The organism is Paraglaciecola sp. (assembly GCF_039964565.1).
In the GTDB taxonomy this organism is placed as follows: Bacteria; Pseudomonadota; Gammaproteobacteria; order Enterobacterales; family Alteromonadaceae; genus Paraglaciecola.
The window spans coordinates 57,672-115,342 of the sequence record NZ_JBDVXF010000032.1 but is presented as its reverse complement, the minus strand read 5'-3'; the positions used below and the strand labels follow the sequence as shown (position 1 = coordinate 115,342).

The 57,671-nt window shown below is 41.0% G+C and carries 55 protein-coding genes and 1 tRNA gene (2 of these 56 cut by a window edge); 27 read left to right on the top strand and 29 right to left on the bottom strand.

Translation table 11 applies throughout. The features are described from left to right. From aceE to ABJK37_RS15265, 6 genes are all read left to right on the top strand, one after another. Positions 1–1,737, top strand: partial view of a pyruvate dehydrogenase (acetyl-transferring), homodimeric type gene (gene aceE / locus ABJK37_RS15290; protein ID WP_348355696.1) — the 3' portion only. 948 nt of this gene lie to the left of the window's left edge; the window shows 1,737 of its 2,685 coding nt (coding positions 949–2,685); its start codon lies off the left edge, out of view; it ends in the stop codon at positions 1,735–1,737. 26 nt (positions 1,738–1,763) lie between these two features. After that, positions 1,764–3,443, top strand: a complete 1,680-nt coding sequence (aceF, locus tag ABJK37_RS15285; protein WP_348355693.1) for a dihydrolipoyllysine-residue acetyltransferase — start codon at positions 1,764–1,766, stop codon at positions 3,441–3,443. Positions 3,444–3,563: 120 nt separating this feature from the next. Beyond that, complete coding sequence (gene lpdA / locus ABJK37_RS15280) at positions 3,564–4,985, top strand: dihydrolipoyl dehydrogenase (protein ID WP_348355690.1); 1,422 nt, start codon at positions 3,564–3,566, stop codon at positions 4,983–4,985. Between the two features lie 177 nt (positions 4,986–5,162). Next, positions 5,163–7,235 (top strand): M13-type metalloendopeptidase, encoded by a 2,073-nt coding sequence (locus ABJK37_RS15275; RefSeq protein ID WP_348355688.1) that lies wholly within the window; start codon positions 5,163–5,165, stop codon positions 7,233–7,235. A 127-nt stretch (positions 7,236–7,362) separates the two neighbouring features. Next, complete coding sequence (locus tag ABJK37_RS15270; protein ID WP_348355685.1) at positions 7,363–7,632, top strand: DUF1289 domain-containing protein; 270 nt, start codon at positions 7,363–7,365, stop codon at positions 7,630–7,632. Between the two features lie 24 nt (positions 7,633–7,656). Continuing rightward, entirely contained in the window at positions 7,657–8,442 is a 786-nt protein-coding gene (locus ABJK37_RS15265; protein WP_348355682.1) for an SDR family NAD(P)-dependent oxidoreductase, read from the top strand. Here the strand turns inward: ABJK37_RS15265 and ABJK37_RS15260 are convergent. From ABJK37_RS15260 to ABJK37_RS15250, 3 genes are all read right to left on the bottom strand, one after another. Beyond that, positions 8,439–9,344: an alpha/beta hydrolase gene (locus tag ABJK37_RS15260; RefSeq protein ID WP_348355678.1), complete on the bottom strand. Its 906-nt coding sequence runs from the start codon at positions 9,342–9,344 to the stop codon at positions 8,439–8,441. The two genes, ABJK37_RS15265 and ABJK37_RS15260, sit on opposite strands and share 4 nt — an antisense overlap. Positions 9,345–9,471: 127 nt before the next feature. Beyond that, a complete protein-coding gene (locus ABJK37_RS15255; protein ID WP_348355675.1) occupies positions 9,472–10,284 on the bottom strand; it encodes a hypothetical protein in 813 nt (270 codons plus the stop codon). Between the two features lie 24 nt (positions 10,285–10,308). Beyond that, entirely contained in the window at positions 10,309–11,757 is a 1,449-nt protein-coding gene (locus ABJK37_RS15250; protein ID WP_348355672.1) for a wax ester/triacylglycerol synthase family O-acyltransferase, read from the bottom strand. Positions 11,758–11,921: 164 nt separating this feature from the next. On the opposite strand from ABJK37_RS15250, the gene ABJK37_RS15245 reads away from it, so the two are divergent. The 3 genes from ABJK37_RS15245 (at position 11,922) to ABJK37_RS15235 (ending at position 14,498) form a co-directional block, all read left to right on the top strand. Then, entirely contained in the window at positions 11,922–12,773 is an 852-nt protein-coding gene (locus tag ABJK37_RS15245; protein WP_348355669.1) for an HDOD domain-containing protein, read from the top strand. Between the two features lie 174 nt (positions 12,774–12,947). Further along, a complete protein-coding gene (locus tag ABJK37_RS15240; RefSeq protein ID WP_348355666.1) occupies positions 12,948–13,667 on the top strand; it encodes a DUF481 domain-containing protein in 720 nt (239 codons plus the stop codon). 102 nt (positions 13,668–13,769) lie between these two features. Next, positions 13,770–14,498: a DUF481 domain-containing protein gene (locus ABJK37_RS15235; RefSeq protein ID WP_348355663.1), complete on the top strand. Its 729-nt coding sequence runs from the start codon at positions 13,770–13,772 to the stop codon at positions 14,496–14,498. 53 nt (positions 14,499–14,551) lie between these two features. On the opposite strand, the gene ABJK37_RS15230 is transcribed toward ABJK37_RS15235, so the two are convergent. Then, on the bottom strand, positions 14,552–15,517 hold the full coding sequence (locus tag ABJK37_RS15230) for a DJ-1/PfpI family protein (protein WP_348355660.1): 966 nt from the start codon (positions 15,515–15,517) through the stop codon (positions 14,552–14,554). A 134-nt stretch (positions 15,518–15,651) separates the two neighbouring features. Between ABJK37_RS15230 and ABJK37_RS15225 the strand changes: the two genes are divergently transcribed. The 3 genes from ABJK37_RS15225 to ABJK37_RS15215 are packed head-to-tail and all read left to right on the top strand — an operon-like array spanning position 15,652 to position 16,815. After that, positions 15,652–16,296 (top strand): DJ-1/PfpI family protein, encoded by a 645-nt coding sequence (locus ABJK37_RS15225; protein ID WP_348355657.1) that lies wholly within the window; start codon positions 15,652–15,654, stop codon positions 16,294–16,296. Beyond that, positions 16,283–16,504 (top strand): DUF1272 domain-containing protein, encoded by a 222-nt coding sequence (locus ABJK37_RS15220; protein WP_348355654.1) that lies wholly within the window; start codon positions 16,283–16,285, stop codon positions 16,502–16,504. Before ABJK37_RS15225 ends, ABJK37_RS15220 begins: the two co-directional genes overlap by 14 nt. After that, a complete protein-coding gene (locus ABJK37_RS15215) occupies positions 16,504–16,815 on the top strand; it encodes a cupin domain-containing protein (RefSeq protein WP_348355651.1) in 312 nt (103 codons plus the stop codon). Before ABJK37_RS15220 ends, ABJK37_RS15215 begins: the two co-directional genes overlap by 1 nt. A gap of 19 nt (positions 16,816–16,834) precedes the next feature. On the opposite strand, the gene ABJK37_RS15210 is transcribed toward ABJK37_RS15215, so the two are convergent. From ABJK37_RS15210 to ABJK37_RS15180, 7 genes are all read right to left on the bottom strand, one after another. Beyond that, positions 16,835–18,040: a hypothetical protein gene (locus ABJK37_RS15210; protein ID WP_348356095.1), complete on the bottom strand. Its 1,206-nt coding sequence runs from the start codon at positions 18,038–18,040 to the stop codon at positions 16,835–16,837. 34 nt (positions 18,041–18,074) lie between these two features. After that, entirely contained in the window at positions 18,075–18,719 is a 645-nt protein-coding gene (locus tag ABJK37_RS15205; protein ID WP_348355648.1) for a methylamine utilization protein, read from the bottom strand. 231 nt (positions 18,720–18,950) lie between these two features. Further along, positions 18,951–22,748, bottom strand: a complete 3,798-nt coding sequence (locus ABJK37_RS15200) for a FimV/HubP family polar landmark protein (protein ID WP_348355645.1) — start codon at positions 22,746–22,748, stop codon at positions 18,951–18,953. A 410-nt stretch (positions 22,749–23,158) separates the two neighbouring features. Then, the gene (locus ABJK37_RS15195) at positions 23,159–24,175 is read right to left on the bottom strand and encodes an aspartate-semialdehyde dehydrogenase (protein ID WP_348355642.1); all 1,017 of its coding nucleotides are present in this window, start codon (positions 24,173–24,175) and stop codon (positions 23,159–23,161) included. A gap of 57 nt (positions 24,176–24,232) precedes the next feature. Then, positions 24,233–25,360: a 4-phosphoerythronate dehydrogenase gene (locus ABJK37_RS15190; RefSeq protein WP_348355639.1), complete on the bottom strand. Its 1,128-nt coding sequence runs from the start codon at positions 25,358–25,360 to the stop codon at positions 24,233–24,235. A gap of 214 nt (positions 25,361–25,574) precedes the next feature. Beyond that, the gene (locus ABJK37_RS15185) at positions 25,575–26,465 is read right to left on the bottom strand and encodes an alpha/beta hydrolase (protein ID WP_348355636.1); all 891 of its coding nucleotides are present in this window, start codon (positions 26,463–26,465) and stop codon (positions 25,575–25,577) included. A gap of 3 nt (positions 26,466–26,468) precedes the next feature. Then, positions 26,469–27,224, bottom strand: coding sequence for a class II aldolase/adducin family protein (locus tag ABJK37_RS15180; RefSeq protein WP_348355633.1), 756 nt, complete (start codon positions 27,222–27,224; stop codon positions 26,469–26,471). Between the two features lie 91 nt (positions 27,225–27,315). Between ABJK37_RS15180 and ABJK37_RS15175 the strand changes: the two genes are divergently transcribed. Beyond that, on the top strand, positions 27,316–28,005 hold the full coding sequence (locus ABJK37_RS15175) for a Crp/Fnr family transcriptional regulator (RefSeq protein WP_348355630.1): 690 nt from the start codon (positions 27,316–27,318) through the stop codon (positions 28,003–28,005). 11 nt (positions 28,006–28,016) lie between these two features. Here the strand turns inward: ABJK37_RS15175 and ABJK37_RS15170 are convergent, their stop codons facing one another. Next, positions 28,017–28,202 (bottom strand): DUF2970 domain-containing protein, encoded by a 186-nt coding sequence (locus ABJK37_RS15170; RefSeq protein ID WP_348355627.1) that lies wholly within the window; start codon positions 28,200–28,202, stop codon positions 28,017–28,019. A 223-nt stretch (positions 28,203–28,425) separates the two neighbouring features. Here ABJK37_RS15170 and ABJK37_RS15165 point away from each other — a divergent pair, with 223 nt between their 5' ends. Continuing rightward, entirely contained in the window at positions 28,426–28,944 is a 519-nt protein-coding gene (locus tag ABJK37_RS15165) for a hypothetical protein (protein WP_348355625.1), read from the top strand. Between the two features lie 96 nt (positions 28,945–29,040). On the opposite strand, the gene ABJK37_RS15160 is transcribed toward ABJK37_RS15165, so the two are convergent. The 3 genes from ABJK37_RS15160 to ABJK37_RS15150 form a co-directional block, all read right to left on the bottom strand. Beyond that, positions 29,041–30,480, bottom strand: coding sequence for a hypothetical protein (locus ABJK37_RS15160; protein WP_348355623.1), 1,440 nt, complete (start codon positions 30,478–30,480; stop codon positions 29,041–29,043). Between the two features lie 158 nt (positions 30,481–30,638). After that, positions 30,639–32,246 (bottom strand): cation:proton antiporter, encoded by a 1,608-nt coding sequence (locus ABJK37_RS15155; protein ID WP_348355620.1) that lies wholly within the window; start codon positions 32,244–32,246, stop codon positions 30,639–30,641. A gap of 273 nt (positions 32,247–32,519) precedes the next feature. Beyond that, positions 32,520–33,209 (bottom strand): hypothetical protein, encoded by a 690-nt coding sequence (locus ABJK37_RS15150; RefSeq protein ID WP_348355617.1) that lies wholly within the window; start codon positions 33,207–33,209, stop codon positions 32,520–32,522. 461 nt (positions 33,210–33,670) lie between these two features. On the opposite strand from ABJK37_RS15150, the gene ABJK37_RS15145 reads away from it, so the two are divergent. From ABJK37_RS15145 to ABJK37_RS15110, 8 genes are all read left to right on the top strand, one after another. Next, entirely contained in the window at positions 33,671–34,351 is a 681-nt protein-coding gene (locus tag ABJK37_RS15145; RefSeq protein WP_348355614.1) for a DUF2293 domain-containing protein, read from the top strand. 13 nt (positions 34,352–34,364) lie between these two features. Beyond that, positions 34,365–34,970: a DNA-3-methyladenine glycosylase I gene (locus ABJK37_RS15140; protein ID WP_348355611.1), complete on the top strand. Its 606-nt coding sequence runs from the start codon at positions 34,365–34,367 to the stop codon at positions 34,968–34,970. Between the two features lie 692 nt (positions 34,971–35,662). After that, entirely contained in the window at positions 35,663–35,968 is a 306-nt protein-coding gene (locus tag ABJK37_RS15135) for a transcriptional regulator (protein WP_348355608.1), read from the top strand. Further along, complete coding sequence (locus ABJK37_RS15130) at positions 35,965–37,245, top strand: type II toxin-antitoxin system HipA family toxin (protein WP_348355605.1); 1,281 nt, start codon at positions 35,965–35,967, stop codon at positions 37,243–37,245. Before ABJK37_RS15135 ends, ABJK37_RS15130 begins: the two co-directional genes overlap by 4 nt. A 257-nt stretch (positions 37,246–37,502) precedes the next feature. Beyond that, entirely contained in the window at positions 37,503–37,832 is a 330-nt protein-coding gene (locus ABJK37_RS15125) for a type II toxin-antitoxin system PrlF family antitoxin (protein ID WP_348355602.1), read from the top strand. A 20-nt stretch (positions 37,833–37,852) separates the two neighbouring features. After that, positions 37,853–38,308, top strand: a complete 456-nt coding sequence (locus ABJK37_RS15120) for a type II toxin-antitoxin system YhaV family toxin (protein WP_348356093.1) — start codon at positions 37,853–37,855, stop codon at positions 38,306–38,308. Positions 38,309–38,499: 191 nt separating this feature from the next. Further along, the gene (locus ABJK37_RS15115; RefSeq protein WP_348355599.1) at positions 38,500–38,817 is read left to right on the top strand and encodes a hypothetical protein; all 318 of its coding nucleotides are present in this window, start codon (positions 38,500–38,502) and stop codon (positions 38,815–38,817) included. 164 nt (positions 38,818–38,981) lie between these two features. After that, the gene (locus tag ABJK37_RS15110) at positions 38,982–39,401 is read left to right on the top strand and encodes a ribosome recycling factor family protein (RefSeq protein WP_348355596.1); all 420 of its coding nucleotides are present in this window, start codon (positions 38,982–38,984) and stop codon (positions 39,399–39,401) included. Positions 39,402–39,625: 224 nt separating this feature from the next. Here ABJK37_RS15110 and ABJK37_RS15105 read toward each other — a convergent pair whose 3' ends face one another. From ABJK37_RS15105 to ABJK37_RS15085, 5 genes are all read right to left on the bottom strand, one after another. Beyond that, on the bottom strand, positions 39,626–39,940 hold the full coding sequence (locus ABJK37_RS15105; RefSeq protein WP_348355593.1) for a type II toxin-antitoxin system MqsA family antitoxin: 315 nt from the start codon (positions 39,938–39,940) through the stop codon (positions 39,626–39,628). Continuing rightward, the gene (locus ABJK37_RS15100) at positions 39,927–40,259 is read right to left on the bottom strand and encodes a type II toxin-antitoxin system RelE/ParE family toxin (RefSeq protein WP_348355590.1); all 333 of its coding nucleotides are present in this window, start codon (positions 40,257–40,259) and stop codon (positions 39,927–39,929) included. The genes ABJK37_RS15105 and ABJK37_RS15100 overlap by 14 nt, the downstream gene beginning before the upstream one ends. A gap of 604 nt (positions 40,260–40,863) precedes the next feature. After that, the gene (locus ABJK37_RS15095) at positions 40,864–42,621 is read right to left on the bottom strand and encodes a DUF262 domain-containing HNH endonuclease family protein (protein ID WP_348355587.1); all 1,758 of its coding nucleotides are present in this window, start codon (positions 42,619–42,621) and stop codon (positions 40,864–40,866) included. A gap of 1,049 nt (positions 42,622–43,670) precedes the next feature. Further along, on the bottom strand, positions 43,671–43,955 hold the full coding sequence (nadS, locus tag ABJK37_RS15090) for a NadS family protein (protein ID WP_007616327.1): 285 nt from the start codon (positions 43,953–43,955) through the stop codon (positions 43,671–43,673). After that, a complete protein-coding gene (locus ABJK37_RS15085; RefSeq protein WP_348356091.1) occupies positions 43,952–44,275 on the bottom strand; it encodes a type II toxin-antitoxin system RelE/ParE family toxin in 324 nt (107 codons plus the stop codon). Before ABJK37_RS15085 ends, nadS begins: the two co-directional genes overlap by 4 nt. Before the next feature lie 545 nt (positions 44,276–44,820). Here ABJK37_RS15085 and ABJK37_RS15080 point away from each other — a divergent pair. Beyond that, the gene (locus tag ABJK37_RS15080) at positions 44,821–45,981 is read left to right on the top strand and encodes a Fic family protein (RefSeq protein WP_348355584.1); all 1,161 of its coding nucleotides are present in this window, start codon (positions 44,821–44,823) and stop codon (positions 45,979–45,981) included. Between the two features lie 268 nt (positions 45,982–46,249). On the opposite strand, the gene ABJK37_RS15075 is transcribed toward ABJK37_RS15080, so the two are convergent. The 5 genes from ABJK37_RS15075 to fabB form a co-directional block, all read right to left on the bottom strand. After that, positions 46,250–46,558: a CcdB family protein gene (locus ABJK37_RS15075; protein WP_348355581.1), complete on the bottom strand. Its 309-nt coding sequence runs from the start codon at positions 46,556–46,558 to the stop codon at positions 46,250–46,252. 6 nt (positions 46,559–46,564) lie between these two features. Continuing rightward, a complete protein-coding gene (locus ABJK37_RS15070) occupies positions 46,565–46,789 on the bottom strand; it encodes a type II toxin-antitoxin system CcdA family antitoxin (RefSeq protein ID WP_348355578.1) in 225 nt (74 codons plus the stop codon). Between the two features lie 394 nt (positions 46,790–47,183). Beyond that, positions 47,184–48,200 (bottom strand): hypothetical protein, encoded by a 1,017-nt coding sequence (locus ABJK37_RS15065; RefSeq protein ID WP_348355575.1) that lies wholly within the window; start codon positions 48,198–48,200, stop codon positions 47,184–47,186. A gap of 659 nt (positions 48,201–48,859) precedes the next feature. After that, positions 48,860–48,936: transfer RNA gene (locus ABJK37_RS15060), tRNA-Met, on the bottom strand. Positions 48,937–49,125: 189 nt separating this feature from the next. Continuing rightward, positions 49,126–50,340, bottom strand: a complete 1,215-nt coding sequence (fabB, locus tag ABJK37_RS15055) for a beta-ketoacyl-ACP synthase I (protein ID WP_348355572.1) — start codon at positions 50,338–50,340, stop codon at positions 49,126–49,128. Between the two features lie 189 nt (positions 50,341–50,529). Here fabB and mnmC point away from each other — a divergent pair, with 189 nt between their 5' ends. Then, positions 50,530–52,521, top strand: coding sequence for a bifunctional tRNA (5-methylaminomethyl-2-thiouridine)(34)-methyltransferase MnmD/FAD-dependent 5-carboxymethylaminomethyl-2-thiouridine(34) oxidoreductase MnmC (mnmC, locus tag ABJK37_RS15050; protein ID WP_348356089.1), 1,992 nt, complete (start codon positions 50,530–50,532; stop codon positions 52,519–52,521). 257 nt (positions 52,522–52,778) lie between these two features. On the opposite strand, the gene ABJK37_RS15045 is transcribed toward mnmC, so the two are convergent. The 4 genes from ABJK37_RS15045 to ABJK37_RS15030 form a co-directional block, all read right to left on the bottom strand. After that, positions 52,779–52,967 (bottom strand): hypothetical protein, encoded by a 189-nt coding sequence (locus ABJK37_RS15045; protein ID WP_348355569.1) that lies wholly within the window; start codon positions 52,965–52,967, stop codon positions 52,779–52,781. 118 nt (positions 52,968–53,085) lie between these two features. Further along, a complete protein-coding gene (locus ABJK37_RS15040) occupies positions 53,086–53,379 on the bottom strand; it encodes a YfcL family protein (RefSeq protein ID WP_348355566.1) in 294 nt (97 codons plus the stop codon). Beyond that, on the bottom strand, positions 53,376–54,542 hold the full coding sequence (locus tag ABJK37_RS15035) for an NAD(+)/NADH kinase (protein ID WP_348355563.1): 1,167 nt from the start codon (positions 54,540–54,542) through the stop codon (positions 53,376–53,378). The genes ABJK37_RS15040 and ABJK37_RS15035 overlap by 4 nt, the downstream gene beginning before the upstream one ends. Next, positions 54,529–55,125, bottom strand: a complete 597-nt coding sequence (locus tag ABJK37_RS15030; RefSeq protein WP_348355560.1) for an elongation factor P hydroxylase — start codon at positions 55,123–55,125, stop codon at positions 54,529–54,531. The genes ABJK37_RS15035 and ABJK37_RS15030 overlap by 14 nt, the downstream gene beginning before the upstream one ends. A 267-nt stretch (positions 55,126–55,392) precedes the next feature. Between ABJK37_RS15030 and ABJK37_RS15025 the strand changes: the two genes are divergently transcribed. The 3 genes in view from ABJK37_RS15025 to ABJK37_RS15015 are tightly spaced (at most 6 nt apart) and all read left to right on the top strand, a layout consistent with a single transcriptional unit that may run on beyond the window. Next, entirely contained in the window at positions 55,393–56,088 is a 696-nt protein-coding gene (locus tag ABJK37_RS15025) for a hypothetical protein (protein WP_348355557.1), read from the top strand. 6 nt (positions 56,089–56,094) lie between these two features. Next, a complete protein-coding gene (locus tag ABJK37_RS15020) occupies positions 56,095–56,538 on the top strand; it encodes a thioesterase family protein (RefSeq protein WP_348355554.1) in 444 nt (147 codons plus the stop codon). 6 nt (positions 56,539–56,544) lie between these two features. Then, positions 56,545–57,671, top strand: partial view of a retropepsin-like aspartic protease gene (locus ABJK37_RS15015; protein ID WP_348355551.1) — the 5' portion only. 55 nt of this gene lie beyond the right edge of the window; the window shows 1,127 of its 1,182 coding nt (coding positions 1–1,127); its start codon is at positions 56,545–56,547; the stop codon falls past the right edge of the window.

Below are 57,671 nucleotides of genomic sequence, written 5' to 3'. Positions count from 1 at the left end.
ACAGTAGACGGTGAATACCAAAACTGTAAAGCCAAAGGTGGCAAATACACCCGAGAAAACTTCTTTAACAAATATCCTGAAACAGCGGCATTGGTCGCCAATATGTCTGATGAAGATATTTTCCGCCTAAACCGTGGTGGGCATGACCCAGTGAAAGTGTTTGCTGCTTACCAAAAAGCGATGGATACCAAAGATCGCCCAACAGTAATTTTAGCCAAAACAATCAAAGGTTTCGGGCTAGGCGCATCAGGCGAAGCATTAAACATTGCTCACAACGTTAAAAAGATGGATGTGGATTCAATTAAGAAATTCCGTGACCGCTTTAATATTCCCGTAGCTGACGAAGCAATTGTAGACTTACCTTACTTCAAATTCGCTGAAGACAGTGAAGAATATAAATATATGAAGGCACGTCGTGAAGCGCTTGGTGGCTCGTTGCCGCAGCGTCGTGTGCAAGCAGAAGAACAGCTTGAAATGCCTGAATTAAAAGCTTTTGATGCTATTTTAAAAGGTTCGGGCGATCGTGAAGTGTCTTCTACTATGACCTTTGTACGTGTGCTAAATGTCTTGTTGAAAGATAAAAAAATGGGTAAACGTGTCGTCCCTATTATTCCTGATGAAGCCCGTACTTTTGGTATGGAAGGCTTGTTCAGACAAGTAGGTATTTATGCCAACGAAGGTCAAAAATACATCCCACAAGATGCAGACCAAGTCGCTTATTATCGTGAAGATAAGAAAGGGCAGGTTTTACAAGAAGGCATTAACGAGCTAGGTGCGATGGCGTCTTGGGTGGCTTCTGGTACGTCTTACTCAACTTGTAATGCCACGACTATACCTTTTTATATCTACTACTCTATGTTTGGTTTCCAACGTGTAGGAGATTTAGCTTGGGCTGCGGGTGATAGCCAAGCTCGAGGCTTCTTGTTAGGTGCAACGGCTGGCCGTACAACGCTAAATGGTGAAGGTTTACAACACCAAGATGGACATTCACATGTTCAAGCTAACTTAATTCCTAATTGTGTTACTTACGACCCGACTTATGGGTACGAAGTAGCCGTAATCGTTCAAGACGGTTTACGCCGCATGTACGGCGAAAACGAAAATGTTTTCTATTACCTAACCCTAATGAACGAAAACTACCAACACCCAGCAATGCCTGAAGGTGATGACGTAGCTGCAGATATCATTAAAGGTATTTACAAGTTAGAGCGTGTTGAAGCCCAAGGTAAAGGCAAGTCAAAGTCTAATGTTCAGTTAATGGGGTCAGGTACTATCCTAAACGAAGTACGTAAAGCCGCTCAAATATTGAGCGCTGATTACAACGTATCTTCTGATGTTTACTCTGTAACTTCATTCAATGAATTAGCACGTGAAGGTCAAGACGTAGTTCGTTGGAACATGCTTAATCCAGAAGCAGAGCCTCTTACCGCTCACATTGGTCAGGTTATTACTAAAGACGCGGGTCCAGCGATTGCTGCAACTGACTACGTTAAAGGTTATTCAGATCAAATACGTGCATTTATAGAAACTGAGTATCGCTGTTTAGGTACCGACGGTTTCGGACGCAGTGATAGCCGTGATAACTTACGTACACACTTTGAAGTGAATGCAGCTTATGTCGTTGTCGCTTCATTGTACGAATTATCAAAACGTGGCGAAGTAGAGAAGCGTGTTGTGACCGAGGCAATTAAACGTTTCGATATCAATACAGATAAACTTAATCCACTTTACGCCTAATAGCGGCTAGATAAGGAGTCTTATATATGTCTGATATTCAAAAAATTCTAGTCCCTGATGTAGGTGGCGAAGAAGTTGAAATAATAGAAATTTGTTTCGCCGTTGGCGACACGCTAGAAGCTGATGATGGCATTGTCACAGTTGAATCCGATAAAGCCTCTATGGACATTCCTGCCCCATTTGCAGGAGAATTAGCGAGTTTGTCGATAAAAGTGGGTGACAAGATCAAAGAAGGTGATGTCATTGGTGAGATTAAACCTTCCGGCACCGCTACACCTGAAAATGCAGAAGAAAGCACTGATGCAGCAGCGCCTGCGCAGCAATTAACACCTGAAGCAGCCAGTTCACCAGAGCCAGAAGCAGAACCTGCCCCAGCCACCACACCCGCCGCAGCTTCTTCAAGCGAACTTATCGAAGTAGCTGTGCCTGATATAGGCGAAGACGGCGAAGTAGACGTCATTGACGTATTGGTTTCGGTCGGCGACGTAATTGAGCAAGAAGACGGTTTAATCACCTTAGAAACCGATAAAGCGACTATGGATGTACCTTCTACCCATGCCGGTACTGTCAAAGAAGTATTTATTTCGTCTGGCGATAAGGTCAAACAAGGTACGCTGGTAATTAAACTTGAAACTGTGGGTAGCGCACCAACGGCCAATCAAGCTGAACCTGCTTCTGCTCCTGCAGCCGAAAAACCTGCAGTGGCGGCTGCACCAGCTCCAGCAAAACCCGCTCCGTCTCCAGCTCCAGCATCCGCACCCGCAACTCAAACAACTGGAGGTAAAGCACACGCTTCACCGTCTGTTCGCAGAATAGCCAGAGAGTTCGGTGTAGACTTAAGCCAAGTAGCCGGTACAGGGCCCAAGAAGCGTATTCTAAAAGAAGACGTGCAGGCATATGTCAAAGCAGAACTAGCGAAACCACGTTCGTCAGGTGGTAATGCTATCGTTGCCGATAATGTTCTTCAAATCGCTACTGTTAAACCCATTGATCATGCCAAGTTTGGTGAGATTGAAGTTTTACCGTTAACTCGCATTCAGAAAATATCTGGACCTTTCTTACACCGTAACTGGGCCACTATCCCTCATGTTACTCAATTTGACGAAGCTGATATTACTGATGTTGAAAACTTTAGAAAAGAACAAAACGCTTACCATGGGAAAATCAAATCGGGATTGAAAATCACTCCTTTGGTTTTTATTATGAAAGCAGTAGCCAAAGCCTTAGAAAAATTCCCAGCGTTTAATTCATCACTGTCTGATGATGGTGAGAGTTTAATTCTTAAGAAATTCATTAATATCGGTATTGCAGTAGAAACACCAGGTGGTTTGGTGGTTCCAGTGATTAAAGATGTTAACAAAAAAGGCATTGAACAACTTTCACGAGAATTGATTGAAACCTCTGTCAAAGCCCGCGAAGGCAAATTAAAAGCAACCGATATGCAAGGCGGCACATTTACCATTTCAAGCTTAGGTGGTATTGGTGGAACTGCCTTTACCCCCATTGTTAATGCGCCTGAAGTTGCTATATTAGGGGTATCTAAATCAGATATGAAACCTAAATGGAATGGTAAAGAGTTTGAACCACGTTTGATGGTACCTTTAAGTTTGTCCTACGATCATCGAGTCATTGACGGTGCAGTAGGTGCTCGCTTCTCAACTGAAGTTGCTGCAAACTTAACTGATTTACGTAGAATAATACTTTAGAAAGCAATAGGTGGCAGTTTCTGCTACCTGTTATCAAGCCAATTAGGCTGAATTTATACACAACATGTTACCTGCACAGCTGGCTAAACATGTTGTTCAAAAACAGAATTTGAGGATCATATGAGCGAAATTAAGACTCAATTAGTAGTATTAGGTGCAGGCCCAGGAGGCTATTCAGCCGCTTTTCGTGCTGCTGATTTAGGCATAGAAACGATTTTAGTAGACGTCAACGATGTGTTAGGTGGTGTGTGCTTGAATGTTGGTTGTATTCCTTCTAAAGCTTTATTACACGTTGCTAAAGTAATAGATGATGCTAAAGAAATGGCTGGCCATGGTGTAACCTTTGGCGAACCAACAATCGATTTAGATAAAGTACGTAGTTGGAAAGATAGCGTTGTAAGTAAACTTACCGGTGGTTTGTCTGGCATGGCTAAAATGCGCAAAGTGAAACATGTGCAAGGCTACGGTAAATTTACTGGCGGCAATACCTTAGAAGTAGAAGGTAAAGATGGAAAAACCACTATTACTTTCGATAACGCTATTATCGCAGCGGGTTCTGAACCAGTTAACTTGCCTTTCATCCCACAAGACGATCCTCGTGTGATTGACTCAACCGGAGCCCTTGAACTGGCCGATGTACCTGAGAAAATGTTGGTATTAGGCGGCGGTATTATTGGTCTTGAAATGGGTACTGTGTATCGCTCTTTAGGTACTGAAATTGACGTAGTGGAATTTCTTGATCAATTGGTACCTGCTGCTGATAAAGACGTCGTTAAAATCTACCAAAAATACGTTAAAAACAAATTTAACGTCATGCTTGAAACAAAAGTTACCGGTGTTGAAGCGAAAAAAGATGGCTTGTATGTATCTTTTGAAGGCAAACAAGCGCCAGCTGAAGCAGTCAAATACGACAAAGTATTGGTTGCAGTAGGCCGTCGTCCTAACGGTAGTTTGGTTGATGCCGAAAAAGCCGGTGTAAAAGTAGATGAGCGTGGCTTTATCAATGTTGACAAACAGATGCGTACCAACGTTTCTAACATTTTTGCGATTGGTGATTTAGTGGGGCAACCTATGCTTGCGCATAAAGCAGTTCACGAAGGTCACGTGGCAGCTGAAGTCATATCGGGCATGAAACACTTCTTCGATCCTAAATGTATTCCTTCAGTTGCCTACACCGATCCAGAAATGGCTTGGGTTGGCCTCACTGAAAAAGAAGCGAAAGAGCAAGGAATCAAATATGAGTCTGCAACTTTCCCTTGGGCTGCTTCAGGTCGAGCCATTGCTTCGGCACGTACAGAAGGTATGACTAAGTTAATTTTCGACAAAGATTCACACCGCGTAATTGGTGGCGCTATTGTTGGTATTAACGCCGGTGAAATGTTAGGTGAAATTGGTTTAGCCATCGAAATGGGTGCTGATGCAGAAGACATCGCGTTAACCATTCATGCTCACCCTACCCTAAATGAATCTATAGGTTTAGCCGCTGAAATGTATGAAGGCAGCATTACAGATTTGCCGAACCCTAAGGCCAAGAAAAAGTAACACTTTCTTTATTCTTAGTAAGAAGGGCCTTTTGGCCCTTTTTTATTGCCTGATTGAAACAATTACTCACACTTAACTCCTTGCAGTTTTTGCAGTTAATTCACGCTACCAGTAAACTCTCCTTTTTTATAAAAACAACACGAGAGCAAAATATATTGCTCCACAAAAGGTAGGCAGATGAAGAGAATCAGTAAAAAAATCAATATTGTAGCGTTAAGTGTAAGTCTTGCTTTGGGTTTGAGTGCATGTACTCCCGCAAATGACACAGAAACAACTGTGGCTGCAGTTACCGAAGCACCTAAAGTATCTGGTATCGATTTAAGCGCAGTCGATCAAAATGTACGTGCTCAAGACGACTTTTTTCAATATGTAAACGGTGCATGGTTATCACAAACCGAAATCCCTGCAGAAAAATCAAGTTACGGATTATTTAATGTTTTATACGACGACACCCAAGAAAATTTGAAAACGTTGATCCAAGAATCAGCTAACACTCACGCAGAAAAAGGGTCAAACACTCAAAAACTAGGTGACATGTATAACAGCTACATGAACGTCGAACTAGCGAATCAAAAAGGGTTGACTCCAATGCAACCTTTTTTAGATAAGATCAACAATGCAGCAGACATGCAGCAGCTTTCTAAAGTGTTCGGAGAGTTATTAGTCATAGGAGTAGGTGGAGCATTTAACTTCTATACATCTCCCGATGCTAAAAATCCTGATGTTATCACTATGTATCTTTATCAAAGTGGTTTAACCCTTCCCGATAGAGATTATTACAGCAAAGAAGAACAAAAATTTGTTAACTTCCGCGCAGCCACAGAAAAATACATGGCTGATATTTTAACTAAAGTTGGACACAAATCCGCTACCGATGCCGCTACTAAAATTATGGCGTTGGAAAAAGATATTGCTGGCAAACATTTATCTCGAGTTGAGAGCAGAGATGCCGAGAAAAATTACAACAAAAAAAGCGCCGCAGAAGTTGCAGCCATACTTGGTAACTTTGATTGGCAAGCTTACGCAGACGCCAGTGGCGTAGGTGAAGTCGATAATATGGTAGTGCGTAATATGCCCTATTTCGAAAAAATTGCAGGTATTTTTGCGGCCCACGACTTACAAACTTGGAAGGATTATTTAACCTTTAACCTAGTTGATAGTTACGCTTCTCGTCTTAGCCAAGATATGGTCGACCTACATTTTGCATTCCACTCAACAACTTTAAACGGTATTCCAGAGCAACGTCCACGTTGGAAACGCGCTGTAGCAGCAACGAGTGGTGTATTAGGTGAAGTATTAGGACAACAATATGTTGAACGACACTTTACCCCTGAAGCGAAAGCCAAAATGGATGCCTTGGTTAAAAACCTAACAAAAGCCTATGGCGATAGTATTAAACAACTGGAATGGATGACGGCCGCCACTAAAACTGCCGCGTTAGAAAAGTTAGCCGCTTTTACACCGAAAATTGGCTACCCAGATAAGTGGCGTGATTATTCAAACTTAGAAATCAAAGCCGATGAACTAGTCGGCAATTATATTCGATATTCTACGTTTGACCATTTTGAAGATACTAACAAGATTGGTAAACCAGTAGACAAAGCCGACTGGGGGATGACACCTCAAACCATCAACGCATATTATTCACCAGTTAGAAACGAAATAGTATTTCCAGCTGGAATTTTGCAAGCCCCTTTCTTTGATATGAATGCCGACGACGCAGTAAATTACGGCGCAATTGGCGCGGTAATTGGACATGAAATTGGTCACGGATTTGACGACCAAGGGTCAAAATATGATGGCCAAGGCAACCTGCGCAGTTGGTGGACAGACCAAGACAGAGCAGCCTTTGATGTATTGGGCAAAAAGCTAGTAGCCCAGTTTAATGAATTTGAACCTTTAGAAGGACAACACGTCAACGGTGAATTGACCTTAGGAGAAAACATTGGTGATTTAGCGGGTGTGACCATAGGTTACAAAGCCTATCAAATGTCACTCGAAGGCAAGGCAGCACCGGTTATAGATGGGCTAACTGGAAATCAGCGATTCTTTATGGGGTATGCGCAAGTATGGCGTAGCAAATCTCGTGAAGACGCGTTGCGAGCTAGATTACTTAGTGACCCGCACTCACCTGGAGAATTCCGAGTAAATGGCATTGTCGGCAATGTCGATGCTTTTTATCAAGCATTTGACGTAAAAGAAGGTGATGCAATGTATCTTAAACCCGAGGATAGAGTACAAATCTGGTAGCGTTTTTTTAATACTGAAGGCCGCATATTAGCGGCCTTTTTATTGTCTACTGTCAAAGTGTCTGCTCAGTTTTCACGCAACATGTTATTATTAGCATGAATTAATAAATGTAGCTTTGAGGCAATCATTGAAGCAGATTGAAATCTTTGAAATTACCAGCCCTTGTATTGGTGTGTGTCAATCAGGGCCTAAAGGATTTTGCGTTGGTTGCTTTCGCTCCAGAGATGAAAGAGTGCATTGGATAAAACTAGAACAAGATGTACAGAGCAAAATAATCAAAGCCTGTGCAGCGCGTAAAAGACGGGCGAAAGCAGCGTTGAATAAAAAGCAAAATCAAACCGATGAATCGTCACAACTTGGCTTTATTGACGACTTATTCGACCCAAAACAACAATAACACTCACTATTTACGAGGTTTTCAATGGCCAAACTTAATACCGCACTCATCACTGGCGCATCAGAAGGCATAGGTCGCAGCTTTGCAGAAATATATGCAAAAAATGGCCATGACTTAGTACTAGTGGCTCGTAATCAAGCCAAACTTGAAGAGTTTGCGCAACATCTGCAAGCCAAATATTTGATAAACGTTGAGGTTTTCCCAGCAGACTTGATCCCAATCGATGCGGCGCAAAAGTTATTTACCACAATGACTCTAAAAGGAATTGAAATCGATATATTGGTGAATAATGCGGGCATGATGCAAGTAGAAAAATTAAGCCTCAGCGACTCACAACAACTCAACAACCTACTGCAGTTAAATATCCAAAGCCTCGTAAACATGACACAGCAGTTTGTCAAACCCATGCTAGCTCGAGGACAAGGAAAAATTGTCAACGTTGGCTCCATTGCGAGCTTCATGCCTACACCTAATTTTGCAGCTTATGGTGCCAGTAAAGCATTCGTATTGTCTTTCACAGAAGGTATTGCAGAGGAGTTTCGTGGCACAGGAGTGACTGTCACTTGCGTTTGCCCAGGTATGACAGAAACCAAAATGCTTAATCATGCCGATGGTTTGGAAAAATTTATCCCCAAATTCCTAAAAGCCGATCCTATGGTGCTTGCTGCACAAGCGTACAAGGCTAGCATGAAAGGAGATGTCATATTTTTGGATAAAATAACCAACAAGTTATTAGTACAGTGGGCCACCCACTATCCAAAATGGTTGGTTCGTGGCGTAAATGGTTTATTTGCCCGCTTTAAGAGTTAACTGGCTTTGATGTGAACAAGTATCTCGTTGGTAATATCATCATAAAGTTGACTAGGGATGGTGTGCCCCATCCCCGAAAAAATCTTAATTTTGGCATTCGGTATGGCCTTTGCGGTAGCTACACCACATGCGACAGGAACTAAGGGATCATCCGCTCCATGTAAGACTAAGCTTGGTATGCTTAAAGAGCCAAGTGATTGAGTTCTGTCGGGAGAATCCAAAATGGCGGCTAATTGCCGTGTATTTCCCTTTGGGTTAAAACCTCTTTGTAGTGCTCGATTAATCAAAGACACGACTTTTTGTTGATCAAAAGGATAATGTTCACCGTGTATCAATCTCCATACTTGAATTCCATAGGCGACGGCTTTGCTGCTGTCTTTAGGGGGTGATTTAAGCATTTTGATACTAAAGGCTGCTGAAGGCTTAGGTAGTTTCCTATTGCCAGTAGTAGACATGATTGAAGTTAAACTTTTAACTCTTTGCGGATGATTAATTGCAAGTTCTTGGGCAATCATGCCTCCCATCGATGCACCTATAACATGGGCACTGTGTATCTCTAAAGCGTCTAACAACCCCAGCGTATCTTTCATCATATCAGACAACAAATAAGCGGCACCTAGCGGGCGTTTAAATACCGCATTCGTTAACAAGGCGAGACTTGAAGGTGCAGGCAATGAGTCAAGCCAAGTACTTTTACCTATGTCACGGTTATCAAATCTAATAACCCAATAACCTTGGGAAGCAAGCAATTCACAAAATTGTTCATCCCAATAAATCATTTGGGTGGCTAACCCCATAATCAACACAATAGCAGGATGATTTTTATCTCCAAAACTATCGTAGTTTATTTGGATTTGGTTAGCTGAAACCGTTTGTTCAGGATGATAATTGATCGAACTCAAGAGTATTGACTCACAAAAATTAAGCAGGCCTTAGCTTGCCTGAAAATTCAGTTTTTACAAGTTTGTCCTTTTTACATCAGCAACACCCTATTCGATAATTTGCAACAAACTCCCAAGTTGCTGCAATTCACACACCGTGGCTAAGTTGCTCACCTTGTTGCCCGGAGGAGACCTCTTGGTCAGCTTGGTTATGATATGGTTGCCATGTAGATTCTGCCTGCGCCAATCTATTGGCAATTATCCAGACTGCTTGTGGGTTGTGACCTAAACCAGAGTGACTACCTCTGACCTGTATATTTTCTGCCTGATGATGCGCTTCAATGTGGTGATTAATACAGGACTGCCAATGTACTACACCATCACTTTTAGAATACAACGCGGAATTTGGCACGGGAGGAGGTGTTTGCATATGCTGTACTATTTCAGGGTTAGTTTTTGAAACATTACCATTTATCATTTCAAACAGCCCTGCAACAGCAGGAGATGAACCTTGCGCCCCATTAAACGGACTACCTAAAGTAATCACTTGTCGCACACAATCAGGGATAATACGAGCAAGTTCCCTAGCTAAAATCCCCCCTAAGCTCCAACCCACTATACTCACTTTGGCGTCATGAATGACCGATAATTCAATTACCCGATTGATCAGTTTATCACTTAGTACTTGTTCGCCACCTACTATATGTGTCCCCAAATTGCGTCCAAGCTCCCAACCATAGCTTTGATATCCTTTTCTTTTTAAAAACGAGCGGATGGGTTTGGTAGACAGATCACTGGCTAAAAAACCGGGGATCACTAACACTGGATGACCATCGCCGTTGGGCGCCCTTTTCAGGAAGGGTAGCGTAATCCCAAAGGCACTAAGCTCAAATAATGACCGACCTTCGCTAAACATATGGAATAAAGAAGGTCTTGGAATATTAGGTAATACATGTTTCATCACAAATCCTATAAAACGTTGAGATTATTCTTCTTGCATAAGCGCATCAAGCGCTGCTCGACCCGCGAGTTTTTCTTGTACTGCCAACTCTAACTCATTAGCACTTTCACGAATGTAACGAGTAAACAACTCTAAATCAGGCATTAAATTGGCTGAACTTGTGGGACTAATAGTCAAGGTACCGTTATAGCTGCAAATTGGCATTATTAAACCCATACCATCAAAAATAGGCGCGGTTCCCATATTCACAATGAGTTTATGCCCCGCTAGATAAATGGGAATTTGTGGCCCCGGCACATTAGTGATCACCACGTTAAATAGTGGACTATGGTGCTTCGCTATCGCAGCCCTAGAATAGAACCTTGCCGCTACTCCAGCTAATCCAAAAGGAATGAGTTCGGCATATCCCATTAAACTTTTAGCATCAATGGCATCTTGGTAAAGTTTACCCACCATAGTATTGATTTGAATTTTTTCGAGACGTTTGCAAGGGTCTTCAACATCGGTAGCGAGTTGCACATACATCGCAGACACTTGATTCCCCATCGCATTTTTTTCTTCTGCAGTACGAGTGGATACTGGCACCATTGCAACAAGGGGCTTATCGGGTAATTCGCCTTTTTCTAATAAATATCGTCTAAGCGCACCACCGCAGATGGCGAGAATCACGTCGTTTAATGTTGCCCCTTCTACCACTTTTCGAAGTGCCTTTACGCGATTGATATCCAGTATTGCTGAGTCCCAAGTGCGTTCCATTTCCACCAAATTGTTAAATCTGGTTTTCGGGGCATTAAACGGCATAGTGGGCATTTTTATGCCTTGAGCACGGGTCATATAACCAGCTTTTAAAGTCGCCTTACCGGTATCCCACAAGAGACCTGGCAGCTTAGTTGGGCGGGAAATAAAGTTATAGGCACTTTTGGCCATTAATCCAACTGGACCGGGAATGGGTTGCTTTTGTTTGATAACAGCAGGCTTAGGAGGAGCGGGAGTATCTGAAACGTCAAATAACATCGACATTAAATCGGCCCCAGACTTGCCATCGAACCCCGAATGATGAACTTTAGTAATTAAGGCTACCGAACCTTTGGGAACTTGCGGGATATTGTCCACACCTTCAACAAAGATAAACTCCCATAAAGGACGCTCTCGATTTAACTGCTGAGAAAACAGCCTCGATGCCAAATAGCGTAATTCTTTCCAACCACCAGGTCGAGGCAACGCAGTTCGGTGCAGGTGCATATTGATATCAAAATCTGGATCTTCTATCCAGTAAGGTCTATCTAAACTAAGGGGGACTGTAACCAATTTTTGCGTTAACTTTTCGACTGTATGCACGCGGTCACTCACAAATTGTCGAAAGTCATCAAACTTAAGTGAACCTTCTAAAATGGCGACCCCACCTATATGCATAGGGATCTTTGGTGATTCTAGATATAAAAATGATGCGTCTATTCCAGAAAGCTCTTCCATAGAGATACAGCCCAAAATGTTAACTACTTGTTAAAACACCCTATCTAATTATCAATAAAAATCAACCTATTTTCTGTATACTAGTGATTACGAATAAAAAGACTCTCTCTTTTCAAATCACGAATGTTTATACTAGGCTAATACAAACTCCCAAATAATGAACTATGTCATCAATTAACCTTTTAGAAATCACTAGAGTAGCCGGACAATCCTTTGCATTGCCCGATATTTGTGTGCGTATTCGCTCCATGTTAGATGACGAGCAATCTGACCTTGAAGATATAGGTCGGCTCATTGCGTTAGACCCGTCGTTATCATCAAAACTATTGAAGTTAGCCAACAGCCCATTGTTTCGATTTGAATCTCAAATAGATTCATTAGCCAAAGCCATAAACATTATTGGAGGCGAAGCCTTATATAATCTGATTATGGCAGAAACAGCAAGCTCTGCATTTGAACATTTCAGTAGCGATGTGATTGATTTAAAAAGATTCTGGTTACAGAGTATTTACGCTGCCTTGGTCGCAAAACATCTTGCGAAGATGGTAAAGATTCGCGGCAGTGAACGATTTTTTTTATTAGGTTTGCTACACAATTTGGGCGAGTTGTTAGTCGCAGTACAAGCGCCAAACCTGGCAATAGACTGCTGTAAATATGACAAAAAGACCTCACCTTGGAAATTACAACGCCAAGTATTAGGTTTTGACTACGCAAATTGTAGCGCAAAACTTATGGAGTATTGGCGTTTACCTAGCCAGTTATATATTCCAGTAATGGATTTACATGACGAAAATAGTGCGCTTCAAAACAAAGATATCGCAATCATTTACACAGCTGTGCGAGCGAGCGTAGCCATGACTCATGACAATTTATATTCTGCAAGCCAATTAATTACGCCTCTCGTTTTGAAGTACTTAAAACTAGAGCAAGAAGATCTGAATGACGCGGTTAAATTTGCATCAATGGAAGCAGAGGGGGTTTTAGGAGTTATGAACCCACCACTTAAGTTAATTTAACGTAGAAATACCTGATTTTCATAGATTTTGCGCCTTTATCTATGCACAATTACCGTGAATTTATATATAATTCCCCCAAATTATTTAGACTAATAGTATGTTTACACTATGAAGTGGCTCCCTCTCCTTTTTGTTTTATTAACAGCTAACAATTGTTTCGCTGGGCAAAACATCATGCACTCACTTTATTTAGCGGATAGACCCGCATTGGATGATGATGAGTTATCGATGATTGGTGAGTTTGGTTTTTTGGTAGCAAGTGGCAATACTAATGCCTCGACCACCACAGCTAAGATAAATACCAGTCAAGAGTTAACATCTTGGAGTTATCAAATTATTGGTAGCGCTTTGTATAAACAAAGCCAGCAAGAAATAGAGGGAGAAGAAAAAGACTTGGCATCTGCCCAAAGATTATTCTTGTCGGGACAATTCGATCACAAACTAACCCAGCCTGATGATAGGCTTTTTATCTATTGTGAATATGAAAACAATAGATTTAGTGGTTTTCGTTATCAAGCTGCATTGGCTGCAGGATGGACCTCAAGACTGTGGCACGATAAACAAAGTGAGTTTAAATACAGTGTAGGACCCGGTTATGCCATTTCCGAAGTTGAAAAAAACAATACTGAAGACGATACCAAAGGACTAATTGTTAGGGCAGCCATGGAATTCAAACAGAAATTTTCTGCAAACGCTACGTTTCGGCAATTTATTAGTACCGAAGCTGACCAAGAATTTTACAAAACTAAATCTGAAACATCATTGTCAACAAAGTTGACAGGCGCATTAGCGATGAAGCTAAGTTTAATATTGAACCATGACACGAGTGTCGGTCCCGATATTGAAGAATTGGACACTGAAGCCGCTGTTACTCTGGTCTACCAGTTTTTTTAATTGTCTGGTACGACTAAAGTAGGGTACTTCTGGGGTTTAGCTTCTGTCAAAATACCCCTATCTATACAAATTGAATTAAATATACATACAAAGGATATACGAATGAAAAAATCTCTAATTTTACTTGGGCTATGTGCAGCTGGAAATGCGTTTGCAGCTGACGAAGTAAAGCCATTTACTATGGACGGTGAATTTGGGTACATCGCAACGACAGGTAATACAGAAACCACTTCGGTGAAAGGTAAGTTATCAGCTCATCAAGAATTAACCCAGTGGAGCAATGACTATACCCTAGAAGCGCTTTATAAGAGAGATGAAGTGGGTGATAGCCCTGTAGACGAGACAACTGCACAAAAGTACTTTTTATCCGCACAGGGTAATTACAAATTAGAAAACCCAGATCATCGCTTATTTGGTTTTGCTTCCTACGAAGACGACAGATTTAGCAGCTATAATTACCAAGCAACGTTGGCCGCTGGTTGGTCACAAAAGATGTGGGAAGACGATACCAGTAAATTTAGTTACAGTATTGGTCCTGGTTATTCTTTCTCAGAAACCACCGAAGGCGTAGAACAAAATGGCATGATCGTCAGGGCTGCGTTGGACTACAACTGGAAGATTTCTGATACTGCCAACTTTAAGCAATTGCTAAGTACTGAAGTAGGTAGCGATAATACTAAATCTAAATCAGAAACCTCTGTATCCGCCCAAATAAGTGGTGGTTTATCGCTTAAACTCTCTTTTTTGATGGATCATAACTCTGATGTTGATGGAGATACTGACAAGTTAGATACACAAACTGCTGTTACTTTGGTTTATAGTTTCTTCTAAAAATATTCTTCCTTATATCAGGCCTATTTCAATAGGCCTGATATATCACTCAGTTATTCACTTTTTGCATGTAGACGTTTGAACAAAGCTGGCGATATTCCGTACTTAGCTTCAAAAGCTTTAGTAAACCCCAATACAGACGTATAACCCACACGCGCGCTAACTGACTTAATTACGCCTCCTGCTTCCAATAAATGTTTGGCTCTAAATAACCGTCTGTTTTCTAAAAATTTCGAAGGTGTACATCCCACTTCATCAGTAAACTTCCGATAAAAAGTACGCTCTGACATAGCCGACTGCTCAGCCATATCTTGTACTTTTAGTGGTCGATGCAAATTACAATCTAACCACACTACAATGTCTTTAAAAACGTGCTGATTCTGTGCTGCTAATAATTCACTGAACTGCGATTGATGACCAGGTCGATGCGCATACACAACTAACCAACTCGCCACTTCCTGCATGACTTTACTGTTATGATCTTTCCCTAACATAGCGAGTGCCATATCTATACCGGTAGTAACACCCGCGGACGTCCATATATTTCGATCTTCACAATACAATGCATCTTGCTGAACATTCACTTTAGGGTAGTCTCGAGACAATTGCGCTAGGTCAGCCCAATGGGTTGTGGCTTTTCTTTCTTCCAGTAAACCACTTTCCGCCAATACCAGCGCACCAGAACAAATCGAACCAAGCCGCTCGGCTCTGGATGCATTGAAAGTTAACCAAGCTCGCAGAGTAAGATTTTTGGAAATCAAAGTGATAGCGTCATTATCACCACCCACAACTAAAATGGTATCGAATTGACTGACATTGAACTCTTCAAGCTTTTGACTACTTATTTCAATACCAGTGCGAGAACGCACTACTCCGCCAGTAACGGACAAAGTGTGAATTGAATAACTTGGCTGCGCTAAGAATTTTTGGGCGGCATGAAACACCGATGACGGCCCGGAAAGGTCCAGCAATTCAAACTGGTCAAAAATAACGAACAGTATACGGCGCGTAACAAACATGGCAGAAAACTATACTTTTATGTCATTTTCGTCAACAAATTTCTAGATTAGTATTCTAATTAAGCGATTGAAAGGTTGACTGAAGTCACAAACTCACAGTTCTGGCTAGCTACGTTTCCAAAGGGATCAAACAAATGTTAAATAAAAAATCACCAATTAATATAGGTATTTACCTATATGAAAACGCTGAAGTATTGGATTTCTCAGGGCCATTTGAAGTCTTTTCGACCGCAAACCGATTGAGTCATATTGAACAGCAATTTAACGTATTTTTAATCGCAGAGGACGATTCCCATGTGCTAGCGAGAGGGGGCTTTTGTGTTTCTCCAAAATATAATATTCGTAATCACCCGCCACTAGAATTACTCATCGTTTCTGGAGGTGTTCACGAGGCAGAAATGCAAAAAGTACACGTTATCGATTGGCTGCAACAACAAGCGCTCAATGTGTCTATTACGGCTTCTGTGTGTACTGGGGCATTTTTACTAGCCCAAGCAGGCATATTGAAGGGCTGCAAAGCGACAACCCATTGGAGAGACATACAACAATTTAAGCAGATGTTTACAACTATCCCAATAGTTGAAAATGTAAGCTGGGTAGAGAACCACAGAGTTATCACCTCTGCCGGCATTTCTGCTGGCATCGATATGAGTCTGCATTTACTCAGCAAGCTAAGTAACCAACAGCTCGCATTATCTACTGCTAAACAAATGGAGTTCCAGTGGAACAATACTGGGTTTTCAAACCAAGCTTTGGAACAACAACATGTTGCAACTTAGACCAAACTGTGAGACTTGCAACTGCGACTTAGCCGTTGATTCAACGGCTTATATTTGTACCTTTGAGTGTACTTATTGTGAAGACTGCACTACCCATTTACATCATCATTGTTGTCCAAATTGCCGAGGAAACTTAGAAAAAAGACCGGTTCGCCCAAAACAACTCTTAACTCAATATCCTCCCTCTACTAAAAGGATCATGAAATAATGCAATTTATTCGAGCCAAAGACTTCACAGCCGACAGGCCATGGGGTGCCATGGACATTGCTTGTATGCAAGGCATAACAACTCGTCTACATTGGACAAATCAAGCATATCAATGGCATATCAATGAAAAAGATGAAGTGTTTGTGGTGTTGCACGGAAAGGTCACCATGCATTACGAACAGGAAAATAAACAATTATCACGATTACTTGAAATTGGTGATATTTTTTACGTGCCTTCAGGCTGCAAACATTATGCTGATCCGATCGGTGAAGCAAGAGTTTTAGTGGTTGAAAAGCAAGGTAGCGTTTGACCAAACGATAATGTAGCTATCACCAACGATATTGAAGTACCGCCAGACTTTGCTGTTGATCGACTTGAATATTTTCTCCTAGGGTGGCTCTGATATCGGCACTATTTTCATTTAAGTGCTGCTCTAGACCTATTTGCCAGTTTTTATTTAAGTCGTAGCGCCACGCTAAGGTAAAACCATGGCCGTCACTATTATTTTGATCCCACTCAAAAACATCATCTTCGCGCACCTTAAATTTATCAAAACGTAGGCTAACCCTATGGTTTTTATATTTATGGCTGAGCATCATGTACCAAGCATCAAAATCGATATATACAAAACGCGTTCCCATAACAGAACTACCTGACAACCATTGTGCAAGAATACGGGTACGGCCGTCGAATTTGTGCTGCAGTGCAAGGGAGTGAAAATTGGTGCGCCATGCGTACAACCTTTCGTCACTCACCGCCAATGGATCGCCCTGATTATCGTAATAGTAATAACGTAGCGTTGACTGCTTGTAATAATCAATATGAGCACCTAGGTAAAAGCCGATATTACCGTCTAGCTCATGGTAGGGCTCAACATAGTTAGGATGAAAGATTCGGTCTTCAGCGATGACACTAGGATAAGCAGCAAAAGGAATGCGGTCATTATTTAAGCTTTGCCTGTCATGCATAGCAAAACCACGCCAACTGATTATTGTGCCCAACGGATCATTTGCTTTGAACAACGAGCCATGCAATTCAAACGAAATTGGACTATTTCGACTGCGTCCCGGGCTATACAAGGTTAGTTCTAGACCCGGAGTACGGAGTTCTTCGCCAATCCAACTATTGACCGCTGATTGGGTATAAGTGAAAGGTGACAACCAACCTGTATCAACATTTTCCAAAGATAGCTTAGGGTAAAAAAAACCGACTCGGCCACGCCACCTGAGTTTCGAGCGACTCAAGGGTTTATAACTGATCTGGGCTTGGGAAATACCTAAGTTTTGTTCCCCTAACTGATAATAATTAGCGACAAGGTTGTAACTCAAACCATTAGAAAAACTATCCGATAACTCGACGAACGCTTGCTGAACGTTTACGCCATCTTTGGAGTAAGCGAGGATCCCTGTTCCTTCGTCAAGCCAAGAAGCGTGGTCGCTCGCTTTGACATAATTCAGTTGTATTAGTCCCGAAATATCAACGGCAAAACTTTTAACGCTGAAGACAAGCAAGCTTACAATCGCCCACTTAAGCATCATACAGTAACTTGCCAATTGGTATCTTAGCGCATTATTCATATTCGGAGAATTCACCAGAAATTTCTTCATACTGGTTTACGTCAGGCAAAAGTGGTGAAAATAGCACTATCTCTACATCAGATTCAACGGGCAGTGACACTGACCTAGACAAGACACTAAGATCATCTTGAATTCTAGGATGCCAAATATCTAATTGATACTCCCCTTCTGGTACTTCCAGAGTCAGTTTTCCATCAATATCCGTTTTACCGAAGTAAGGGGTGTCCACAACAAAAATATAGCCCAACATCCAATCATGAATATTACACCCCAATTCTACTGCACCAGTATTTGAGAAAAGCAAAGGGTCGGCTTGCAGCTCTTTATACAACTGCAGCTCAAAAGTCTTAGGTTGCGAAAATGAGTAAACGTGATGTTTGATTGAATCAGAGTTAGGAAAGCGCACTTGTGTATCTTTTTGAATCGCCAATATATGCGGTGAAAATTGTGTATTCACCTGATCCATTATTTCTATTTTAGTAGAGACGGCACTAACCTCAGATACCTTTGGCGTGAGATAAACCACAACGTTGCCCACTCGTTGCCTTTCTTGTGTCAGTACGTTGACAGAGATTTGATTGGATTGCACAAAAAAAGAAACTGAGAATAAGGTGAACACTAAAATTAACTTTAACATAGATGCCTATATTCGAATGTAATCTGCTGCTTAAATAAACGCAGTGCTTAATATGTTATGACATAACTGAATGTCAGACTACCACATAAAAATCAATGGAATGCGCAGTGACTCAAAATTCGTTTTAATTAATGACTCGTAAACTTCATAGACAGAGCAACGAGTCAAAATCATTCATTAATTTTCGGTTAGTTGCTTTTTAACTATGTAGCTCAACTTAAAAGTCACTTTCTAATCCAATTTATCTATGACTTTTCTTGCTGCGGCAACCTGCTCTGGGCTGCCTTTTTGCAACACCTCTTCGAGTAACTCTTTAGCTGACTCTTCTTCTCCGATCTCTATATAGGCATGGGCCAAGTCTAATTTCGCGCCTAAACCATCGTCAGCATCAACGTCGATCATTTCCAAATTATCGAACTCGTTTACAAAGGGCTCGAGAGGAATATCTAAGTCTAATGCTTTGTCGACTTCATCTTCTGATTCAGCATCAACACTTTCATTTAATAATGCTTCCACATCTAAAAAATCTTCAGAATCGGCTTGAATCTCATTATTTTCTTCGTTTTTCGGTGTCTCATCTAATAACGCTTCGATATCGAAACCCGTGTCATCATCTTCAATCGCTGATAACTCTTCGTCCAGATCAATAGACTCAAGCATTTCATCAAAGCTTGATTCTTCTAGTTCATTCAAAACCTCTTTGTCTTCAGTACCTGTCGCTTGCAGTTCACTAGGAGGCAGAGCATCATCGTCCAACCAATCCCCTAAACCAGGTAAATCATCTAATTCATCACTACTACTTTTCGATGAATCAACGGTAGTGTTTTCAAAATTTTCGTCAAATGCACTATCAAGTTCACTATCATCAAAATCTTCTATTGCATCGTAATTATCTAAGGATGCGGGTTGTTTAGGAACAGGAGCTTGGCTTTGTTCTTTAGAAACGAAGTCATCTGCTGAAAACTCTAGATCGTCAAGAGAACTGATAGAAGCTGACTCGTTTGACGTAAGATCCTCTAAAACCTCGTCCAGTTCTGCTTTTTCAAAATCTTCTAATGCTTTTTCGAGTTGATCTTCGTCTAAAGCAGTGTCATTGCTGCTAGGCGTATTCAACTCTTTATTTAGCAAATCATCGACTGATTCTGTGACTTCATCAACCGGCTCAACTTGGGCAGCTTCTGCCGTTTCCTCTACTGATTCTATATCTGCGGGTTCTTCGACTTCGTCTGCTTCGACCGACTCTGCTGATTCATCATCTGCCTCGACTTCTGCAGACTCTTCCACTTCTTCGATTGTTTCTGCTTCGGTAGATTCTATTACTTCATCAATAGGCTCAACTTGAGCAGCTTCAGCGGCTTCCTCGACTGACTCTATATCTGCGGGTTCTTCGGCTACGTCAGCTTCGACCGACTCTTCTGTTTCATCTACCGGCTCAACTTTTCCAGGTTCTGCTGCGTCTTCTTCTGACTCTAAATCTGCGGGTGCATCGACAACGTCTGCTTCAGTCGGCTCTGCTGTTTCATCACTAGGCTCAACTGCGGCAGATTCAGCAGCATCTTCTTCTGACTCTGCATCCGCGGGGGCATCGACAACGTCTGCTTCAGTCGGCTCTGCTGATTCATCATCTGGCTCGACTTCTACAGACTTTTCCACTTCTTCAATTGTTTCTGTTTCGGTAGACTCTGTTACTTCATCACTAGGCTCAACTGCGGCAGAGTCTGCGGCATCTTCTTCTGACTCTGTATCTACGGGGGCATCGACTACATCTGCTTGTGTCGGCTCTGCTAACTCGTCATTTGGCTCTACTTCTGCAGATTTTTCCACTTCTTCATTTGTTTCTGCTTCATTAGCACTTGTAACTTCATCAACCGGTTCAACGTCGGCAGTTTCTGCGGCCTCTTCTTCTGACTCTATATCTGAGGGTTCTTCAACTGCGGCTGCTTCAGCCGACTCTGCGGTTTCTTCATCTGATGCTATTTTGGCTGGTTCTGTCTGCTCTTCATCTACTGGTGTTACAGTGGAGTCTAGCGACTCTTCTGGCTCTGTTTCGACCGATTCAGCTTCTTCAGAGTCTGTGTTGGCTTGAGGCATATCAACTACAGCATCGGTTAGTTCGCTGTCGTCTTGCGACGATGTCATATCTTCGGATTCTAGCTGTGACTCACTATCAAGTAATTCGTCGACATCAGTATGTACAGTCTCGTTAAGCACTTCAGATATATCGATTTCAACATCATCGTCTGCATCAATTGCATCTGGTGTTACAAAGCTATCAGCCTGTAAGTCGTCATCAATGTCTTCTTCTAAAGCATCATAATTCTGAATATCAAGTTGCGGTTCGTTTGTAGAGTCTGGCAACTCTTCATCTTCATCAGGCATCATCGAACGCATTTGTTCGACTTGTTCTAATTCTTCAAGAAGACTGCCTGTTACACTGTCGAGCTCTTCATTTTGAGAAGCAATCTCATTATCAAGGTTTTGTAAAACCTCTTCATTAATATCACCAGAGTCCTCAAGTAGCTCGGTGGCAACATTTTTGTCTTCAGGCTTCTCAAGTAATTCGTCAATACTAATTTCTGGTTGTTCTTCGTCAACCTCTACTGGCGCCAACAAAGATTCATCTGATGCAGCGTCTTCTTCAAATTCTATGTCATCTACTTCTGACTCGACTTGTTGTTCGTCTTCTTCAACCACTATATCGTCAATATCAGAATCATCGCTGCCATCAGGCACTTTTGCTAACAAGTCATCATTAGAGACGTCATCAGAATCAACCGGAAGCTCTTCATCCAATTCAGATAACAATTCATCATCTTCGTCAAACAAACTGTCTAACTCATCTTGCTCTACAACTTCGGCGCCAACTTCAAACTCTTCTTCATCGAGTAAATTATCGAGGTCGTCATCGCCTAATTCATCAAAAATTTCTGAATCATCAACGAGGGGCTCTTCTATACTGTCGCCAAGCGCATCATCTAAGGATTCTTCAAGCTCTTCAGCTAACACATCGTCGAGTAAGTCGTCGTCACCAAATAAGTTGTCGTTATCGAGATCGTCATTATCATCAGACGACAATTCTTGACTGAGTGCGTCTGACAAGTCATCCATTTCAGCAGTTAGGGGATCTAAAGAAAGGTCGTCGATATCATCTTCTTCAGCAGTAACGGCTACCGATTCTTTACGTTTAATCATCCAATACGCAAAAGCAGCAAGTACCAATAAAACAGGAAGAGTAAACAGTAAAATAAGCATAATTGGATTATTTAGCCAAGACTCTCCTTGTTCAGCCATGAGTGCCGCTTTTTTGGCATCTTCTAGACGAGATTTCTCTAACAACTCCTCGATGCTTTCACCCATCTGCTCCATTTGTAGAGATTTTTGTTGTTCCTGACCGCGCATTTCATCGATGTCGGTATTCACTTTATCGAGTCTTTCAAATAACCTTTTATTCTCATCTAAGATGCTTTGAACGCTACTAATAGACTCGGCAAACTGCTTCCGAATTGCCATAAATTGGCGATTTTGTGCCTCGTCAATAGCACCTAACTTTTGCTCTATTAGCTCTTTGGTTTCATCCAAAGTGGCTGTATTGCTAGTTGATTGATTTTGGCTATTTGTGCTACTTCCATTGGAAGAATTAGATGAGAGGTTTTCTAAGTTCTGAGAATCCAGTTCCGCTTTCTGTCTTGCTTGTTGATTACTAACTCTGGCGATATAACGTTCGGACGGTAACTTTAAAATCGAACCATCTTTTAACAAATTGATATTTTGTTGTTCAAACGCATCAGGATTTAGCTCATAGATCGCCTGCATAACCTGATAAACCGATAATCCACTATTTTGTCTATAACGCTGGGAAATTTGCCATAGGGTATCGGAAGATTCTATTGGTCCATAAGTGGTACCGGAGTATTGATCAGTTGCGTCCTTCGGGCCTTTTATCTGAACTTGTTGAAAATCAGCAGCATAAACAGCAGTAACGAAATTCAGCATAATAAAAAGCTGTAATGCTATCTTTCGCAAATTCATATGTTTCCTTTTCCCCAAAACATCAACTTACCACTATTAACATGGTTGCTCGCAGCAGTGCTAATCTAGAATAATTTCGTTTTAAAAAGTATCTTTTATCGTTATGAACAACTGACTAAGTGATTGCTACTCATGTCATTTTTTTGACCGATACATTCCCAGACTTATATCCTTAGCAATTCGCATTCCAAGTTTGAAAGCTACCACTCGCTATTTATACAACTATAAACTAGAAGGTCGGTTTGATCTAGAATCACAGCTTAGTTTACCCAGATAGTCGTAGCCAACGGCCCGATTATCGGTATAACACTTAATTGTCTGATTCAATGGTTTTAGCTAAGGATATTATCGGCAACAATAGGGAATTATTGAGAGTCACATTTGAACTGTGACTCTCGCTGGAACGTGACCTACATATAATCCCTAACAAGCACCTCTGCGATCTGGACACTGTTAGTTGCAGCGCCTTTGCGCACGTTATCAGAAACAACCCACATATTGATCCCGTTAGGATGAGAGATGTCATTCCTGACACGCCCAACATGGGTATCATCGTTTCCACTGGCACTACTTACTTGAGTAGGAAAATCCTCTCGGTTTCTATGTAGTACAACTCCTGGCGCGTTTTCCAACAAATCCTTTACTGCTTCAGCATCAATAGGCGCACGTGTTTCTAAGTGAATCGCTTCGCCATGACCATAAAAGACCGGTACACGCACAGCTGTTGCATTCACTAATATAGTGTCGTCGCCCATTATCTTTTTGGTTTCCCACACCATTTTCATTTCTTCTTTGGTGTAATCATTATCCATAAAGGCATCGATTTGTGGAATAACGTTAAACGCAATTTGGCGACTAAATACATCGGGCTTGGCCTCTTTAGCACTTAACAAGGCCGCGGTTTGATGGGCTAACTCATCTATTGCAGATTTGCCGCCTCCTGATACAGACTGATAAGTAGAAACGTTAATTCTCTCTATACCCACCGCGTCATGAATAGGTTTTAGAGCCACCATCATTTGGATAGTAGAACAATTTGGATTGGCAATAATATTGCGATTACGGAACTCTGCTAATGCTTGTGGGTTAACTTCTGGCACAACCAATGGAATATCTGCTTCATAGCGATAATGAGAGGTATTATCGATCACCACACAACCTGCTTCAGCCGCAATCGGTGCAAATTTTTCAGAGACACTGCCGCCAGCTGAGAAAAAACCTAGCTGAACTTGACTCCAATCAAATTCATCAGCATCTAAAACGGTAATCTCTTTTCCCTTGAAGGTCACCTTTCCGCCTGCAGAACGTGCGCTGGCTAATGGATAAAGTTTGTTGATTGGAAAATCTCTTTGTTCAAGAATTTCAATCATGTGTTGTCCTACTAATCCAGTAGCGCCCAACACGGCGACATCAAAGGCCCGAGACATGGTTTTATTACTCCTAAAAATTTAAATAAAATGGGATTATCATGAATTTTAGCCACACTATTTTGCAGCTAAAAATCCAAGAGCGTAGATTGCCTTTGAATCAACAAAATTTCCAGTATTTACCGCGATTGCAGAAAATTCTCTTCTTATAGGATAGTGTTTTCGGATATATCTAAATTGCTCGGGCCCCACGGCTTGTTTTTTAAAAACTTGATCATCTTTGGAAATATCGTACACGTTAAGAATTAGTTGGCTCGCCGCCGCTACGAGATCGTTCTCAGCATCCACCTTAAATGGTCCTATATTAGGTTCGGGCAAATAATCACTGAGTTTTTTGTGCACTTGCTTACCCAACCATTCACATAAAGCCACATATAACATTTCGGTGCCTCTGGCCTTACCTTCAATTGTGTGGCCAGCTATGTGTGCAGTGGCAAGCGAAATATAGGGGATCAATTGCAATTTGATATCGGGTTCGTTATCCCAAACATCTAACACTAGATTGAGCTTTTTGCCTTGCTCAAATAACTCCAAAGCAGCTTGGTTATCCAATACTTCACCACGACATGCGTTGATTAACAATTGTTGCTCAGACAATTGCAACAATCTTTGTTTATCAAACAGGTTTTGAGTTTGATACTTACCTGATTTAACCCATGGCACGTGTATGCTAATAATGTCACATTGCATGATGTCATCCATGCCAACAAATTCACGACTGTCGCCAGCATCTTCAAGCGGAGGATCACACAATTTATGTTTTATACCAAGCACACTCAAGCGTTTGGACAAAGCCGTGCCCACATGCCCTGCCCCAATAATACCCACTGTTTTGTGTTGTAACTGCCAGTTGTATTGATTGGCTGTTACCACCATGGCACTCAGTACATATTCAGCCACCGCGACTGCGTTACATCCACCAGCAGAAACAAAAGGGATACCTCGCGTTTCTAAATAACTCTGGTCGACATGGTCTGTCCCCGCAGTAGCGGTCGCTACAAATTTAAGGCGTGAATTTTTCGAAAGTAAATCAGCGTTGACTTTAGTCGTCGAGCGAACTAACAAAACGTCTGCATCAGCTAACATGTCAGGGTTGACGGACTTGTGGGAGAAAACCTGACACTCTCCGAGTTCTTCAAAAAACTCAGCGGCATAAGGCATACTGTCTTCATAGTAAATTTTCATAATTAGGGGATAGCAAATTTTATATGAGGATTATTATGCCACGCTCTGAACTATTTTTTTAATTAACTACTGCCAGTTACCAACCAGTTTCTGAAAATCTATTTAAGTCAGGGCAGCCAGGTTCAGTTTTTTAACAGTAAAAATTGGCGTTGTTTCGACACGCTGCCAATCGAAGCTAATATTTGTCTAGAACATAGAGTGTATTGCAGCAAACCTAAACAATGACCTCACTCAAGAACCTTTGATACAAATCTAAAACATCTTGCGGTGCCTCAAGTTGTGGATAATGCCCCACGTCTAATGCCGTAGTTTTAGGATTAGGGACAATCTCAATATAGTGATCAAGCATATGTTGCCCAGAGATAGGATCTTGTACCCCATTGATAAAATACAAAGGGACCGATGTGCTGACCATACTTAGGGTCCAACGTTGGTCGTGTTCGCTGCGCTCGTCAATATAGCTCAATAAATTTGGTAACACCCTTTTACCATTGTTATGTTCAATAAGTTGCCACAAGATATTTATTTCATCATCTTGGGGCTGACTCTTAACGCCGAATATTTTACTAAACCCCCGACTTAGACTCGCCTTGTTCATAAAATAACTTGCTACACGACCGATTCGACTTTTTAACAGTTTTTGTGTCAATAAAGGTCTATGGTGAGAAGCAAATACCCCCCCATTTAGAAAACAAAGCGACAAAATTTTAGCCGAGTGACCTGATGTTTCATGGCGACTTAATAACTCCTGTGCCACAGAATCGCCATAGTCATGCGCAAGAATGTGATAGTTTTCAACGCCCAATTGACTCAATAGCGATGTTATAATATCGGCTTGCTCCAGCAAGCTATATGGATAGTTTGTAGGTTTCGCCGACAAACCGAAGCCCAATAAATCTAAGCTAATTAAGCGATACTGTTTAGCCAAATGTTGCCATTGATAATACCAATCCCACGCAGCGCTCGGAAATCCATGAATAAATAAAATAGTTGGCTTGTTTGGATGTTTATGGAAATCCAATGATTGCCAGTGAGCAATACGATGTCCGCACAACTCACTGAACTGAGCATTTTTTATGTAAGCTTTTAAATCACGTTTTAGCAACTGTTAAAGCTCGTATCCAGGATTGTTACGATCTAATTTACGTAATATTCCAGGCCATGCCAAAGCACCACCTGCAGAGCGTGTAACTTGTTTAGCTTGAGCTTGTATTCCCGCTAAAATCTGCGACGGAATAAGGTTCAATTCTTGGCCACTCGCTTGGGCTTTAAGCTGAATTTGGCAGGCACATTCCAGAAAATACATATACACAAATGCATCGGCAATGGTTTCGGCACAAGTCAACAAACCATGATTACGTAAAATCATGAAATAGGTTTCACCAAGGTCTGCCACTAGCCGTGTTTTTTCATCAGGGTTTAATGCCACACCTTCGTAGTCGTGGTAAGACAATGACGAAAGAGGAAACAACGATTGTTGACTCAGAGGTAAAAGCCCATCTTTACTCGCTGACACCGCAATACCCGCCGCGGTATGTAAATGCAGTACACACTTTGCATCCTCTCGAGCTTCGTGCACAGCACTATGAATAGTGAATCCCGCGGGGTTAATGTCATAATCCGATTCCATGACTTTGTTACCTTGTAAGTCAATTTTAACCAAACTAGAAGCGGTGATTTCTTCAAACATCATCCCGTATGGATTAATTAAAAAATGATGTTCTGGACCAGGCACACGAGCAGATATATGGGTAAACACAAGGTCGTCCCAACCGTGCATAGCGACGGCTCGATAACACGCAGCTAGATCAACTCGGGTTTGCCATTCTTGTTCACTCACTTGTTGTTTTACTGAAGTTGTCATTTGTTTTGTTCTCAGTTGAATATTAATTAGCTTACGATAAGCTAGGGACCACAAACTAAACTGTCGCCTAATTGACAATTGCTGAGTTTTTATGAAATCACACGAAATCCGTCAGATCCTCTCGCAAAATCCATGGTTTGCTTCTCTTCCAGAATCATTAGCAAATACATTACTTGAAAATGGAAAGCGAAAAGTACTGAACAATCAACAAATATTGCATAAAAAAAACGATCTGGCAGACGGGTTTTACTGTGTACTTAGTGGTCGAATTCGAGTCAGTAACTTTTCAGTAGAAGGTAAAGAGCTAGTACTAACGTGGATTCAACCTGGTAATTGGTTTGGAGAAATTTCACTGATTGATGGACAGCCACGCACACACGATGGACATGCTGAAGGTACAACGACACTATTAAAAATCACCAAGTCAGCTTTTGAGAAAATATTCAATGACCATCAGGATTGGTCGCAGCACCTTATGCGCCTTCTGTGTCAAAGAGTGCGTGCTACTTTCAGCCTAATAGATGAGACTGGTTGTTTATCTTTAAAAGGTCAGCTGTGTAAAAGGTTAAGCTTGTTACACAAAGGATTGGAAGAACAACAAAATACACTGACAAATGAATTAACTATTTCTCAAGATGCCCTTGCGCAACTTATTCATAGTTCTAGGCAAACGGTCAACAAAATATTGAAAAGTTTACAAAAAGAAAATGTCATAAACATTAAATATGGAAAGATCATCATTTTAGACAAAAGCGCACTTGATAAGTTAAGCCAAATCTAACGACTTCTATTTTAAAGTACTAGATTCACTATCAACACTAAGATACCAATCAAACCAAGTACAAATAGCACTCCAACTACGGCATACGGCACAAAAGAAGCCTGTTCAAAATCACTTTTGTAGTTAGCGTCACTTTGCACACCCAACATACTGGCAGCAACACTTTTAAAGACGTCCAACAAATTTTTCTTTGCCATATTGATAACGCTCCTGTGTAGTTAAAGTTAATAAACTATTAACAATAGGTTATACCCTTGAGTGATTTTCACCAAATCTTTTGTGTTGTCTACCCGATGCTGGACCTGTAAGCCAAAAGAACAGTCGGATATAGCTAAAAATTCCTAAAGCGTATTAACCTAAGCGGATGAATGAAGTACCTTATAGGCTAATTCATCACATTTGTTTGGTCTTATAAACGCTATGGCATCAACTAAGTTTCACAGTACGTTTCGTCAATACCACCGTTGGTTAGGTTTTTTCCTCTCGGGCATAATGGCCGTTTATGCTATCAGTGGCATTTTGTTGATTTTCAGGAACACCGACATACTCAAATACCCACAACAAGAACAACGCCAGCTAGCAACGCAACTTAGCGCAGACGCTTTAGGGGAGCAACTACGAATCAAGGGTTTTAGAGTACTAGAGCAAAATGAATCAACGGTTATTTTTAAGCAAGGTAGCTATGACAAAACCTCTGGATTAGCGGTCGTAAACCGCAAAGATTATCCGTTAGTGCTTCAAAAGCTCGTCAAATTGCACAAAGCCACCACTAATAGTCCACTCTACTGGCTGAACATTAGTTTTGGTGCAAGTTTGTTATTTTTTGTGTTTTCGGCTTTTATCATGTTTCTACCAAAAACCAAATTATTTAGAAATGGCTTAAAAATAGCTGGAGTAGGATTTATTTTCGCCATTTTGGTGCTGGTTTATGGTTCTTGATACTATGACAAATCATCCCGTTTAGTTTTGCCTTGTTGATTTCGACTTTATTCGCTCGGTAACAATAATGGCTCGCTCTGGGCATGCTGACAAAAACTAAAGGCTCTCTAACCATATTTTAGCTTGGGCAATTTGCTGAGAGTTTTTCGACCAATTAATCACGTTTCCAAGGTAAAAATTGGCATATTCCTTGTTGTTCATTTTCACCATGTATGAGCCGGCTTTATAGTTTAGATAGAGATTCGAAGGCATTAGGTTCACCGCCGCGATAATTGCTTCAGATGACTTTTGGTACTCACCAATTTGCCAGTATAAATCGGCTAAAAATACCTGAGTTTGACTGAAACGCCCCTTCTTTTTCGCTTGTTCTAAATAGTATATTGCTAACCGTCGCATTTCATCGTTGCGTTTGGACAATCGTTTTGTCAGTTCCTTATATGCCTGCCCTATATTGAGGTACACCTCTGCATCCAAATTTTTAGTGCGGACTAATCCATCCAACAGAGCCATGGCTTGAGTGGTTTTCCCTTGGCGTACCAATAAAAATGACTGAACCGATAGCGCCTTTAAATCATTAAGCTCCAGGGCTTGTTGCAGAAATTTATCGGAACTTTTGCGTTGACCTTTCGAAAATGCCAAATGTGACATATTGGCATAGAGCAGCCCCTGATTAAGCTTTTCGCTTTGATAATCCAAACTAAACTTAGGTATTGTAAAGCGCTTGGCATATAGGATCCGTTTACGATTGTAACGTTCCAACTGTTTTTGCAACTCGTCAATACTGACAACAAAAGATTGCTCAAACGCTTCTAAAGGAGCCACTCCTTTATTGTACAGATTTAAAAACTTAGTCAACGAATCGTTGTAATCATCAAATCCATTCACACTGCTAAATTGCAAAAAATGTACAAAAAGCCAAGCGGTTGAGTAATATTTCTGAATGATGTTATTCGACGCAGACATAATATCGGTATGAGTAAATAAGCTTTTTAAATCAAGCAAACCACTATTTGCGTATTTCCCTGCTGCGCGATTAGCCATTTTACCAATAACCACATAATTCTCATCGTATTCCAAACTAGAATAAAGTTCGGCAATGCCTTCATCAAACCAACGTGGATACCTAAAGCTTGAATTCACTCTGAGTAAGTAATGCAAATATTCGTGATATAACGTACTCAAATCGAGTTTTCTTAAATTTCCGGGCCCAACTACCATTACTGGCCCCCGAACGGTATCCATGAAAAAACCACTGACTTTGCGGTTTGGTTGTATTTTTGCGTAATCGTTTTGACTTTTAAACACGTAGATATCAACAGGTGCAAAGTGTTTATTGTCTAAGTGTAATAATTCAACCAAGGTTGCTCTAAACACCTCAAAATCCAACAAGGCTCTTTCTACTTGTTCCGTGTCGAGATCAGAATAAAGCCTAAAATGAGGGCTTTTGAATTCAGTCCAAGTGCCAAATTCGGCACGTACACTAGTCGCAAAAAATATAAATTGCAGTAACAACGAAAAAAGGAATATCTGACGCAACGGCTGTCCATTAGAATTGTAAGAGTAAAATCGGCATTGATCTTGGCACAGCTGCAAACGAGGTACAATCATTGTGCTGGGTACCAATAAACTAAGAAGGTTTTTACAACTTAAGGGGGAGCAATGATCTAGGTTTCTAAGCGAACGCAATAATCAAATTAAGCTGCCGAATCCAAACTTTTCTTAACCAATAACAAAGCAGCCTCACGACGAGCGTGTACAAACGACTGTATAGTCAACCCTGCCAAAGCTGATTGCTCAGCGCGGCTATTCACCTTGACGATAAGTTTGGCATCTGGGTAATAATCCAACACCGCTTGACAGATAATCTTTTTGGTTACCAAGGTATTCATAGTGATAATGATATTGGCTGATTGCTCAACCTTAAGTGACTCCAATACAGGTAACTTTTCTAAGTGCCCAAAATATGCCATATAACCTCGGTCTCGGGCCAATAACACATGAGATAAGTTATCCGAAATAATCACAAATTTTTTGCCTTGTTTACTTAATTCCGTAGCGACAATACGCCCTACAATTGTAAACCCACAAATAATAATATGGTTAGTTGCCGCTATAGGGGTGATCTTATCTGACTCAAAAAATTCCACTACAAAATACGACGCTAACTTATAGATATTGTTCACCATAAAAGGGGTGATTATCATCGACAATACTGTGACCAAAATTAGAAAGCTGCCTAATTGTTCAGAAATAATGTGTTGGTTTGCCGCCAAAGAAAAAATCGCGAATGAAAACTCGCCAATTTGGCATAACGCAATAGCTGACTTTATGGCGTCACTTTTGTTTGATTTACGCCTAATCAGACTAAAAATTATCGCCCCTTTAACTAACATGGTTAAGAGTAATACCCCGAGTACTAAAAAGAACTCTTGGTAAAAATAGTGGATATCAATCTTAGTGCCGATAGAAAAGAAAAAAGCGCCCAGCAACACGTCTTTGTACGAAGCTATATCTGACTCAACTTTAACGTGGTAGTGGGTTTCGGCAATGATCATCCCTGCTATAAATGCGCCAAGAGAATAGGTAAACCCCATTTCGTGTGCCAGCAATGATGCCCCAATGACTATGGTTAAGACTGAACCTAAAAACAGCTCTTCGAGTTTGGCATTAGTAGAAAAATGTAATAACCATTCAATTAGCTTTTTGCCCAGAGTGAACATAAATAGGATTACAGCGCAGGCAGACAACAGGGTTTTAATAAGGATTTCCTGCATCGACAATTCATTATTGGCTAAAAAACTAATCAATAAAAGAATCGGTATCACAGCTAAATCTTGAAATATAAGAATGGCGACCGACTTTTCACCATAGGGTGTCACGATATCCTTAGATTTTTTTAGATAGGTCAGCACAATGGCAGTAGACGATAAACTAAATGACAAAGCGATAATGATTGAAGAAGTTGAATCTAACGCAAAAATATAATGGGCAACGGGATAAATCACCAACGCACTGAGTAGAACTTGCAAGGTACCGTTGATAAATACCACTTCTCGCATTTTTTTTAGCTTGGTAAAAGACATCTCCAAACCAATGGTAAACATCAAAAACACTATGCCAAATTCACCAATTAAATCTAACGAACTTAGATTTTCACTGCCATTAAAATCGAATATATTACTAATGATCGTGCCGGTAATGATGTAACCAATGATATGCGAAATTGAGAGCTTTTTTAAAACCAAATTAAGCACACAGGCAATTGCTAGGGAGATAAAAATAATGAGAAGAATTGAATCCATAATTGCCGTATTCGCCTTATCGCCATTAACATACTTATAACAAAAAGATGACTTTATTTAGTTAAACGCACCATTATAGAATAAGCATTAGTTGTGATTATGTCCAACGATACTAATTTGGTTTGGTCTTTATTTTTTGGTAGTGGTAACTGTTTTAACGGCGAACTAAATTTCCCCTTAAATAAGTCGGCGATTTTGTTAGGTGTAGCTAGGTGTTAACTGAAGGGCGTAAACTCACAAGTAGTCGCGTTGTTGATAACCAAGATTGAGCACTTATTTTATTTTCATTTCCTGAATCGTCTGTGTTAGTGCAATTTCGACCTCATCCGCCATAAACTGATATTTTTTGTGAAGAACATGGTAAAGGTTAGAGTCGAAGAGTTTAACGTAGTTTAAATTCGCAGTATTGAGGCGCCACAAGTCTTTTTCACTAGTGGGATAAATAGCGTATTTAAAGCGCTTCACGCTAACAAAATCTGGGATCACAGAAATATTATTCACTTCGTAAAACCCTGCATTCACCACGCCTTTGTACCCCTTCAGCAGCCCTGTTTGTGTTGCCGAAGTGGTCACTATTGTCAACTTTTCATCGGCTAATACATCCGCATTACAGGCTAGGCCTGGCTGGCACAACAAAGTAAAAATGCCTAGTACAACTGGCGGTTCAACTGTGATTAAGTTGTTGTATCCTCCCAAAACGATTCGCATATACCCCACATCTCCGTCAATCTTAGCCTCTTCTACTAGCCGCAAATTCCGATTAGAAGGCTGAGGCACAAAATGGGTTTCTATCCCCATTTTCCCATAACTAGCTTTGATAAGAGGAAGCAGGTAATTAATCATAGTGGGATGTTCGACATACGAAAATATCATATCAGTGGGTCGCTTTTGCTCTCTTGCTATCACTGCTCCCACTACAAAACATAGCAGTGCGTATAAAAATGAAACTCTAAATATGCTCATGAAATAACCCAAGTGGACATCTTAATCCAAATATTTTGCAACAACGCATTGCTCGTCTGGCAGTGGTTTTACACCAAACAGTTAAGGTTTGAAAGTTTTCTTATATTTTAGTGCGCAATGACTCAGTCAGGAGAATAAGTTTTTGAGGCGGCCAATTAATTTCTGAAATACGAAGAATAACCAAATTGCGACACGCGATACACGATAAAATTTCGGAATGAAATTGAATTAATTGCAACAAAGAAGCGACTTGGCCTCTAGAGGCACCACGCCCTAGTTTCCAATTTTCTGATGTCGGCGCTAATGTGTGCAAGTCATTAGCAAAGACCTAGGAGACATATTCAATTTTTATCGGCAGAGATACAGTGGTAACACTAGAGCTCTGAATTATCATGCCTGTGCTGTTAATTATATGAGACTATAGACTGAAAACTGATTCAATAACCCAGCGGAAGTAATGCATGCCTAAAGAAACACGCAGCTTTTTAATCACTGCGTCTGATGATCGTCTTAAAGATAAAACCGGCAAGGTTTTTACTGTGCCAACAGGTTGGGAAAATCTACCTGCCGGAGATGCCTCGGTGACACGCAAACTAAAATCACTAGGGCCAACTTGGACTGTTCAAGAAAAAAAGGGACGCAAGGCATTTTCTCATGGCGTTTGGGCTGCGAAAGAACAGATTGAAAAAGCGATAACCCTTGTCAAAGCGCAACGAGCCGATCCCAAACATCAAAAACAATTAGCCCAGAGCAAAATACGCCGCGAAGCAAAAGAAACGAGATTCGCCAAAGACTTTCAACAAGCTATTATTCAATTTCTCAACTTCGCCCCAAAACATCACCTTTTGGTTGAGAAATTGTCAAAGTTGGTAAAAGAACACGCTGTGCCCGTTGGTAGCGGCACAGTAGCCCGCAGCTCAGCAGTCACTTTAGAAGATAAGGCAGCCTTGGCAGTCATGGCCTGGATGCGCCACAAAACCAGTGCTTATGACTCAACACCCGTTCCCCGTGTAAAGGGAGCCAGGCGCGAACTAAGGCGAGAAATAGCCCGCCAATCGGAACGAATTCTAGCTAAATACCGTAGTGGAGCGGATGTCGATATTACGGTTTGTCCACTTTATCGGGCTTTACACACAAAATAAGTGAAATGTAACTATGTCAGAAATCTATATCGCCGAAGATGGCAAAGCGCGATGCGCTTGGTGTCAGGCAACCCCTCAGTATGTGGAGTATCACGACAACGAATGGGGCTACCCCGTTACCGATGATCAGCGGCTATTCGAAAAGATCTGTTTAGAAGGGTTTCAGTCTGGCCTGAGTTGGCTAACTATTTTAACAAAACGCGATAATTTCAGAGCCGCCTTTGCACATTTCGATTTTAACCTTGTGGCTAAATTTACCGATGAGGATGTTGAACGTTTAGTGCTAGACGCTGGCATAATAAGGCATCGCGGTAAAATCACTGCCACCATAAACAACGCCAAGCGAGCGCAACAATTGATAAAAGAATTTGGTTCATTAGCCCATTACTTTTGGCAATTTGAGCCAAAGCGCGATGAAACTGTTGCCCCAGAATTTATGGCCACATGCGAAGAGTCTGTCGCTTTATCCAAAGACTTAAAAAAACGCGGTTGGAAATTTGTTGGCCCCACAACTATGTACGCTTTTATGCAAGCCATGGGCATGGTGAATGACCATGCTAATGGCTGTGCTTTAAGGGTAAAGTCGATGGAGCTAAGAGCAGAGTTGATTCGCCCTTAAATTTGTTTATGCGCTGCGCTTTAATCACTGGGTTCACAAGGCATGACTACGCCACTTAAAAACAGAATAAAGCAGAGTAAGCAGTTTAAAAACAATAAAAAGCATCGGCTTCGCCGACAAAGCTAAAAAATGATCACAGAGAGACACAGAGTTTTAGGTGCGGCTACGCCGAAAAGATTAACAGCTATTCACAGAGTGACACAGAGGTAAAGCCAGTTAAAAGCAGTAAACAGATTGAACTAAAAACAAAAGATAAATTGTCACAGCCTATACAATATTATCACCCCTATTGTATTTCCCAAACGTCATTCCGGTAGTCTTTTAAGCCGGAATCCATTTCTTTTTTCTAACCTAATTATCATGCCTGTCCTGTTTATTGCTGTTTATTGCCTTAACATTGCTCTGCTGCAAGGAACCATAAACTTAAACGTTTGCTAAAAAGCGATCCGACTTTTATCGCACTGTTGACAACGGCTGACTTATGGGTGACCCCGATAGTGTTTAGGGACTCAAATCATCGCCTTGGCTAACACGCAAACCAAACCTAAAAGTAGGATATTAATCCAATTATATTTAGCAAATTGGGAATATAGTCCCATTCTTCCACCTGTTAGAGTTGATTGAGTTTCAGAGTTGGACTATATTCCTATTAATGTTGAAATAATGGGAATATAGTCCCTTTGGTTGGTGATATGGCTAAGCGTGATTTACACAGTATATTGTTTCCAAAGCAGCGCAAAATCCTGACTCATTTCGGTGAGGACTTGCTGTTGGCGATGAAACGACGTGGTTTTACAAAAAAGCTGCTGTGTGAGCGCACAGGCTTTGATCATAAAACCGTGAACAAAGTCTTCGCAGGTGATCCGGGGGTTGCCATAGGCACTTACGTAAAGGTTATGGCCGTCCTTGGCATGGAGAGTAATTTTGCAGAAATGGCCGCTCATGATGAAGTTGGTATCAAACTGCAAAATATAAAATTGCTGGAAGGTTCAAGATGAGCCGTGAAATCATCGAAGTCTATGCCGACTGGCAGCCAATTGAAGCGCCTTTGCTAATAGGGCAGCTTACTTACAGCGACTCAAGTCGAGGTGGCGTGTTTAGTTTTGCCTACGATAAAGCATTTTTAACCTCAGCCTATCGCTTGCAAATTGATCCAATCCTGACGCTTCACTCCGGTGAACTATACAACGATGAAGCCGATAAAAACTTCCGTGCTTTTCTTGATTCATCGCCTGATAGATGGGGACGTATTCTAATGCAACGACGTGCGGCTATTGAAGCTCGCAAGGGGATTCGAGCAACAAGTCGATTAAACGAGTTGGATTACCTGTTGGGCGTACATGACTCTTACCGGATGGGTGGTATTCGATTTAAGCGAGCAGGCTCGGATGCTTTAATAGGTTCTCCTTTTTTAGACAATAATGTCGAATTTGCTGCGCCGCCAATGGCCTCTCTGCGAGAGTTAGAGCACGCTGCAATGCAGATTGAAAAAGACGATAACATCGACAGTGACGAGTATTATCGCTGGTTAAAGATGCTTATTTCTCCAGGCTCATCATTAGGTGGTGCAAGGCCCAAGGCTTGTGTGACAGATGAACAAGGTCACTTGTGGATTGCCAAGTTTCCCAATCTAAATGATACCCATGACGTGGGGGCGTGGGAGATGGTCTGTTATGAATTGGCTTTGGCGGCAGGTGTTGACATGTTTCCAAGTGAGATTAGGCAGTTTTCCTCTGGGCATCATACCTTTTTAACAAAACGGTTTGACCGCGACGGCGATCAACGGCTGCATTTTTCATCGGCCATGACACAGCTTCGGTATTTTGCAGACGAAAAGTATGATGGTGAACAATCTCAAGGTGCAAGCTACTTAGAGATTGCTGAATTTATTTCCAATTCTGGTGCACCAACCGGAGCTGATTTAGCACAGTTATGGCGACGTATCGTGTTTAATATTGCGGTGTCCAACACGGATGATCACCTGCGTAACCATGGGTTTTTATTAACAAAGAATGGTTGGAAGTTATCACCAGCTTATGATTTAAACCCGATAGTGGGTAAGCATGGCCTACATCTGAACATTACCGATGCAGACAACGCTTTAGATTACCAGTTAGCCTTTGACGTAAAAGACTTCTTTCGACTTTCGCAAACCCAAGCCACGCAAATTTACGATGAAGTATTAATGGCGGTGAAGCAATGGCAAACCGTTGCTAAGCGCCTAGGGATAAGGCGAGCCGAGCTAGCCATGAAACAATCGGCGTTTAACGTTTAATGGGTCAGTGAACCTATATTTTTGTTTTTCAGAATTGTTATCGTGGCTGTTCTGTTTATTGCTTCATGTAGGAAAATAGCGGTGAAAAGAAAAAATTATCTCCTTGTCATTTGCCCCAAGAACAAGCCATTTTTAGCTGAAACTTTAAAGGCGGGGAAAGCAGTGGCGGAGCCATCAGGACAGGCAATGCATTTGCATTACCTGTTCATTCATACTAAAATCAAAACTCTTAATAGAAGTAAAAGATAGAGGTTGTTATGGCTCAAGTTGCTTTAGAAACTGAATCAACACTCACAGACCGTTTTCAAACTACAGTGCCTAGTTCTGTTCGTCAGGCGTTACACTTAGGAAAGAAAGACAAAATAAAATATGCAATTCAGTCTGATGGCAGCGTTGTTATCTCGCGTGCAGCAGCACAACAAAACGATCCGATTATTGGTGAATTTTTAGCATTTATAGCGCGTGATATGCAGTCTAATCCTGGAAAGGTTGAACCGTTATCAGCAAGTATGCGCGAAAGTGTCGATGCATTGGTTCAAGGTGTTGATATAGATTTAGATGCTCCGTTATTGGATGAGGACGAGTAAGTTTGCAAAAAACGATACCAATGGTGGTAAATGGTTGGACACTTTACACTCATCCATTGTTTAAAGAGCAATATTTGAGTCTTAAAACACAAGTTGAGGCTCTACGTAAAAATGACCCTAAAGGTTACATAAAAAAAAATGCCACTAAACGATTAGCCGCTATTCAAAGGTTAATCTTCGAATTAATACCACACGATCCTACCCGTTCTGAATTTCGTCAAGGAAGTACATTAGGTTATGCAAACAAGCATTGGTTTAGGGCAAAGTTCTTCCAACAATACCGTTTGTTTTTCCGCTACCACTTAGATTCGAAAGTGATCGTTTATGCTTGGGTAAATGACGATAAAAATAAACGAGCTTATGGTAGTAAGACCGATGCTTACAAAGTATTCGAAAAGATGTTGAAGTCTGGTACTCCACCTGAAAAATGGGACGATCTTTTAAAAGTAGTCAAGGACAAAACACTCTCCCCATAAGCACAGCGCTCGCTTTTCCGCAAGGAAGTCCTGTGGATCGTATTTCAGATAACTTTGTATTCAGGCGGGAACTAAGGCGACTGATAACGCGTAAGTCTGAGCTAGTTTTAAATAGAGGTTTATGCCATGACGGGCAGCCGAGCTTGATGTAGAGTAAAAAGAATTATCATGACTGTCTTGTTAATTTGGTAGTGAATGTAAAGGGCAAAATTCTAGAATTCCCCAACTACACAGATACCAGTATAATCGAGCAAGCGATTAGACAGGCTAAATGGGCAACAACTTGGTTAAGTGAAGCCACAGGAGAGAGAATAGTAGTATGCCCTGCTGTGACTATCCCAGGTTGGTTCGTTAAAACAGTTTCAAAACCATTAATCCCCGTTGTAGCAACTAAAATTCTCAGTACACAAGTGCCCAAGCTAATTGGTCAACGACTAAGCCTAGAGCAAATTAAACGTGTAGCCCATCAAGTAAAGCAAAAGACTTTGCGTTCAGATAATTTAATTTAGGTTTACTTTTTAGGTGAGGATTATGCACTAACGAGTACCCGAATTATCATGCCTGTCCTGATAATTTTGTTTAATCGCAAAAATAAGAAACAAGTGGGGAAATACCCTACTTAATGATTTAATAGGCAATCATAAAGTCTTATTAAACTTACGCACTCACAGTCATGAATGAAGATATTATCATTGCGCTTCCTTCTCTCATTCATCGGATCGGAGGCGAGACCGCTAAACAAGCTAAAGCAATTGCATTACAGTATGAATGCGAATTAAAACGAGTACGTCGCTCAAGAAATTGGAGTATAACGGGCGATGCAATAAAGATTCAAACTTACGCAGTGCAGCTAAAAGCACAGCAAATGATTTCACATAAGTTAAATAAACAAGGTGATGGTGAGTTTCATTACCTTATCAAGAAAATTGAAACTGCTTTATTGGGACATGCTGATAAATTAGAAACCTTAGAAGCAAAGTTGATTCGATTAATCACGCAAACCCCAAGTATTACGTTATCAAAATTGGTATCACTTACCCATTGCACTGAGGCAGAGGCAAGAGCTGCTCGCTTTGAGGCTGAAAACTGGTAATGATATACCTAAGTGATAACAGTGTTACGACAAATCGCTTCATTAACCATATTTACTAATTTGGGTATATTGAAATTATTGAGATACCCATCGTGATTTAATATTAATTACGATGGCAGTCTTTGTAATTTATACGTTTCAAAGAACCTGCCCCGCAGGTTTCTAGATGATTATTTTGATCACAATTAGTGCGAAACTCTTGTTAACGTCCTAATTACTCAGAACTACAAGGCCGCGATATGCGATAAAGTTTCAGGGTGAGATTGTACTAATTTCAACAATGTTACCGCTTGGCCATTGGGAGCACTGCGCCCTTGCTCCCAGTTTTCTAATGTGCGCACTGATGTGTGCAGGTAATTAGCAAATACGCCACGAGACATATTAAATTTTTCACGGATAGACAAAATTTCATTTGGTGAAATTACCAGTTCATCAGCAACCTTCACCTCGTGGCTTTTTAAGGTTAACTTCCCTTCACTATGTTCTTTTGCCTCATTAAGAGAAGTTGCTAGCTCTGCAAATAAATCACGTTTGCTCATGTTTCCACACCTCCATAAAGTCTTTTAGTTGTTTCTTTTGAGCGCTGGTTAAATCTGACATTTCATTTTTGGCATATATGGTAAGTAAATAGAAACGATTGTATTGGTCAAAATGGTAATAAATCACACGTGCACCGCCACGCTTACCCTTCCCATTTGCCGCAACTCGAATTTTTCGTAAGCCACCAGCACCTTGTATTACATCGCCTTTGTTTGGCTCTGCTAACAACCCACATTGAAATAATTGATAATCATCGTCAGATAGATACTCACCACGAAGCTTTTCAAAAATACTCGATTCGACAAATATTGATTTCATTAACCTAATATACGTAAATTGCGTATAGATGACAAATTATCTTTGGCTTACCAAAGCGAATAATCATGCCTGTCCTATTAATTGAGTCCTATTAATTGGTTATCGAGCGGCACTTTTTGCTTACTTTATGCTGCTGCAGGCAAAAAGTAAGTCGTACAGCAAGGATGCTGTGTGAACAAAGCCATGGAGGGCGGTAAGCGCTAGCGCATGTTTTACTCTTTATAAAAAATTAAAATCACGCTTCGCGCCATCGTCGTGATGTTTTTTCACTAGAATCCTTTCTAGCCAGATACTCTTTTTTCAACAGCAAAAAATAGAGTATCCAGAAAAATGCCGCCACTACAAAAGTTCTTAACCGCAAAAAATGGCTTATTCTTGGGTCGTTACGAATGTATCCCTTCAAGCTCCACTCAAATGGCGTCCCGCGCGGCGTCCGCTTGCCATTTGCCCCAAGAAAAAGCCATTTTTAGCTGAAACTTTAAATGCGGAAAAGCAGTGGCGGAGCCACCAGAGCGGGTATCGGCAGAGCCGATTCTAATACTTACTTAAGATGACTTTCCTCGTAATTAATTATCTAAAGAAGTCTTTTAAACTGAGCATAATGTTACAACGAATTAATTTTCCATATTCCTTTGGCTTGTTTAGCGAGATACTGTTGCCTAGACTCAATAGTCTCCGGAGTCCATTCATCATATTTTTCAACAAGACTTTTTGTAAGACTAACATTACTTTTTTCTAGTACTAATTTTTTCTCAGAGTAACCCATATTGCCAATAGTTTTATTAATAGACCTTTCGAGAATAACCATATTGGCGAGACGATAAACACATTGAGAATGCTTAACATCGTTGAAAGCATCCCAATCACTTTTCGGCTTTTGAGGTAAAATATGCTCAATATTATATTTATTTGTCGTTAAATCTATAGAATCCATAGATACACTCTCACTCAAACGTTTGAGAATATATTGCACAACTTTCTGATTGCGAGAATTAGTTGTCTTAAGTTGTTTAGCTGCAAATGCTCCAGTAAATTGAACATCATCAGGATAAATATCTCCTAGTGCTTCAACAATGTCTTGCCCAGTTGAGAGTTCCTTATTTTCAATTTTTATAGCAACAGAACTATATAAACCTTCTTGATCTTGCGGAGGAAGACTACAAATAACATTGTATCTGAAAGATATTACTGATATTGCTTCAAGAATAAAGGTAAAGGTTGAGCGCTCACAGTCATAAAAACCTCTATATGCTGACATAAGCATAGCCATTGGTTGCTTAACACCGAACATGCTAAGTTGGCTTAGCGCTTCTTTTTCTTTAAAATTCCAGATATTACTATTCGGATCTCTTAAATTTGCATAAATCTCAGAGTTGATCTCTAAGTCTCTAACTAGTTCAAATGCTTTCTCTTTAGATATTATTGACTTTTGAATTGTTTTGAATAAATCTTTTTTACGTACTAAGCGATTTTTACTATTCCAAAAAATACGTAAGAGCTCTGGGAAGCTTTCACTACTTAATAAACCAGTAATATATTCCCATGACGATTCTAAATCATCTAGAACTGAGTCGTGAGGATCGTCACTACTCAGTACTGAAAACAAATAGTTTTTAAGGAGGTCCGTTGAAGAAAGTTTTACACCCCGCGCATTTAAAGTTTCAAACACTTTAAATGCATTTAGTTCATCAGTTACAGTAATAACCGTAAAAAATAATTTGTCGACTAAAGAATCTATAAATCCAGTAATCTCACGCCCTGCGTTTTCATCAAAACCAAATTTCGATTCAATCCTATTACCGTACCAAGCATAAGCTTTCCTTAACATGTGCTCTGAAGCTTTTAAATTTCTTGCTGGAATATGTTCAGAGTTAACTGCTATATACGTTTGATAGAACCTATCGTTATGTTTGTTTAACGTTAACTTGGATCTCGATTTAAGTGTAATTGGATCTATGTAGCCTATGTAGCTTTCACGAAGGACTTTTGCCCTTTGCGTGTTATCTTCAGAATCAATATTCTTCGAAATGAGAATACGTAGGTGATTCAGAGCCGCTAACACGATAATACTCACTGTGGTTATACGTTGCTGCCCATCAATCACAGAACTAAACTTCTTATTATCCGAATCTTGAAGCACTAGATATCCCATGTAGTGCTCATTCTCTGCATCTTCTTCACCACTATACATAGCCATTATATCAAACCATAACTCTTCCCAATTTTCTTCTGACCAAGAATAATCGCGCTGAAAAGGAGGGATACTATATGTAACGTTGTGGCCGACAAGCTGGCGAAAATTTTCATTAGCAGTACTAAGATTCATCTTTAAAAATAATATTCCGTTTTTTAGTAAATGCATATTATCAGCTAGTTTTCATATCCCCAAGAACTGGTTGTAAATCTGCGGAATCAGCTGTTTTAAGAATACTTGATTCGTTACTGCTGATATCTAGAAAGGACCAGCTAGGTCAGGATTGATGAAATTAAACGGGCGCAGAGTCAATATAATGATTAGAACCAGTAAAATAAAAGGAAAATAAAAGGGGTCGTAGTCAATTTAATTAAATAATACGGCTCTGACACTTAGACAATTCCTTTACCCTATTAAACGCAAGGTGTACTCACTCCAAATTACTTGCCATACATATTCATATCCATCGAACTAAACCAGTGTTTTGGTGTTTTTATACCTGTGAGCGCAGCTCATGCCTTGGCGGCAAAGCGGTCGCCGCGCGGCCGCTGCTTTTGACTTACCCTCGACTCATAACTCGCCATTTTTCTACTCATTATTGTAGGGCAATCGCCATGCGGACGCCGCGCGGGACAGGCGATTGAGATTGGGACTAGATGTAAACCCTTTAAGTTAGTCAATCACACGTCCTGATGATATTCACCCAAGCTCGACGTCCTTGCCGAGCTGCTCAACTGGACGAAGCAGTGCTTCTAAAAACTCCAGTTTCCCCCTGCAAAAATGAGTAGAAAAGTGGATGAAGAGTTTTGCCCTCGAGCGGCTTCTTTTTGGTTACTTTATTCTTAGCTGCAGACTAAATTTAAGGGATAAATTTAGAACTTACGAAGTACGGCCCGAAGGGGGAATTACATGGATGTAATTCATAACAAAAAGTGACTGGCTTGAAGGGATTCAAGTCAAAAACCATCAGGACGATGGCGCGCAGCGTGCTTTTTTAGTTTCCAGAAAATATGTATAGCTGTAGGTAAAAAGTAAGTTGAACCCAAGAGACTGGGTTTAAGAAACGCAATGCGGACGCCGCGCGGGATTGCGGTAAGCGCAGCGCATGCTTTGGCGGCAAAGCCGTGAATCTCGAAAACCATAATGACGATGCCGCGAAGTGTGCTTTTAAATTTCCCAAAAATAGAAATTACTGTAACAACGCGACATCAATGCATCTAATGATTTGCTAATTCTTGGTACATAGCCGGATTGTCTTTGATTGTAGCCAGAACTTTGGCAGCAAGGCCGGTAGGATTTCGGCGTTTTTTCTCCCAACTTTTGATAGTGTCGACGCTAGTGCCTAATACTGCCGCAAACTCTACTTGAGAAACGTTAAGTTGGGCACGAATAGCCTTAACATCAGCAATCTCATAAGATGTCACACGAGAGGCTTTTTTGTTTCCTTGCTCAACTGCCACCGCTTCTTCAAGAGAGGCTTTCAAATCATTAAAAATGCTCATTTACTTTCCCCTTTCAACAATTTCACAAGTTTTTTCAACTCAGCTTTTTCCCCCCTACTTAAGGTATCTTTGACATTTTTAGGATAGGCCAAAATCAAGTGTATCTTTTCAACATGAGCTAAAAAATAGATCACACGAACACTCCCGCTTTTGCCTTGATTACCTACAGCCATTCGTACCTTTCGTAGACCACCAGTATCTTTAATCAAATCACCTTTTTCTGGCTGTGAAATAAGCTCCACTTGAAGGTTTTTTAGTTCATCATCCGTAGCAATGTCTTTGATCTGCTTAGTAAAGATAGAAGTTTCAACAAAATCAATTGCATAACTCAATAGGTTTCCTCCTATCCTGAATCGACAAACGCATAGTGTACACTGTACACTACGTATAAAAAGCATACAACTGATAAGTCTTCAACCTTCGGGCTCTGCCTCGTTGAAAACTCGAAATCATATGGGGTATTGAATCAGCATATTTAAGCGATAATTCCTTTACCCGATTAAACGCAAGGTGTATTAACTCCACATCACTTGCCATAAATATTCATATCCATCGAACGTAAACAGTTTTTTTTAATCTTTTTATTAAGCAATTTGGACTACTATTTTTACCCTAAATAGCAAGTAATTATTTTTAGAGCGTTTTTATACCTGTGAGCGCAGCTCATGCTTTGACGGCACAGCCGTTACTCTCAGTCACGAAAACCATCAGGCGCGAAGCACGTACCTTGTATACAAAGTACAATTAACACCTAGTATTTGAGCCGATTAAGCCTTATTATTCGGCTCATGTTATGAGCCGAATAGAGAGCAGTATTCGGCTCATTCTTAAAAAAATTAAAAAGCTGACACATAAAGGTTGATGTATGTATATCTGGCAATACCCAAATTGGACAGAATTTACCTATCAAGATCCTGCCGTAATGCCTTTGTTGCAGCAGGTATTAGCCAATCAGCAGCAATTGATAGGTCAAGCGGCCCAGTTGCCTGATGATCTTGATAGGCAGGCACAAATTGATGCGTTGATCGAAAATGCCATCAAAACATCTGAAATTGAGGGAGAGTTACTCAATGTGGGGTCGGTACGCTCTTCTGTCGCACGGCATTTGGGCCTTGAGCATGTCGCTTTTACCGCTGGTCAAAAAGTGCAGCCTACCGAGCAAACGGATAGTTTAGTGAGTCTGTTAACCCGTGTCACATCAACCTTAGACCAACCACTATCGGTAGATGAATTATGCCAATGGCAGAGTGCTTTATTTCCGAACGTCCCGCTTGTGCGTCAAATAAAAATAGGCGAATTACGTGATGATGCGCCTATGCAAGTGGTGTCACAAAGTGCTGGCCGAGAAACAGTGCATTTTGAAGCGCCGCCAAGAGCAGATTTAGACCGGCAACTTAACGCTTTTACCACGTGGTTTAACGTCAACTCACAACAAAGTGAGCATTGTGAAGGCATTTTACGAGCGGCTTTGGCTCATTTATGGTTTATTACCCTGCATCCTTTTGAAGATGGTAATGGCCGTGTCGCTCGCGCTCTAACAGATCGCGCTTTAGCCCAAAGCGAAAATACTAGCATTCGTTTTTATTCACTCAGTAGTGCTATTGAGCAAAACCGTAAGGGTTACTATCAAATACTTGAAGCGATCCAAAGCGTCAAAACCAGTAGCCAAAAGAAAAACGAGCAAATAAATGATGTCACAGATTGGCTGGTGTGGTTTCTAACGGTATTGAATCAAGCACTAGAGCAAGGTCTTAATCGTATTGGGCGAGTGGTCAATAAAGCGCGCTTTTGGCAACGACACAGTCAAACGGTGTTAACAGAACGCCAGGTTAAAGTGTTAAATCGTTTATTGGACTCTCAAGGTGAAGAATTTGAGTTAGGTATCAACGCACGTAAATATCAAAGTATCGCAGCAGTCAGTAAAGCTACCGCTACTCGTGACTTAGCCGACCTAGTCAATAAACAATGCCTTGAACCATTAGCTGGCGGTGGCCGTTCAACCCGTTACGCGATTAAGCGTTGTTGATCTTTAGTAAGTTTTTATAGGGACAGGCATAAGGAACCTGCGGGTTCGCTGAAAACTGGAAATCAGGTGAGGAATAGAATAACCATATTTAAGCGACAATTCCTTTACCCTATTAAACGCAAGGTATACTCACTTCAAATCACTTGCCATAAATATTCGTATCCATCGAACTAAACCAGTGTTTTGGTGTTTTTATACCTGTGCGCGCAGCTCATGCCTAGGCGGCAAAGCGGTCGCCGCGCGGCCACTGCTTGTACTCAGCGTAATTCTAGATCCCCATTAACAACGCATCATAAGCATTTACAATACCATCCCGTGAATCGATAGCATTACAAACAAGCTCACTCAATCTGTTATTTTCAATGGTTGCTATAACATTCATACAAAGATGAAAGTCAGTATTATCTATGGATATAGGCACACTAACTTTATCAAAAGCAACAGTTGCATCGCTAGTAACAAAACACACCACTCTAGTCGATAAACCATCTAACAATTCACTTTGCAGACAGCATACGTAGGGGTATAACGCACGCCCTTTGGCAATGGGGTTGAGATATACATCGAACTGTTTCATATCTGATTAAATGGCCATATCTTCATCATCAAAGGGTAAGCCGTTACTAGCAACATGTTGGTTGTAACGCTCTATTTTACTTTTGTTAATCTCTTGCCATTTTTTAGCAATATCTGCTCGCAATGTTCGTTCAAGGGTCTGGCTCATATTAATACCGAGCTTTTTAGCATCATCAGATAATGATTTCGAAATGTACAAATTTACTCTGGATTTATCTTGCGTAGTTTGCATTGGCCGTCCTCATACTTACGCTTTATACACATCAAACTATACACACAAACTCTAACAATGAAAAATTTCAATGCAGAGTTTTTAACGGGGCAGCCGAAATAGTGAATCAGTACCTGTGACTCAGGTTCGCTGAAAACAGAAACCAGCTGCAGAATTGAATCTCCATATTTAAGCGACAATTTCTTTACCCTATTAAACGCAAGGTGTACTCACTCCAAATCACTTGCCATAAATATTCATATCCATCGAACGTAAACAGTTGTTTTTAGTGTTTTTATTGAACAATCGAGACTTCTATTTTTATCAAAACAAGCAAAGTAAATACTTTCCCCCGGTTTTTAATCCCTTTGAGCGCAGCTCATGCCTAGGCTAAATAACCAATCACCAAAGGTTACTACCCCATCTCTTTCAACTGCTGTTCTTCCAATTGTTCTAGCAAATTAATATTCTTAGGTAACAAGGCTTGGCGTTTCTCGTTTTCTACCGTGCGCCTTTGTGCTTCTTCAAATATGGCTTCTTTTTGTTGTTGCAATGCCTTAATTAATTGCTGTTTTTGTTTGCCACTGAGGTCGGGGTTGTTTTCAATTTTTTGGATTTTTTCTTCGATTTCCTGCAGTTTTTCGCGGTCAATACCCATACGTGCGTCGAGCAAAAGTTGCATCATATTGGAATAGATGGTGTTGCTTTCGTTAGCAGTAGGCTGGTTGTCGTCATTAACCTTGTCTGTGGTATTAACTGTGTTATTGGCCTTGGTTTGCGCGCTTGGCAGCAGCGAGGCTGAAGTGTGATTGAGGGCCGATTCGAAACGTTCGTAAAAACCTTTCAGCATGAGATTTTGGTCGGTCCATCCTTCTAGGTTGACTCTAAATTCAAGATTACTTCTTAAATTAGTAAACAAATCATCTATGCCTTTTTGGCTCCACTGCTGCTCGGGGCTCAGTGCTTGTTTGGGTTGCCCCCCTTCGATGTTGATCCCAAAAACGGCAATATGCATTCGCAATTCAAGCATCATTTTGTCTGATTCACTCATGTCAGCCGTGGCATTTTCCCAAGCGGCTTTAACATAAGCGGGGGCGTTAACTGGAGGAAAAATAAGATTTCTTGCAGCGCCAACTTCAACAATACCATCGTTATTTAGGTCAACCTTATCTGAGTTGTCGGGTTGACTTAATAGGTTCATGGCACCTTCTTCAGACAAACTCGACACATTAATAGGCGCGGCTAATGAATTGGCTTTTTGTACTAATGCGAGTTCATTTGCTGTCATGGCTTGCAAGGTGTCTTTTGCTGAACTTTGAGTATTTTGCGCTTGGTTTAGGATGTCAGAGAATTGCTGGATCTCGTCGTTGTTGAGTTGCCTAAGACTGAGTAAATTAAGTGACTTCTCGCTAAATTGAATGCTGTTGATCATCTTTTATCCTCAAAAAAACTGATGGCATTTTATTGCCGCTTTACGTTACGCCACGGAAAAAAACCGCCCAAAGCGCTAGAAAGCCAAATAGAGTCTTCGCCATTGTCACTGCTCTCACAATGCTACCTTGCTGCTTAGTTCACTAATAAACAAAGGGCATTAAACAACTATTTGCGTAAAGCAGAGACGTTAATGTCGTCCCATTAGGGCAATTTTCAAGCCATATTTGATAAAGAGCGAGCCATAAAAATATTGAAGAATCAGTTAATTGCGGCTACAGAATGTAAGCCTATGGCCTAGCGTGGATATAAAGTGCGAGCCCGAGGCGAATAATCTTTGAGGAATTAAAATAAAATGATAAATCGGAGATTGGTTGCGGGAGCAGAATTTGAATCTACGACCTTGCGTGTTTAATAAGAGGAGCCCGAGGGCGAATATTTTTTGACTATATGAAGAATCGGTTGGTTGCGGGAGCAGGATTTGAACCTACGACCTTGCGTGCTTAATAAGAGGAGCCCAAGGGCGAATATTTTTTGACTATATGAAGAATCGGTTGGTTGCGGGAGCAGGATTTGAACCTACGACCTTGCGTGGATATAAAGTGCGAGCCGGAGGCGAATAATCTTTGAGGAATTAAAATAAAATGATAAATCGGAGATTGGTTGCGGGAGCAGGATTTGAACCTACGACCTTCGGGTTATGAGCCCGACGAGCTACCAGACTGCTCCATCCCGCGTCCGATTCGAGCCGCAAGATAGCGACAATATCGCCAGTACGCAAGCTAAGTTTGCGAAAATGCATCTGACTGCTCATAAAACCAGCGCCACTGTTTTATATTTGTTCAACTAATCAAAAATGCCGCTCATTTTACTGAGCGGCATTTTTATAAAACAGCGGTTTCGTCAATACAAAAAAGAGTAAATAGTTACCCTTGATATTTCTGCATCACCAAAGTGGCGTTAGTGCCACCAAAACCAAAACTGTTTGACATGACTGTAGTTAATTTACTGTCACGAGTTTCAGTCACTACGTCCATGCCTTCGGCTTGTTCGTCTAGGTTTTCTATATTAATGGATGGAGCAATGAAATCATTTTCCATCATTAATATACTGTAAATCGCTTCGTTAACCCCTGCCGCTCCAAGTGCGTGACCTGTCATCGCTTTAGTGGCACTAAGTGGTGGTGTTGTATCACCAAACACTTCACGTATCGCCCACAACTCCTTCACATCACCCACTGGGGTAGAGGTGCCATGAGTATTAATGTAGTCGATAGGTTGCTCTAGTCCTTGCATGGCTTGTTGCATACAACGCACCGCGCCTTCACCAGAGGGAGCAACCATATCGGCACCATCTGACGTCGCACCATAACCCACAATTTCAGCATAAATTTTAGCGCCGCGAGCTAAAGCATGTTCCAACTCTTCGACAACCACCATTCCGCCGCCGCCAGCACCAACAAATCCATCACGCGCTGTATCATAGGTGCGAGAAGCTTTGGTTGGATCGTCGTTGAACTTAGTAGACATGGCTCCCATGGCATCAAACTCAGCTGACAATGTATAGTGCAACTCTTCACCACCACCAGCAAAAATAATGTCTTGTTTGCCTAATTGAATTTGTTCTAACGCGTTACCAATACAGTGAGCGCTGGTTGAACAGGCTGAACTAATCGAATAATTCACCCCTTTAATTTTAAACGGAGTCGCAAGACAAGCTGATACAGTGCTGCCCATGCATCGAGTCACCATGTATGGCCCAATACGTTTTACGCCTTTCTCGCGCAAAATATCGATGGCTTCTACTTGGTTTTTAGACGACGCACCGCCAGAACCCGCAATAATGCCTGTTCTTAAGTTAGAGACCATATCTTCGGTTAAGCCCGAATCTGCAATAGCTTGCTCCATAGCAATATACGCATATCCTGCAGCTTCGCCCATAAAGCGTATTATTTTACGATCGATATGATCCTTGATGTCTAAATCGACTTTTCCCCAAACTTGGCTGCGCATGCCCGCTTGCTCAAATTCTTCAGAAAAAGTAATACCCGAACGACCTTCTCTTAGAGAGGTTGTGACTTCATCTTTATTGTTTCCAATACTGGATACTATACCTAGCCCAGTAATTACCGCTCTTCTCATGTTTAACCCTTCAGGAAAATTTTTCCACATTCTAATGAAATTACTCAGTTAACTGGTCTGCTTTCAGCGTACACGTGTTAGCTTAAATATAAATTCTTATGCTTGCAAATTATAACTGGGATTATTGTAAAAAAGCACATGTATAATACACAAAGCGATTTACCAGTGATAAAAAAGAGTTTACCTGATTTGACTATTACCAATGCAAACATTCGTTTCAATGAAAATGGCACCCCATACGCCACTGAATTTGAAGATCTATACTTTTCTGATGCACAAGGTATCGACGAAACCACCCATGTGTTTGTTAAAAACAATCAATTATTAGAACGCTGGCAAACCCACTCAGACAAACTATTTACTATCGCAGAAACAGGCTTTGGTACCGGTTTGAATGTGTTAGTGACTATAATGTACTTCGAAAAGTTTTGTGAACAAGTCGGTACCTCAGCATTTAGATTACATTTTATTTCTATTGAAAAATTTCCTATTAGTCACGCAGACCTGTCTAAAGCCTTAGCACTCTACCCACAATTGCAGCACTATGCCGAATCTTTACTTAAGCAATACCCGATACCTATAGCAGGATGCCATCGTTTAAGCTTTCTCGGAGGCAAGGTAACCTTGGATTTATGGTTAGGGGATGTACACCACGTGCTACCGAAAATTGAAAATAAACCTCAAGGTTTAGTGGATAGCTGGTATTTAGATGGATTTGCTCCTAGCAAAAATCCAGAAATGTGGACTCAAGAGCTATTCGAAAATATGGCTTTGTTAGCCAAAGACCAATGCCACTTTGCAACGTTTACCGCTGCAGGTCATGTTAAACGCGGCTTAAGAGAAGCAGGTTTTAGCGTCGAAAAACGACCCGGTCATGGACGTAAACGCGATATGTTAGCCGGTTCCATTGAAAAACCTGTCACAAACCTAAGTCGTCTCCCGTATTTTGCTAGAGTGCCTGCGACCATCAACACCTCTTCAAAGATTGCGATTATTGGTGGTGGCTTAGCAGGGGCAAACTGTGCCTATGCGCTGAGTAAACGTGGGCTGTCATCTACGGTTTACTGTAAAGAGGATAATTTGGCACAGGGCGCGTCTGGTAATGCTCAAGGCGGTTTTTACCCTTTATTAAATGCCGACGCTGGGCACTCAAGTCAAATTCAAGCCTTAGCTTTTAATTTTGCTAACACCCTATATAAACAATTGATAAGCCAAGGCTTCCACTTTAAGCATCAATGGTGCGGAACATTGCAGCTCGGTTTTAATGATAAGGTAGTGAGTCGCTATCGTAAGTTAATCGATAATAAAACTTGGCCAGAAGCACTGCTAAGTTGGGTTGATGCGCCACAAGCATCGCAGTTAGCTAACCTGCAGTTACCCTATCCGGGTTTACACTTCCCTCAAGGAGGATGGATCAATCTACCAGAATTGGTAGCCCAACTAACGAAAGCAGCTGATGCTACAGTGGTATGTAATAAACAGTTAAACTCGCTAACCCGTATCGATGAAACCTGGCAACTGAGTTGGCAAGATGGAAGCCAAGAATATGCGGATATGGTGATTATGGCCACTGGCAGCGATAGCGCCGATTGCCAACAAATGTCGCAGTTGCCTTTTCGTTTGATTAGGGGCCAAGTCGAAGCCATAAATAGCCAAAACGAACTAGCCGAGTTAGCCACAGTGCTGTGTCATAAAGGGTATTTAACGCCCGCGTATCAAGGTACTCATGCGCTGGGCTCTACTTATGTAAAGGAAGATAAAAACTGCGACTATCGCTTATCTGAGCAACAGATTAATCTAGAGTTACATCAAAAAGCACTATCAAAATGTGACTGGATACACAACATTGAACCTACCACTAATGGCCGAGCCTCTATAAGATGCAGCACTCCCGATCACTTACCCATGGTAGGTGCAATCCCAGATATCAACGCTCAAACCGAGCAATATCAACACTTGTATAAAGCTTTACCGGCCCATAAGTACCCACAGCCAATTAATCATCAGAACTTATTTATGCTATGTGGATTAGGCTCAAGAGGATTAACTACCGCGCCCCTTTGTGCCGAAATGTTAGTGAGTCATATATTGGACCAACCCCTACCCTTATCAAACCACTTATTAGATGCCCTAAACCCTAATCGGTTTTTAGTTAGGGGGCTTATCCGCCGCCAAGGATGATCACAAAGATGATCACAAAGATGATCTTCAGTAGATTAAGCTTTCAGTATTTACACTTAAATGTGGTTTTTAATCTGAGGTGTTGGTTTGTAGCAGCAATGAAAACAAACTTGCTAAAAGCATCGGCACATTAAATGGCTATAAGGTGCGGCATAATTAAGGAGAGCTAAGGAGAACAAAACAAACTGAAGACAATACTGTGGTATAACTTTATTATAAGCAAAACAGCGGGTACTTAACGTTAGATAACGCTTGTTCTAAACTTTCTGCAAACTATCGATAAGCGGGTAACATTCTCTAAGGGGCATTCCCGTCACAAGATTGACATCGTATTGACGCACGTGAATTTTAAATCCATCAACATGCATAAACACTCCAAACTCGTCTTTTGCATCGACTTTGAAAAGCTCGTTGCCGTGTTTGACTAAAATGCTAGCAATATTCACGTATCAAGCTCCTATTTTAATGACACTAAGGTTTCTCCAGTATCCAAAATAGTAGTATTTTTTCTGTTCGTTTTAAATTATACCTTAGTCTAATTACCCTTAATTTGGCCTAATTCGCTTAATCTGCAAGTAGTATTTGCCATAGTTTTAACACTTGACTCTGATCACTTTTGTCTAATTCGTTGTTATCAAAAGCCGCATCTAGACTGGTTTCCATTAATTCATTCAATTGCGTCACTTGTGTCATTTTTCTCACTTGGCTTTGCCCAGCGGCAACAGCAAAATGCCCCTGTAAATAACTCGCGATGAATAATTCTTGATCGCTGCCATTTTCAACTACTTGATCTAAGTACTTTTCGGTTTTTTTGATGAATAGTGTTAGTTCATTGGGTGATTGTTTAGCTAATGTCAAACTGGTTCCTTAAAATGTAAATTGTCTATCGGGTATAACACTTGATCATGGTAGCCGGTAATAATGTTAATTAACCCCGACATTTGTTGGTCCAAAGCCAAATCACCAGAATCAACGATCAGTGCACGTCCAGACAAATTATCTATTTTGCTTTTTGTCGCGACTAATAATATGTTTTCTTTCCCAAGATTTTTAAGAAAACTCGGGCTTAATTGCTGATTACCTCTGCCTATAATATGCCCTTGCCCGCCAATTATCGTCAGCACCAACTTGTAGCTTTGGTCGGCGGTCAGATTCAATAACTCCTCGGCAGTTACATCACTCGCAATCAGTTGCTGATTTTTAATTAAATCAACACCTAACAAGGTATTTTCGATACCCATCTCTTGCATAATAAAATCAACAGTTGAACCCGATCCCATTACAAATAGGTGTTGTGGGTGGTCCTCTATGATTTCAATTATATGTGCTGCAATGTCGGCCAGAACAAGTTCGTCTGACTCTTTTCCCCCCATTTTCACCGCTTGTATATATCTCAATTCAGTAGGCACCTGCATTTCACCAAATTGTTGAGCATTCACCTTGCCTTGCCTAAATAGAGCTTCGTCAATGTCCATGACTTGTGCATCACTGACACTGACAATTTCACCCATTACCACTTGTTTTAGCACTCGTCCCGCAGCCCCAGGGGTAACTGCATAAACCGCTGAGTGAATTTTACAGCCAGCAGGTACACCTAACACAGGAACTGAATTGCCAATCACATGACATACATTCCGAGCAGTCCCATCGCCACCCGCAAATAATATAAGATCCACTTGCTCATCAAGCAGTGCTTGAGCGGTTGCTTCTGTGTCTTGGCTTTCCGTTTGAATATTTGCAGGCTGATATACCAAACTGTAACTCAACCCCAACTCTCGAGCTAAGGTTTCCCCCATGTCACCCGATGCAACATATAAGGTTACTTGTTCTTTTATAGACACAATATGTTCAAGCGCTAATCGCGCCTTATCTAATGCTTTTTTCTCGGCCCCCATGGCTAGCGCCTTTTCTCGGATTTCGGCTCCGTCACTACCTTTCAATGCTAAGGCGCCACCAATTCCAGCAAAGGGATTCACTAACAAGCCTAACTTAAACACTCTACTCGATTTAAACTGACTCATCAGCAAAGGTCCTTGGATCTAATTCACGGGTTTGATAGAAGTGCCGCAAAACATTTATAAACTCAGCGGCACGAGGGGGGAATCCAAGTTCCAAATAGCGCAAAACCTGTTGTTTCACAGCCTCTTGAAATCCCTGAATATTCACTGGTGCGCCGTTTAAATTATCGGTACTCACTCTGAATGATTTGCCAGCTGCACATGAAAATGCCCACTCGATAGCTTGGGGTTTGACCTCAACTTTTTCGAATTCAGCTTGTTGTGTTGCATCTCGACCATCAGGGTTATACCAATACCCGTAGTCTTCTAATAACCGCCTCTTTTTACCCGCAATACACCAGTGAGCAATTTCATGGAGCGCGCTAGCAAAGTAGCCATGAGCAAACACGATCTGATGATTCTGATGCGTGTCGTTGGCTGGAATGTAGATAGGCTCATGCGCTCCCTTCACTAAAACTGTATTTTCAGTTTTGCTAAACGTTGCGTTGAACAAGTCAATCAGATCTTGATAGTTGTGCGCAATACTCTGCGCCAAAGGCAGCGATGAAAATGATTGCTCGGGTGTTTGGGTTACGGATTCATTCATAGTGGGGCGCATTTTATACGCAAAACTACTTCAGATGCAGCTTTAGTCGAAAATTACAGTAATATTTTGCGTAATAACTATTACCTATTGTTTTCGCTCATAAATTACGCCAAGCTATGAAAAGATAATGCCTACTAATCTAGGTGTGAGTCTTTTGTTACTAAGGTTTCTATTTTACCTACTAATGTAAATATCGCAGCTTAAAAATGGAAACACTAACCCTGGATGGACGGATGCCATAGTATAGTGGCACACTAAGCTAAAAATATGAGCGACAGCACCAAACAAATTATTCGCCATTTACATGGCATAAGTACGATGCAAGAAATTGCAGAAAAAGCTGGGTTAATGCCAAACATCAGAGCGGTACAAGCTTGGCAATGCAAACGCCTATTAACCAGTCATCAACACATGTACCAACAGAAACGTTTTAAACCAGCTGTTGAGTTTTTTATTAATGAACTCTACGGACCCAATGATTTTAGTCAACGTGACCAAGACATCGCCCGAATCATTCCTAAAATGTCGAGATTTCTACCTGAAAGTGCTTTGCAGTCTTTAGCTTCAGCATTACACCTGAATACGTTATCTTTCGAGTTGGACTTTGACCTCGCCAAAGAATTAGTCGGTACTGAGGTTAATCGTGATACTTATGCTACAGCCTATGTAAACTGCAACAATCACGCAACCAGACAACAGCAAATTGATTATATCCGCACCCTAGGAACCGATTTGGCTGACGTGGTAAAAATGAAAGGCATTTCCAGTTTATTATTTATCTCTCGCAAACCGGCAAAAGTGGCAGGAGTATTAGCGCTACATGAATTTCTTGAGAAAGGCTTTAAATCTTTTAAAAACATTGGCAATGTAAACGACTTTATTACTCCCGTGATAAACAAAGAACACCAGATCATGCAGCAATTAATTAACCCCAACCTACCGAATCCATTACCCGATGTGTAATTATTGATGTCTTGGCTACTTCCGAATCCATATTTATGCCAATGGCAAGTCTTGCCACAGCAAATAGATCATTATCAACACGCCAATAACGTTGCCTATGTCAGTCAGTTGGAAGTCACTTCTTGGAAACACTCCAATCATTTGGGGTTAACCATCGAACAATATAAAGACTTAGATAGAGGACTGGCTATTAGTCGCCACGAAATCAATTATTTAGCTGCTGCACATATGAATGATCTGATCGATTGCGCCACTTGGATAATTGAGTGTGACAAAAGACTTAAATTAACACGACAATTTCAATTTATTCGCCGTAGCGACCAACTTACCTTATTGACGGCCCGAACCGAGTTTGTATGTATAGCCTTGTCTTCGGGCAAACCTAAACGAATGCCAAAAGAGTTTTCCGAAGTATATGGCGCTAACGTCCAGCCTGTTATTAATGATTGAAACTATATGAACAAATGGGTCGTTTTATTACTGTTATTGCTGGGTGTTTCTGTCACCTTAAACGTGTATTTATTGTCTGATACTTCCGCTCCTATTGATGTTAATACTCCAAAAACTAAACATTTCACAACACAACCAGAGCGAATATCCGAACTACAACAAAATCCTGCACTTAATCCTACTTTTAATGAACTAAAAGTTGCATCACGAGAACAATTTCCAGAAACAAACAATCAAGCACGACAACAAGAACAAAGCCCTGCAAAGCGCCTCGAGTTATTAGCACAAGCGAATCTGTGGCTCAAAAATGAGAACTTTCTGCAACTTGTGGCATTTTTACGAGATTATTTAAAACACTATCCCCAAGACATGGACTTCTTATTGATAGAAGCCAAAGTGAATGTTGAAACCACCTTATTAAGTGATGCCATCGCTCATTATTACGATTTATTAAGGAAGCCGATGACCGCTGCTCAGCGCAATGAAATTACAGATCAAATTCAACAATTAACCACTGGCACCATCGAACAGTTAACTCGTAATTACTCTTGGGATATTTTAGCGATGTTTGTGGAGCCACTTTTACAACTAGAGCCAGATAATAGGTTATATATTCTAAGCCTTGCAAAAGCTTACGCTGAACTTTATCAAGAAAGCTTAATGGAAAACGCGCTTGCCTCCTTGGACTTTGATGACCAAGACGCTCAAAAAGTCAGACAAATCATAGCGGTACATCAAGCCTCACAAACCGAAAACACCCAAGTAAACGAAACCAATAACCTCGACTCAAATAAACTAGAAACAAACTTAGGGCACCCCATCCCACTGCAACAATTTGGTGACCAATATGTGGTCAACGCACAACTAAGCGGCAATCACGTGGCGTTGTTGATTGATACTGGGGCATCAATTACCGCCATATCTAAGCAATATTTTGATAATTTAAGCAATAGATATAAGGTTAATTATTTGGGCAGATTCACCATTGCCACTGCGGCTGGAAGCATAATGGCAAGAATTTACCAATTTCGAGAATTAACTATCAACCATGCAACTGTGGAAAACCTACCTGTTGTGGTGCTACCACTGCAAAGCATTGAAAATGCCGATGGGCTATTAGGCATGAACTTTCT

Bases quoted from the DNA above. Each gene is read 5' to 3' on its own strand.
- ABJK37_RS15195 (WP_348355642.1), bottom strand. From the start codon at position 24,175: ATGTCTCGGGCCTTTGATGTCGCCGTGTTGGGCGCTACTGGATTAGTA.
- ABJK37_RS15125 (WP_348355602.1), top strand. From the start codon at position 37,503: ATGGCTCAAGTTGCTTTAGAAACTGAATCAACACTCACAGACCGTTTT.
- ABJK37_RS15035 (WP_348355563.1), bottom strand. From the start codon at position 54,542: ATGAGTCAGTTTAAATCGAGTAGAGTGTTTAAGTTAGGCTTGTTAGTG.
- ABJK37_RS15070 (WP_348355578.1), bottom strand. From the start codon at position 46,789: ATGCAAACTACGCAAGATAAATCCAGAGTAAATTTGTACATTTCGAAA.
- ABJK37_RS15190 (WP_348355639.1), bottom strand. From the start codon at position 25,360: ATGAAAATTTACTATGAAGACAGTATGCCTTATGCCGCTGAGTTTTTT.
- ABJK37_RS15095 (WP_348355587.1), bottom strand. From the start codon at position 42,621: ATGCATTTACTAAAAAACGGAATATTATTTTTAAAGATGAATCTTAGT.
- ABJK37_RS15020 (WP_348355554.1), top strand. From the start codon at position 56,095: ATGTCTTGGCTACTTCCGAATCCATATTTATGCCAATGGCAAGTCTTG.
- ABJK37_RS15175 (WP_348355630.1), top strand. From the start codon at position 27,316: ATGAAATCACACGAAATCCGTCAGATCCTCTCGCAAAATCCATGGTTT.
- ABJK37_RS15240 (WP_348355666.1), top strand. From the start codon at position 12,948: ATGCACTCACTTTATTTAGCGGATAGACCCGCATTGGATGATGATGAG.
- ABJK37_RS15155 (WP_348355620.1), bottom strand. From the start codon at position 32,246: ATGGATTCAATTCTTCTCATTATTTTTATCTCCCTAGCAATTGCCTGT.
- ABJK37_RS15275 (WP_348355688.1), top strand. From the start codon at position 5,163: ATGAAGAGAATCAGTAAAAAAATCAATATTGTAGCGTTAAGTGTAAGT.
- lpdA (WP_348355690.1), top strand. From the start codon at position 3,564: ATGAGCGAAATTAAGACTCAATTAGTAGTATTAGGTGCAGGCCCAGGA.
- ABJK37_RS15165 (WP_348355625.1), top strand. From the start codon at position 28,426: ATGGCATCAACTAAGTTTCACAGTACGTTTCGTCAATACCACCGTTGG.
- ABJK37_RS15100 (WP_348355590.1), bottom strand. From the start codon at position 40,259: ATGAAATCAATATTTGTCGAATCGAGTATTTTTGAAAAGCTTCGTGGT.
- ABJK37_RS15075 (WP_348355581.1), bottom strand. From the start codon at position 46,558: ATGAAACAGTTCGATGTATATCTCAACCCCATTGCCAAAGGGCGTGCG.
- ABJK37_RS15225 (WP_348355657.1), top strand. From the start codon at position 15,652: ATGTTAAATAAAAAATCACCAATTAATATAGGTATTTACCTATATGAA.
- ABJK37_RS15030 (WP_348355560.1), bottom strand. From the start codon at position 55,125: ATGAATGAATCCGTAACCCAAACACCCGAGCAATCATTTTCATCGCTG.
- ABJK37_RS15065 (WP_348355575.1), bottom strand. From the start codon at position 48,200: ATGATCAACAGCATTCAATTTAGCGAGAAGTCACTTAATTTACTCAGT.
- ABJK37_RS15215 (WP_348355651.1), top strand. From the start codon at position 16,504: ATGCAATTTATTCGAGCCAAAGACTTCACAGCCGACAGGCCATGGGGT.
- ABJK37_RS15130 (WP_348355605.1), top strand. From the start codon at position 35,965: ATGAGCCGTGAAATCATCGAAGTCTATGCCGACTGGCAGCCAATTGAA.
- ABJK37_RS15025 (WP_348355557.1), top strand. From the start codon at position 55,393: ATGAGCGACAGCACCAAACAAATTATTCGCCATTTACATGGCATAAGT.
- ABJK37_RS15255 (WP_348355675.1), bottom strand. From the start codon at position 10,284: ATGAAACATGTATTACCTAATATTCCAAGACCTTCTTTATTCCATATG.
- ABJK37_RS15230 (WP_348355660.1), bottom strand. From the start codon at position 15,517: ATGTTTGTTACGCGCCGTATACTGTTCGTTATTTTTGACCAGTTTGAA.
- ABJK37_RS15170 (WP_348355627.1), bottom strand. From the start codon at position 28,202: ATGGCAAAGAAAAATTTGTTGGACGTCTTTAAAAGTGTTGCTGCCAGT.
- ABJK37_RS15245 (WP_348355669.1), top strand. From the start codon at position 11,922: ATGTCATCAATTAACCTTTTAGAAATCACTAGAGTAGCCGGACAATCC.
- ABJK37_RS15140 (WP_348355611.1), top strand. From the start codon at position 34,365: ATGTCAGAAATCTATATCGCCGAAGATGGCAAAGCGCGATGCGCTTGG.
- ABJK37_RS15120 (WP_348356093.1), top strand. From the start codon at position 37,853: ATGGTGGTAAATGGTTGGACACTTTACACTCATCCATTGTTTAAAGAG.
- ABJK37_RS15110 (WP_348355596.1), top strand. From the start codon at position 38,982: ATGAATGAAGATATTATCATTGCGCTTCCTTCTCTCATTCATCGGATC.
- aceF (WP_348355693.1), top strand. From the start codon at position 1,764: ATGTCTGATATTCAAAAAATTCTAGTCCCTGATGTAGGTGGCGAAGAA.
- nadS (WP_007616327.1), bottom strand. From the start codon at position 43,955: ATGAGCATTTTTAATGATTTGAAAGCCTCTCTTGAAGAAGCGGTGGCA.
- ABJK37_RS15180 (WP_348355633.1), bottom strand. From the start codon at position 27,224: ATGACAACTTCAGTAAAACAACAAGTGAGTGAACAAGAATGGCAAACC.
- ABJK37_RS15200 (WP_348355645.1), bottom strand. From the start codon at position 22,748: ATGAATTTGCGAAAGATAGCATTACAGCTTTTTATTATGCTGAATTTC.
- ABJK37_RS15250 (WP_348355672.1), bottom strand. From the start codon at position 11,757: ATGGAAGAGCTTTCTGGAATAGACGCATCATTTTTATATCTAGAATCA.
- ABJK37_RS15265 (WP_348355682.1), top strand. From the start codon at position 7,657: ATGGCCAAACTTAATACCGCACTCATCACTGGCGCATCAGAAGGCATA.
- fabB (WP_348355572.1), bottom strand. From the start codon at position 50,340: ATGAGAAGAGCGGTAATTACTGGGCTAGGTATAGTATCCAGTATTGGA.
- ABJK37_RS15080 (WP_348355584.1), top strand. From the start codon at position 44,821: ATGTATATCTGGCAATACCCAAATTGGACAGAATTTACCTATCAAGAT.
- ABJK37_RS15210 (WP_348356095.1), bottom strand. From the start codon at position 18,040: ATGCTTAAGTGGGCGATTGTAAGCTTGCTTGTCTTCAGCGTTAAAAGT.
- ABJK37_RS15235 (WP_348355663.1), top strand. From the start codon at position 13,770: ATGAAAAAATCTCTAATTTTACTTGGGCTATGTGCAGCTGGAAATGCG.
- ABJK37_RS15105 (WP_348355593.1), bottom strand. From the start codon at position 39,940: ATGAGCAAACGTGATTTATTTGCAGAGCTAGCAACTTCTCTTAATGAG.
- ABJK37_RS15205 (WP_348355648.1), bottom strand. From the start codon at position 18,719: ATGTTAAAGTTAATTTTAGTGTTCACCTTATTCTCAGTTTCTTTTTTT.
- ABJK37_RS15150 (WP_348355617.1), bottom strand. From the start codon at position 33,209: ATGAGCATATTTAGAGTTTCATTTTTATACGCACTGCTATGTTTTGTA.
- ABJK37_RS15220 (WP_348355654.1), top strand. From the start codon at position 16,283: ATGTTGCAACTTAGACCAAACTGTGAGACTTGCAACTGCGACTTAGCC.
- ABJK37_RS15135 (WP_348355608.1), top strand. From the start codon at position 35,663: ATGGCTAAGCGTGATTTACACAGTATATTGTTTCCAAAGCAGCGCAAA.
- ABJK37_RS15145 (WP_348355614.1), top strand. From the start codon at position 33,671: ATGCCTAAAGAAACACGCAGCTTTTTAATCACTGCGTCTGATGATCGT.